The organism is Streptomyces sp. CAI-85 (genome assembly GCF_013363615.1).
Taxonomy (GTDB): domain Bacteria; phylum Actinomycetota; class Actinomycetes; order Streptomycetales; family Streptomycetaceae; genus Streptomyces; species Streptomyces antibioticus_B.
This window is the reverse complement of record NZ_JAANNX010000021.1, coordinates 56,160-112,269: the sequence shown is the minus strand read 5'-3', so window position 1 is coordinate 112,269 and position 56,110 is coordinate 56,160. Positions and strand designations below refer to the sequence as shown.

General features: G+C 70.0%; 43 protein-coding genes and 2 pseudogenes (1 of these 45 running past the window's edge). 24 read left to right on the top strand and 21 right to left on the bottom strand.

What is annotated here, in order from left to right; all coding sequences use genetic code 11:
• The first annotated feature begins 141 nt into the window (after positions 1-141).
• Positions 142-513, top strand: coding sequence for a ClpX C4-type zinc finger protein (locus tag G6W55_RS22705; RefSeq protein ID WP_175522663.1), 372 nt, complete (start codon positions 142-144; stop codon positions 511-513).
• Positions 514-603: 90 nt separating this feature from the next.
• On the opposite strand, the gene G6W55_RS22700 is transcribed toward G6W55_RS22705, so the two are convergent.
• The 4 genes from G6W55_RS22700 to G6W55_RS22685 form a co-directional block, all read right to left on the bottom strand.
• Complete coding sequence (locus G6W55_RS22700) at positions 604-1,449, bottom strand: hypothetical protein (RefSeq protein WP_309243786.1); 846 nt, start codon at positions 1,447-1,449, stop codon at positions 604-606.
• Between the two features lie 346 nt (positions 1,450-1,795).
• A complete protein-coding gene (locus G6W55_RS22695) occupies positions 1,796-2,305 on the bottom strand; it encodes a hypothetical protein (RefSeq protein ID WP_244368356.1) in 510 nt (169 codons plus the stop codon).
• Between the two features lie 42 nt (positions 2,306-2,347).
• Entirely contained in the window at positions 2,348-2,626 is a 279-nt protein-coding gene (locus G6W55_RS22690; protein ID WP_175522662.1) for a hypothetical protein, read from the bottom strand.
• Between the two features lie 52 nt (positions 2,627-2,678).
• Complete coding sequence (locus tag G6W55_RS22685; RefSeq protein ID WP_175522661.1) at positions 2,679-3,155, bottom strand: hypothetical protein; 477 nt, start codon at positions 3,153-3,155, stop codon at positions 2,679-2,681.
• Positions 3,156-3,190: 35 nt separating this feature from the next.
• Here G6W55_RS22685 and G6W55_RS22680 point away from each other — a divergent pair.
• From G6W55_RS22680 to G6W55_RS22670, 3 genes and pseudogenes are all read left to right on the top strand, one after another.
• Positions 3,191-3,959 (top strand): annotated as a pseudogene (locus G6W55_RS22680) (transposase).
• A gap of 269 nt (positions 3,960-4,228) precedes the next feature.
• Positions 4,229-5,164, top strand: a complete 936-nt coding sequence (locus G6W55_RS22675) for a class I SAM-dependent methyltransferase (RefSeq protein WP_175522660.1) — start codon at positions 4,229-4,231, stop codon at positions 5,162-5,164.
• Positions 5,161-5,673, top strand: coding sequence for a hypothetical protein (locus G6W55_RS22670; protein WP_175522659.1), 513 nt, complete (start codon positions 5,161-5,163; stop codon positions 5,671-5,673). Before G6W55_RS22675 ends, G6W55_RS22670 begins: the two co-directional genes overlap by 4 nt.
• Before the next feature lie 63 nt (positions 5,674-5,736).
• On the opposite strand, the pseudogene G6W55_RS22665 reads toward G6W55_RS22670, so the two are convergent.
• Both G6W55_RS22665 and G6W55_RS22660 read right to left on the bottom strand, forming a co-directional pair.
• A pseudogene (locus G6W55_RS22665) lies at positions 5,737-6,301 on the bottom strand (aminoglycoside phosphotransferase family protein).
• A 170-nt stretch (positions 6,302-6,471) separates the two neighbouring features.
• Positions 6,472-7,338, bottom strand: coding sequence for an AraC family transcriptional regulator (locus tag G6W55_RS22660; RefSeq protein ID WP_175522658.1), 867 nt, complete (start codon positions 7,336-7,338; stop codon positions 6,472-6,474).
• A 193-nt stretch (positions 7,339-7,531) separates the two neighbouring features.
• Here G6W55_RS22660 and G6W55_RS22655 point away from each other — a divergent pair, with 193 nt between their 5' ends.
• Positions 7,532-7,930, top strand: coding sequence for a hypothetical protein (locus G6W55_RS22655; protein WP_175522657.1), 399 nt, complete (start codon positions 7,532-7,534; stop codon positions 7,928-7,930).
• Between the two features lie 39 nt (positions 7,931-7,969).
• Here the strand turns inward: G6W55_RS22655 and G6W55_RS22650 are convergent, their stop codons facing one another.
• The gene (locus G6W55_RS22650) at positions 7,970-8,545 is read right to left on the bottom strand and encodes a TetR family transcriptional regulator (protein ID WP_175522656.1); all 576 of its coding nucleotides are present in this window, start codon (positions 8,543-8,545) and stop codon (positions 7,970-7,972) included.
• A gap of 97 nt (positions 8,546-8,642) precedes the next feature.
• Between G6W55_RS22650 and G6W55_RS22645 the strand changes: the two genes are divergently transcribed.
• The 6 genes from G6W55_RS22645 to G6W55_RS22625 all read left to right on the top strand — a co-directional run bounded on the left by G6W55_RS22645 (position 8,643) and on the right by G6W55_RS22625 (position 12,000).
• Entirely contained in the window at positions 8,643-9,590 is a 948-nt protein-coding gene (locus G6W55_RS22645; protein WP_175522655.1) for an oxidoreductase, read from the top strand.
• A gap of 47 nt (positions 9,591-9,637) precedes the next feature.
• Positions 9,638-10,063: an NAD(P)-dependent oxidoreductase gene (locus tag G6W55_RS22640; RefSeq protein WP_254876378.1), complete on the top strand. Its 426-nt coding sequence runs from the start codon at positions 9,638-9,640 to the stop codon at positions 10,061-10,063.
• Positions 10,060-10,257, top strand: a complete 198-nt coding sequence (locus G6W55_RS38835; protein ID WP_254876377.1) for an SDR family oxidoreductase — start codon at positions 10,060-10,062, stop codon at positions 10,255-10,257. Before G6W55_RS22640 ends, G6W55_RS38835 begins: the two co-directional genes overlap by 4 nt.
• A 47-nt stretch (positions 10,258-10,304) precedes the next feature.
• On the top strand, positions 10,305-11,147 hold the full coding sequence (locus tag G6W55_RS22635; protein WP_175522654.1) for an oxidoreductase: 843 nt from the start codon (positions 10,305-10,307) through the stop codon (positions 11,145-11,147).
• A gap of 134 nt (positions 11,148-11,281) precedes the next feature.
• The gene (locus G6W55_RS22630; RefSeq protein WP_175522653.1) at positions 11,282-11,773 is read left to right on the top strand and encodes a DUF2975 domain-containing protein; all 492 of its coding nucleotides are present in this window, start codon (positions 11,282-11,284) and stop codon (positions 11,771-11,773) included.
• Positions 11,773-12,000, top strand: a complete 228-nt coding sequence (locus G6W55_RS22625) for a helix-turn-helix transcriptional regulator (protein WP_175522652.1) — start codon at positions 11,773-11,775, stop codon at positions 11,998-12,000. The genes G6W55_RS22630 and G6W55_RS22625 overlap by 1 nt, the downstream gene beginning before the upstream one ends.
• Before the next feature lie 409 nt (positions 12,001-12,409).
• On the opposite strand, the gene G6W55_RS22620 is transcribed toward G6W55_RS22625, so the two are convergent.
• Positions 12,410-12,787 carry a MerR family transcriptional regulator gene (locus tag G6W55_RS22620; RefSeq protein WP_175522651.1) on the bottom strand — a complete coding sequence of 126 codons (378 nt, stop codon included), beginning with the start codon at positions 12,785-12,787 and terminating at the stop codon, positions 12,410-12,412.
• Positions 12,788-12,846: 59 nt separating this feature from the next.
• Here G6W55_RS22620 and G6W55_RS22615 point away from each other — a divergent pair, with 59 nt between their 5' ends.
• Positions 12,847-13,758, top strand: coding sequence for an NAD(P)-dependent oxidoreductase (locus G6W55_RS22615; RefSeq protein WP_175522650.1), 912 nt, complete (start codon positions 12,847-12,849; stop codon positions 13,756-13,758).
• Positions 13,759-13,789: 31 nt separating this feature from the next.
• Here G6W55_RS22615 and G6W55_RS22610 read toward each other — a convergent pair whose 3' ends face one another.
• The 3 genes from G6W55_RS22610 to G6W55_RS22600 form a co-directional block, all read right to left on the bottom strand.
• Complete coding sequence (locus G6W55_RS22610; protein ID WP_175522649.1) at positions 13,790-14,317, bottom strand: DinB family protein; 528 nt, start codon at positions 14,315-14,317, stop codon at positions 13,790-13,792.
• Between the two features lie 96 nt (positions 14,318-14,413).
• Positions 14,414-14,629, bottom strand: coding sequence for a DUF4177 domain-containing protein (locus G6W55_RS22605; protein WP_030797182.1), 216 nt, complete (start codon positions 14,627-14,629; stop codon positions 14,414-14,416).
• 154 nt (positions 14,630-14,783) lie between these two features.
• The gene (locus tag G6W55_RS22600) at positions 14,784-15,557 is read right to left on the bottom strand and encodes an SDR family oxidoreductase (RefSeq protein WP_175522648.1); all 774 of its coding nucleotides are present in this window, start codon (positions 15,555-15,557) and stop codon (positions 14,784-14,786) included.
• A gap of 262 nt (positions 15,558-15,819) precedes the next feature.
• Between G6W55_RS22600 and G6W55_RS22595 the strand changes: the two genes are divergently transcribed.
• The 4 genes from G6W55_RS22595 (at position 15,820) to G6W55_RS22580 (ending at position 19,358) form a co-directional block, all read left to right on the top strand.
• Positions 15,820-16,476: an endonuclease gene (locus G6W55_RS22595; protein WP_175522647.1), complete on the top strand. Its 657-nt coding sequence runs from the start codon at positions 15,820-15,822 to the stop codon at positions 16,474-16,476.
• A 215-nt stretch (positions 16,477-16,691) separates the two neighbouring features.
• Positions 16,692-17,102, top strand: a complete 411-nt coding sequence (locus tag G6W55_RS22590; RefSeq protein ID WP_175522646.1) for a hypothetical protein — start codon at positions 16,692-16,694, stop codon at positions 17,100-17,102.
• Positions 17,103-17,477: 375 nt separating this feature from the next.
• Positions 17,478-17,918, top strand: a complete 441-nt coding sequence (locus tag G6W55_RS22585) for a VOC family protein (protein WP_175522645.1) — start codon at positions 17,478-17,480, stop codon at positions 17,916-17,918.
• Positions 17,919-18,041: 123 nt separating this feature from the next.
• Complete coding sequence (locus tag G6W55_RS22580) at positions 18,042-19,358, top strand: PP2C family protein-serine/threonine phosphatase (protein ID WP_175522644.1); 1,317 nt, start codon at positions 18,042-18,044, stop codon at positions 19,356-19,358.
• A 4-nt stretch (positions 19,359-19,362) separates the two neighbouring features.
• On the opposite strand, the gene G6W55_RS39305 is transcribed toward G6W55_RS22580, so the two are convergent.
• A complete protein-coding gene (locus G6W55_RS39305; protein WP_303049930.1) occupies positions 19,363-19,494 on the bottom strand; it encodes a hypothetical protein in 132 nt (43 codons plus the stop codon).
• A 73-nt stretch (positions 19,495-19,567) separates the two neighbouring features.
• Positions 19,568-20,338 carry an SDR family NAD(P)-dependent oxidoreductase gene (locus G6W55_RS22575; RefSeq protein WP_175522643.1) on the bottom strand — a complete coding sequence of 257 codons (771 nt, stop codon included), beginning with the start codon at positions 20,336-20,338 and terminating at the stop codon, positions 19,568-19,570.
• 135 nt (positions 20,339-20,473) lie between these two features.
• Between G6W55_RS22575 and G6W55_RS22570 the strand changes: the two genes are divergently transcribed.
• The 3 genes from G6W55_RS22570 to G6W55_RS22560 all read left to right on the top strand — a co-directional run bounded on the left by G6W55_RS22570 (position 20,474) and on the right by G6W55_RS22560 (position 21,924).
• Positions 20,474-20,980, top strand: a complete 507-nt coding sequence (locus G6W55_RS22570) for a MarR family transcriptional regulator (protein WP_309243785.1) — start codon at positions 20,474-20,476, stop codon at positions 20,978-20,980.
• 175 nt (positions 20,981-21,155) lie between these two features.
• Positions 21,156-21,512: a hypothetical protein gene (locus G6W55_RS22565; protein WP_254876376.1), complete on the top strand. Its 357-nt coding sequence runs from the start codon at positions 21,156-21,158 to the stop codon at positions 21,510-21,512.
• Between the two features lie 46 nt (positions 21,513-21,558).
• Entirely contained in the window at positions 21,559-21,924 is a 366-nt protein-coding gene (locus G6W55_RS22560; RefSeq protein ID WP_175522640.1) for an iron chaperone, read from the top strand.
• Between the two features lie 297 nt (positions 21,925-22,221).
• Here the strand turns inward: G6W55_RS22560 and G6W55_RS22555 are convergent, their stop codons facing one another.
• From G6W55_RS22555 to G6W55_RS22545, 3 genes are read right to left on the bottom strand one after another with little or no spacing between them, the layout of a single operon-like run.
• Entirely contained in the window at positions 22,222-22,722 is a 501-nt protein-coding gene (locus tag G6W55_RS22555) for a GNAT family N-acetyltransferase (RefSeq protein WP_175522639.1), read from the bottom strand.
• Positions 22,723-22,775: 53 nt separating this feature from the next.
• Positions 22,776-23,447 (bottom strand): LysE family translocator, encoded by a 672-nt coding sequence (locus G6W55_RS22550; RefSeq protein WP_175522638.1) that lies wholly within the window; start codon positions 23,445-23,447, stop codon positions 22,776-22,778.
• Positions 23,448-23,493: 46 nt separating this feature from the next.
• Positions 23,494-23,940, bottom strand: a complete 447-nt coding sequence (locus G6W55_RS22545) for an ankyrin repeat domain-containing protein (protein WP_175522637.1) — start codon at positions 23,938-23,940, stop codon at positions 23,494-23,496.
• Positions 23,941-24,208: 268 nt separating this feature from the next.
• On the opposite strand from G6W55_RS22545, the gene G6W55_RS22540 reads away from it, so the two are divergent.
• A complete protein-coding gene (locus tag G6W55_RS22540) occupies positions 24,209-31,075 on the top strand; it encodes a glycoside hydrolase domain-containing protein (protein ID WP_309243784.1) in 6,867 nt (2,288 codons plus the stop codon).
• Positions 31,076-31,131: 56 nt separating this feature from the next.
• On the opposite strand, the gene G6W55_RS22535 is transcribed toward G6W55_RS22540, so the two are convergent.
• The 5 genes from G6W55_RS22535 to G6W55_RS22515 are packed head-to-tail and all read right to left on the bottom strand — an operon-like array spanning position 31,132 to position 34,232.
• Positions 31,132-31,767 (bottom strand): DUF6875 domain-containing protein, encoded by a 636-nt coding sequence (locus G6W55_RS22535; RefSeq protein ID WP_175522636.1) that lies wholly within the window; start codon positions 31,765-31,767, stop codon positions 31,132-31,134.
• Positions 31,764-32,327 carry a hypothetical protein gene (locus G6W55_RS22530; RefSeq protein ID WP_175522635.1) on the bottom strand — a complete coding sequence of 188 codons (564 nt, stop codon included), beginning with the start codon at positions 32,325-32,327 and terminating at the stop codon, positions 31,764-31,766. Before G6W55_RS22530 ends, G6W55_RS22535 begins: the two co-directional genes overlap by 4 nt.
• Before the next feature lie 9 nt (positions 32,328-32,336).
• Entirely contained in the window at positions 32,337-32,537 is a 201-nt protein-coding gene (locus G6W55_RS22525; protein ID WP_175522634.1) for an MbtH family protein, read from the bottom strand.
• A gap of 58 nt (positions 32,538-32,595) precedes the next feature.
• Positions 32,596-32,802, bottom strand: a complete 207-nt coding sequence (locus tag G6W55_RS22520) for a hypothetical protein (protein WP_175522633.1) — start codon at positions 32,800-32,802, stop codon at positions 32,596-32,598.
• Between the two features lie 26 nt (positions 32,803-32,828).
• Positions 32,829-34,232 carry a class I adenylate-forming enzyme family protein gene (locus G6W55_RS22515; RefSeq protein WP_175522632.1) on the bottom strand — a complete coding sequence of 468 codons (1,404 nt, stop codon included), beginning with the start codon at positions 34,230-34,232 and terminating at the stop codon, positions 32,829-32,831.
• 530 nt (positions 34,233-34,762) lie between these two features.
• Between G6W55_RS22515 and G6W55_RS22510 the strand changes: the two genes are divergently transcribed.
• The 4 genes from G6W55_RS22510 to G6W55_RS22495 form a co-directional block, all read left to right on the top strand.
• Positions 34,763-42,598 carry a non-ribosomal peptide synthetase gene (locus tag G6W55_RS22510; protein ID WP_175522631.1) on the top strand — a complete coding sequence of 2,612 codons (7,836 nt, stop codon included), beginning with the start codon at positions 34,763-34,765 and terminating at the stop codon, positions 42,596-42,598.
• The gene (locus tag G6W55_RS22505) at positions 42,595-55,320 is read left to right on the top strand and encodes a non-ribosomal peptide synthetase (protein ID WP_175522630.1); all 12,726 of its coding nucleotides are present in this window, start codon (positions 42,595-42,597) and stop codon (positions 55,318-55,320) included. The genes G6W55_RS22510 and G6W55_RS22505 overlap by 4 nt, the downstream gene beginning before the upstream one ends.
• Before the next feature lie 72 nt (positions 55,321-55,392).
• Complete coding sequence (locus G6W55_RS22500; protein ID WP_175522629.1) at positions 55,393-56,025, top strand: DUF6875 domain-containing protein; 633 nt, start codon at positions 55,393-55,395, stop codon at positions 56,023-56,025.
• Between the two features lie 5 nt (positions 56,026-56,030).
• Positions 56,031-56,110 carry the start of an alpha/beta hydrolase gene (locus tag G6W55_RS22495; RefSeq protein ID WP_175522628.1) on the top strand. The gene runs 832 nt beyond the window's last position, so only the first 80 of its 912 coding nucleotides appear in the window; its start codon is at positions 56,031-56,033; its stop codon lies beyond the right edge, outside the window.

Genomic DNA, 56,110 nt, shown 5'->3' with positions numbered 1-56,110 from the left:
GCATGACAACGGCACCCCCGCCCCCGGGGCCGCCGTTTCGGCGTTTCCACCCCCGTACTTGTCAGGACCCTCCTGACATCCCTACCCTTTGGCCGTCAGGATTGGCCTGACAGGCAGGCCGCCCGCGGAGGAGGGTTTGCCATGCTCGCCGAGACGATGGACGGCGGCGGCCGGGCGTGTTCGTTCTGCGCCAAGCCCGAGGCGGAGGTGACCAAGCTGGTCGCCGGCCCGGGCGTGAACATCTGCACCGAGTGCGTGGACCTGGCCGCCTCGATCGTGGCCGAGTACCGCCCGGGTCCGACCGAGCTGCGGATGCCGATGTGGGGCGAGCTGAGCGATGCCGAGATGCTGGAGCGGCTGCCCCGGGTCGCGGCCGTCGCCGACCAGGTCGAGGCCGATCTGCGCATGTGGGTCACGGAGCTGCGGCGGCGTGGTGTGACCTGGGCCAGGATCGGCCAGGCGCTGGGTATCACGCGCCAGTCGGCCTGGGAGCGGTTCTCCGGGGAGGAGTGACGAGGGTGAGCGAACATGAGCGGCTCCGGCCGACGTGGGCGTCGGGCGGAGCCGCTCATGAAGGGTGTGCGCTCGGGATGGCCCGCCGCGTCAGTCGTCGTCGTTGCGCACCCTGACGCCGTTGGCCTCGAAGTCGTAGACGTTGTCATTGATGCGGAGGCCGTCGACGGCGCCGATCCACATGTGGTCGCGGCCCTTGCCCACCGCGGCCGTGTAGATGGTCGCGCCGTCGCCGCCGTCGTTGAGTGACGCCTTCAGCTCGTCGAAGGTGCACTCGGCGGCCTGCGTACAGGTGGTCTCGTTGCCCGAGAGGAACCAGTAGCCGGTCGTGGTGGCATCGATGAAGGAGCTCCAGCGGTTCGTCACGGGGGCGGCGTCCGGCACCCACACCATCGTGGAGTAGTTGTCGTTCGGAAGCGCCGCCAGGTTCGGATCGATCTCGAACCTGATGTTCGGCATGTTCTCCGCGCCGCCGCGCTGCACGTTCTCCCCGGTCTGGAAGACGTGGAACCCGAGCCTCTGCAAGCCCTGCACGGGATCGCCGAAGAAGTCGACCTCGTTGCCGAAGTCGACCTTCTCGCTGGCGGGGGTCAGCGAGGTGGACTGGTCCGACACCGCGATGCCGAGGCTGCCTCGTCCGTACGGCGGTCTGCCGGAGGAATCCGTCACACCGAACGAGCCGAAGGGGCCGTTCCGCAGATCGGCGACCGGCGAGCCGATGGTGTTGCGGGCGATCACGCCCCAGTGATCTGGGCGTTCTTGTTCCTGTTCTCCATAGCCACCGTCGCCGTCCGCGACAGCGGACACCGATCCCAAGAGTGTCGAGGCGAGGGCCGCGGCCAGCGCCGTTGCCACGAGCGCCTTCTTCCGGGTCACGCCAAAGCGAACGCTCACACTCGTTCCTTCCAGGTGATTGAAGGGCGACCCGGTGTGCACCGGGTGCCCTGCTGACGCGATTCTTCGCACCACCGGCGATTACTGATGGTGACATCGCACTCACCATATGTAGACATGATCAGCCATTACGCAACAGTGGTCATCGGCTGATCGCTACTTTCCGTACCGGATCTACAGCCCCGAATTTCAGCCGATCGGGGCGGTTCCCTGGAGCCCTCAAGCCGGCGCGGAACCCCGTGCCGAGCAGGGGGATCGCGCATCCCACAGTCCATGATCAGCAGGATCTGGGACTGGGCTGGTCGGGGTCATGGACGGGTCGACACGGTCGGGCTACCGCCGTGGGTATCGCCAGAGGCAAATGCGTGACGGAATGCGAGCCGGGCGGTCAGTCCGCCGCCTCGGCTGTCCGCCCCTTGCCGACGAGGAACTGCCTCGCTGCCTCGACCGCTTCTTGGTTGAGTTGCTCGATGGAAACGCCCCAGCTCTCGTCCCAGTCGTCCAGGCTGAGTGCGCAGTGAGCCTTCGCCCCTTTCGCGGCCCGAGGGTCGGCGGTCGCGTGGAAGAGCAGCCCCAGCTCCTCCAGCACCTGGTCGAGAAGCGCCGGCGCCTCGTGCTCTTCGCTCCGGAGAAGACCGGCCGGCGTGGCGAGCGAGGGACTCCCGACCCCGGCGATCAGTGTGTCCAGCCCAGCCTGGACCAGCCGGTCAGACCCGACGTACCTGCCGAACGCCCTCTCGCGCGCAATGTGGCGGAACCGCTGGAGAGCGTCGTCGCGAGTCATCGCAGTCTTCTCGATCGGCATCTGGGAGAAGGAAGCTCGCACATGCACGGACGCTTTTGCCATCGAGTAGGAGACCGACAGGTGCAGATGGTGTGCGGTGGCGGCCAGCAGCATACGATCCACGGAGGCCGCCCATCTGCTCCCCTGCACTGGCGGTCACGTCGTATCGGCGCCCCGGGGCGGAGGCCCGTCGCCGATCTCTTCGGCGGGATCGACCGAACGGTAGCGGCCCATGCTCCAGCCGATCAGAACGGCTCCGAGAGGGGCCATCCCATAGAGCGCGGGGAAGTCCCTGCCGAACTTGTTGATGAGGAAGGCCAGCCCCGCAAGGGCGAGGATCAGGAGTGGACGCCTGATGACGTGGCTGCATATGATCGCCAGCCGGCGCCGTAGCCCCTGTGCCTGGGTGAGCCTCGTCCAGCCGGAGGGTGACATGACGTCAGCCTAAGGGCTGTCCCGTAAAAGGTCTCCGGGGGACGGCGGTGCGCTACCCCATGACCGCGCGAGCCGCGTCCAGAAACGCCAGCCGGTTGTCCTCCAGGTAGTCCCGCACGCTTTCACCGTCGGGCAAGCCTTCCCATACCGTCCGGTTGAGGTCGAGGAAGTACGCGCGGGCCGCGTCGTGCACCGGCAGAGGGAACTGGATGCGGATGAGCCGCTCCGCAACCCACAGTCTGTTCATGACGTCCCGGGTCGTGAGGAACCAGGCGTCCGTGTCCTCCCACTCGGAAGGCCGACCAAAGGCGGAACGTTCGGCCTCTGCCCCCACCTCGACGAACCGCTCCAGCAGCGCCAGCCGTTCCCCGCGCCGGGCCTCCGACAAGGCGAGCTGCTGGCGATGCTGTTCAGCGCGTTCCGCCGAGAGTTGAGTCCTGTGCTGGACGAGGTAGGACAACGAGCCGCCCAGGACAACGCCGCCCAGCGATATGAGTGACACCCAGACCTGACCTGACATGCCGGTCATCGTGCCATGCCGTCGATCTTTGACACGATCTCGCTGTGGCTGGCGTGATCACGGCGTCCGAGCCGTCCTGGACAGCCCCGTTCACCGGGCTGAGCCTGCGGCAGTTCGGAAAGCTGGTGACAGTTCTGCGGCGCGAGGGTGCAGACGCGGTCCGCAAGGGACGGCCGTGGGGCCTGCCGTTGGAGGACCGGGCGCTGCTGGTCGCCGCGTCCTGGCGCACGAACCTGACCATGCGCCGGCTCGCTCCGTTGTTCGGGGTGTCCAAGTCGGCGGCGGACCGGATCATCGACCACCTCGGGCCGATGCTTGCTCTCCAGCCCCGCAAGCGGTTCACCAATTGGCACCGTGCTCATCGTGGACGGCACCCTGGTCCCCACCCGCGACCACTGCGTGGCCGAGCAGTCCAAGAACTACCGGTACTCCACGAACCACCAGGTTGTCGTCGACGCCGACACCCGCCTGGTCGTCGTGGTGGGCCGGCCGCTGCCCGGAAACCGCAACGACTGCAAGGCGTGGGAGGAGTCCGGCGCCAAGGCCGCCGTCGGCGAGACTCTCACGATCGCCGACGGCGGTTACCCCGGCACCGGGCTCGTCATGCCCCACCGCCGACGCAAGGGCGAAGACCTGCCCGACTGGAAACAGGAACACAACAAGTCCCACAAGCAGGTCCGTGCCCGCGTCGAGCACGTCTTCGCCCGCATGAAGACCTGGAAGATCCTCCGCGACTGCCGCCTCAAAGGCGACGGAGTCCACCACGCCATGCTCGGCATCGCCCGCATGCACAACCTCGCCCTCGCCGGATAGACAAGCGGACCCATCGCCACCGGTCCGGCCCGGCGAATCAAAGATCATTTACGGGACGGCCCTTAGCCTGGGTCGGAGCAGTCGGTGCCTCACCTGCACTTCCGCGTCGTTCCCCGGTGGGCGGACGACGGAATCTCCGCGTGGCCGACCTGACGGGCTCGTCACCGCCTCGCCGGTTACCCGGGCGCACGACTCGCCGACGCACCCCGCGGAGGTTGAGCCGAGACCCCGGTTCGGGGGGCCGCAGCGGGGCCGTACAGTTCTGCGCCGTGCACCAGCTTGAGATATCCGACCTGATCACCGTGGTCGATCCGCACAGTGGTCAGCGGCTCCCGGTCCGGCGTGCCGAGGTGATTCGGCAGCTCCGGGAGGCGGGAGACGAGCGCGCGGCCCGTATCGTCGCCGAGTTGCCCGTGGACCGGGACGGTGTGCTCGACCCGCACGCCGTGGACCGTTTGCTCATCGGCGTGCACACCGAGCTTCAGCGTCTGAGTGAGGAGCTGCGGATCGGCGAGCGGCTGGTCCATCTGCTCGGACCGCTCTTCGCCGCGATTCGGGAGACCACCGGGCGGCCCGGGCCGTACCGCTTGGTCGACGTCGGTTGTGGTCTGGGCTATCTGGTCCGCCGGCTGGCGGCCACCAATGCCCTCGGTACGGACGTCGAGCTGGTCGGCGTCGACCTCGATGCCGCGCTGGTCGGCGAGGCGGCGCGGTTGGCCCGCGCGGAGGGGCTCGACTGTCGCTTCGTCCACGGAAACGCCTTCGCCCTGTCGGAGGCGGCGACCGTCTACGTCTCCACCGGCGTGCTGCACCACTTCCGTGGTCCCGCCCTGGCCGAGTTCTTCCAGGCCCAGGCCGCCTCACCGGCGTATGCCTTCTGCCACTTCGACATCGCCGCGACCCCGCTCGCGCCCATCGGCGCCTGGGTCTTCCATCGCGCCCGGATGCGCAACCCGTTCGGCCGCCACGACGGCGTCGTCTCCGCCCGGCGCGCGCACAGCGACGAGACACTGCTGCGGGCCGCCGCGGTACCCGGCATCCGCGCACTGCTGTACGAACCGCGCGGTACGGCGAACCCGTTCTGCACCCCGCTGCGCCCGATCATCGGAGTGCGCCCGCACCTGGAGGCGCCGCTTCGCCGAGCCCTCGGGCGGGACGCACTGCGCATGGTCGGCCCGGAGCACCTCGCCGGGACCGTCCGATGACGCCCGCCATCCTGCTCGTCCTCCTCGGTCTGGTCGACGCGGCGTTCAGCGGCTTCCGCGCCTACGCCGGCAGCGACGCCCGCATCCGTAAGCAACGGGCCACCGTCCGAGCCGCCCTGCGGGGGCTGACCGTCGGGGCCGTTCTGCTGCTCGCCCCCACCCTGACCGCCGTCCTCCTGCTGCTGACCGCACAGGACCCGGCACGGACATACGACGCCCTGACCGCCGGCGGCATCGGCTTTCTGCTCCCGCTCACCGCCTACGCCGTCGTCGTACTGCTGTTGCTCGCGGCCTACTTCGCCCTGCCGTTCCGCGCTGGCACCCTCGCGGTGGTCATCGGCCTCGGCCCACTGACCCTGCTGCGCCCACTCGCCGTTGCTGCCGCCTGCCTCGGCGCGGTGCTCAACGGCGGCGGCGGATACGCCCTCCTGGTCGGCGTGACCGCGGGCGCCGCCGTGCTGTGCGTCGAACCCGCGGTGCACCAGCGCTGGTACCGCCACGTGCGGTAGAGGGGCCGGGTGAGGTCGTGCGGGTGGCGCCTCGGACCTGCCGTCGAACGGGCCCGCGCCACCTCACATCCGGGATCTCAGTACGTCGACCTCGCAGCCCGGCGCGAAGGGGTCGAAGCCGTGCTCGGTCAGCCAGCGGACGGCGAGCAGGCTGCGCAGTGACCACCATCCGCGGATCACATCGAGGTCGAGGTCGACCGTGGTGCCGTAGCCGACGATGAGGTCGTCGAGGTGTTCCTCGTGGCCGAGGGTGAGGGTGGCGAGGTCGTAGCGCGCACTCGGCGTCGAGTTCTGCCGTCAGCGCGGCGATGCTCCGCGCGGCCCGGCCGGGGCGGGGCGGCAGTGGTGCGTCGTGCAGGGTGCGGATGGCGGCGCCCGCCGCGGCCCATGCCGCCGGTGACCCGGTCGACGGGCCGCTGAGGCGGCCGAGCGTCGTCCCCGGGACGGCGGCGATCGCGAGCACGGGTGGCTTGCGCCACAGGACGTCCGGTGTCGGGACAGGTGCGAGGGCCATCGCTTCGGCCTCGGCGTCGATGCGTGTCTGGTCGGCGTCCACCTTCAGGAACACGTCGCCGACGCGCAGGGTCGCACGCTCGGAATGGGCGACGACGGCTTCGACCTCATCCATGGGCGGTCAGTATCCCGGGGAGAGTCGTCGGGGGTCCCGCTGCCCGCGGGTGCCCGGGCCGCCATGTGCGTGTCTCCAGTCTCGTAGGCGAGGCGCTTATGGCCCGCGCAAGCTGTTGTGCGCGCGGAATCGACTGCGCCCCGAGCCGCAGTCGACACCGGCGCCAGCGCTCAGCCGCCCACCCGCTCCACCGGAATCCACACCTCCGCCTCCGCGTGCGTGCCGTCCTCGGACACTCGTGTGCGGGAGAGTGACGGGCCCGGTCGGCTTCGGTACGGGTTCGACGGGAACCACTGCGTGTAGACGTCCCGCCAGAGGTACTGGACCGCGCGCGGGAACTCGCCCGAGGACTCGAACACCGCCCACGTCCCCGGCTCGACGTCGAGGCTCTGCGAAGCGCCGGGCACGTCCGCGTCGCTCACCACGCCGTGGAAGTAGTCGAGTTCGGTGCCCTCCGCGTCGTCCGCGGAGTGGTTGCTCACGGCGGCCACGACACCGTCGGGCTCCCCCGCCGCGCACTCCTCCCAGCGTCCCAGCGTCTCCTTGCCGATGCTCTTCACGAACTCCACGATGGCCGGGTTCATCCCCTCGTAGACCAGCGGGACCCGTGTCCCCCGGCCGACGAGCCGGAACGCGTCCTTCTCCACCACCCGGTATCGCATACTGCTGCTCCCTTCGACGATCAACCGGAAGGACATCCTGGGCTGGGAGTGCAGCGCCGCACCCGTGCGCCGCGCCTCGCCGGGGCCGACCCCGTGCACGGCGCGAAAGGCACGCGCGAACGCCTCGCCCGAGCTGTACCCGTAGCGCACGGCGACATCGAGCAGCGTCCGCTCCCCCGCGAGCACCTCGGCCCCGGCGAGCGTCAGCCGTCGGCGACGGATGTACTCGGAGAGCGGGATGCCCGCAAGCGCCGAGAACATCCGCCGCAGGTGGTACTCCGACGTCATCGCGATACGGGCCAGCTCGGCCGCGTCGATGGGCTCGTCGAGGTGCTCCTCGATGTGGTCCATGGCCTGATTCAGCCGTTCCAGCACTCCTGGCCGTCCTTCCCTCACTGATCCCCACGCTAGGGAGGCCCCACTGTGCCGGACCCGACATCTTGTGTCCGATACGGTCGGGTCTCACCGCCTCGGGGAACTTCGCGGCTCCTGCGCAGTCTCCGCGTTGTCGCCGTCTCCGTGATGCCGCCGTCTCCGCGATGTCAGTGGCCGCTGCGATCCTGGCCGCATGACCCCTTGGAACCTGCTCGATCTCGACAGAGCCCTGCGCGCCAGTTGGGCAGCCGACACCTGTTCGCCCGACGACCAGCCCGACTGGGAGCCGGGCAATCCGGCCTGGGGGCACTGTGACATCACGGCCCTGATCGTCAACGACGTCTTCGGCGGTGATTTGGTGGTCGGTGAGGTGCACCTCGACGGGACCCAGCATGGTTTCCACTGGTGGAACCGGCTGCCGAGCGGCGTCGAACTCGACCTCACACGCGAGCAGTTCCGGCTCGGGCAGACCGTCGACGCCGCCCGTGTCGTCGTACGCCCGCCGGGTCCTCTGCCGCGCCGCTGGGAGGAGTACCTCCTTCTGCGTGAGCGGGTGATCAAGCACCTCGGTCATCTTCCGGAGGCCGTCTGACGGAGAACGGGCGCCGCTACGCCGGCCGCCGTAACGGGGTCAGCCGTGCCCGGGCACGTCCGGCGTGACCAGGCGGCGTACGGCGTCGGTGATGACCGTGCGCCGCTGTGCGTCGGTGACGAGGTGGCCGACGTCCTCGGTGTGGTGCTGCCACATGTTGGCCAGCGCCAGGACCAGCGCGAGGATCTCGCCGGCCGGCTTGTCGGAGGTGACCGTGCCGCGCTGCTGTGCCGCCGCGATGGCGGCGATCTTCTCGTCCATGGAGCGGGCGACGATCGCGGGTACCGGCCGGTCGGCGCGCTCGAGTGAGTACCACGCGAGGAACCGCATGACCTGCGGGTACTGAGACGCGGCGTCGTGCAGGCGGCCGGCGTAGTCGGCCAGGTCGTCGGCGTCGATGGGCACCGCGTCCACCGTCTGCTCGACGATCGCCTCGTAGACGGCCTCGAACAGGCCCTCCTTGCCGGCGAAGAACGAGTACACGAGGCCGGGGCTGATGCCCGCGCGCTTGGCCAGCCGGTCCACCCGGGCGCCGGCCACGCCGTACTCGGCGAACTCGGCCAGGGCCGCTTCCATGAGCTGCTGCCGTTTGCGGTCGGGATCGCGCGTTGCCATGCCCCCACCCTCGCCTAATGAACGTTTATTTGACAAGCCGGGGCCGCACGCGCATGCTGGATGTAATGAATGAACATTCATTTAGGAAGGTGTCGCCATGACCGCACAGCACTGGACCCCCGCCGACATCCCGCCCCTCGACGGCCGGACCGCCCTGATCACCGGCGCCAACAGCGGCATCGGCTACCGCACCGCCCAGGTCCTGGCCCAGCACGGCGCCCGCGTCCTGCTCGCGGGGCGGAACCGGGAGTCCTTGGCCAAGGCCGCCGCCCGTCTGCGCGCCGACATACCCGGCGTGCGCCTGGAGACGGTGGAACTCGACCTCGGTGATCTCGCCGCGATCCGTGACGCGGCCGCCCCGATCGCCGCCGGGGAGACGCTCGACATCCTCGTGAACAACGCCGGTGTCATGGACGTCCCCGAGCGCCGCACCACGCGTGACGGCCTCGAACTCTCCGTCGGCACCAACCATCTCGGCCACTTCGCCCTGACCGCCCATCTGATGCCGGCCCTGACCCGCTCCGCGGCCGCACGGATCGTCACCGTCAGCGCCATCGCCGCCGGGTGGCGTTCCGGCGACCTGACCGATCTGATGAGCGAGCGGCGCTACCGCCCGATGAGCGCGTACGCGAAGTCCAAGCGCGCCAACATCGTCTTCACCCGGGAACTCGCCCGCCGCCTCGACGGCAGCGCGCACCGCGCCGTCGCCGTCCACCCCGGCTCCGCCGTCACCAACTTGCAGCGCCACACCGCCGCCGGGCGGACGGGGCGGCTGTTCGTCGCCCTGGCCGCACGCACGCTGATGGGCTCCGCCGACGGCGCCGCCTGGCCCTCCCTCTTTGCGGCGACGCACCCCGAGGCCGTCAGCGGTGCCTTCATCGGCCCCGCCGGACGGGACCAGACCTCCGGCACGCCCAGGCCGGTCCCCCTTCCCGCCGGGGCCGACAGCCCGGACCTCGGCGCCTGGCTGTGGCGCGAGAGCGAGCGGTTGACCGGGGTGACGTTCCGGATTCCCGGCTTCGCGGACCGGACGAGCGCGTCATGACGTCGCCAGGTGGGCGGACGGGTCGGCGAGGTTCACGACCTCGATACATGTCCCTGACCGTGTTCGGAGCCAGCGGACGCACCGGGCAGTCCCTGCTGCACGTCGCCCACGCCCGCGGACACCGTACGACGGCGCATGTCCGCGACGCCGCGCGCCTCGGCGACGCACCCGCGACCCGTGTCGCCACCGGGTCCGTCTTCGACACGGTCAGCGTCACCGACGCCGTACGGAACGCGGATGCCGTCGTCATAGCCCTCGGTCTGCATCGCGACCGCTCCACCGCGCTGTACTCGCGCGGCACGGCGACCGTCGTCGGTGCGATGCGTCAGCACGGCGTCCGCCGCCTGGTGGTCGTCTCGGAAGCCGCCTACCGCCGCACGCCCGCGGCCCCCTCGCCCACACCGCGGCCGCCCTGTACCGGCTCGCCAACGCGCCGGCCGTGCGTGAACGGCGCCTACAGGACTCCATCGTGACGAACAGTCAGACTAACTGGACGATCCTGCGCCCCACGCTGCTGACCCATCGCCCCTCCCGTCGGCCGCCGAGCCCGCCCGCACTGCGCCCGCGCGCCCATACGTTCTCCCGGCTGACCTACCGTCAGCTCGCCGCCCAGATCCTCGACGTCCTCGACGATCCCGCGACCTACCACCGCAACCTCTATCCGTGAGCCCGTACTTGGGCCCGCACTTGGGCCCGACCGCAAAGGAACCACCCATGAACCAGCCCGTCGCCTGGATCACCGGAGCCTCCTCCGGAATCGGCACCGCCATCGCCCGACGCCTCGCCCGCGAGGGCCACATCGTGTACGGAACCGCCCGTCGCCTGGAGCGCCTTGGTGACCTGGAGGCGCAAGGCGTACGCCCGCTCGCCCTGGACGTCACGGACGCCGACGCCACGACCCGCGCCCTCGACCGCATCATCGAGGAGCAGGGCCGCATCGACGTCCTGGTCAACAATGCGGGCTACGGCTCCTACGGCGCCCTCGAAGACGTTCCTGCGGACGAGGGCCGCGCCCAGTTCGAGGTCAATGTCTTCGCGCCCGCCCGGCTGACCCAGCTCGTCCTGCCGCACATGCGCGCCCAGCGCGGCGGCACCATCGTCAATGTCTCCTCCATCGGGGGAAAGATCTATGGCCCGCTCGGCAGTTGGTACCACGCCACCAAGTTCGCCCTGGAGGGCATGAGCGACGCGCTGCGCGTCGAAGTCGCGCCGTTCGGCATCCGCGTCGTCCTCATCGAACCCGGCGCGATCCGCACCGAGTGGAACACCATCGCCCGCGACAACCTGATGAAGGTCTCCGGCAACGGCCCCTACGCCCGCCTGGCCCGCTCTGTCCACGACGTACTCGCCCGGGCGGATGCCGCCGGCACCGGCTCCAGTCCCGAGGTGGTCGCCGACGCCGTCGCCAGAGCGGTCGCCTCCGAGAGGCCCAAAGCCCGTTACGCCGTCGGCGCCTCGGCCCGCCAGGCCGTACTCGGACGCAAGATCCTCACCGACCGTGCGCTGGATCGCATCGTCGCCCGCGTCTTCAAAGCGACTCCGGGCCGGGTGCTCTGACACTCCACCTGCGTGTCATGCAGTTGATCAGGAGAGCCGACCTGCGCGAGCGCACTCTCGCCCCCAGACACCGCCCTTGCCTCACCTATCGATATTCGATAGATTCCCATCGTATCTCGATGTAAGGATGTGGCATGGGAAAGCTGACAGTGCGCGCGCTGCGCGCCGTACTCGCGGTGGTGTTCACCGGCACCGTGTTCGTACAGGCATTGATGATGTGGGTGCTGGTCAGCGGGAACGACCCCGAGGACGGCTCGCTCCCGCTGACCGCGCTGCGTGTGGTCACGATCCTGGGCATCGGGACGGTCCAGGTCGCCCTGGTCTGCGTATGGCGGCTGGTGTCGATGGTGCGACGCGGAACCGTGTTCTCCCGCGCAGCCTTCCGGTACGTGGACGTCATCATCGGCGCGATCGTCGCGGCCGCTCTCGTGTGGTTCACGGTCACGGCCCTGAACGCGCCCGGCCAGCGGGACGACCCCGGCGTCACCCTCATCATGGGCGGGATCGGCGTGGCCATCCTGGGAATCGCGCTCATCGTGCTCGTCCTGCGGATGCTGCTCGCCCAGGCCGTCGCCCGCGACGTCGAAGCGACGCAGATGCAGGCCGAGTTGGACGAGGTGATCTGATGCCCATCGCCGTCGACATCGACGTGATGCTGGCCAGGCGGAAGATGTCCGTGGGCGAACTCGCAGACCGCGTAGGGATCACACCCGCGAACCTGGCGGTACTCAAGAACGGCCGCGCCAAGGCAGTACGCTTCGCGACACTCGCCGCGCTCTGCGAGGTGCTCGAGTGCCAGCCGGGCGACTTGCTTCGCTGGGAGGCGGAGGCAGAGGACGCCGTGGGCGTTTGAACCGGGCCTGGCAACGCGTCATGACCGGTCTCGCTTGCCTTTGGCCAACTTCGCGAGCATGTCGCGATCCTCGCGGCGTACGCGAGGCTCGGGTGGTCATGCCTGCGCTGCGCGCGTGCGTGGTTGGGGCCGGAACGACTTCCCTACCGGCGGTGAGTAAGTGATCACCGACGTCCCTCCGCCTCCTGGCGTGTCGTGATCCGCTGCCTCACCCTCAAGGCGGCGCCTGCCGACGGATGCGACGGTACGTCGATTGCTGGGCCGCATCGACGGCGATGCGGTGGGCCGCCGGCTTGCCGGCCGGGGCCGCTGGGACCGACGGTCGCCGCACACAGCGGCTGGCGACGCCATGCGCACCTGGGAGACCCCGGATTTTGACTGGGCTCAGTCCCGGTCCCGTTCACTCCCTTCACCGCATTGGGACGGCGGTCGCGGGGTCCAGCGGGCGTCCGACGAGGGAGTCGAGGATGTCGCGGGCGGCGATGAGGGCGGCGATCGCCGTGTCGATCCTGTGGCGCTCTTTCGCCAGGCCGTCGATGAGTTCTGGGCACCGCCCGGTCAGGACGACTGTGTCATCGACGGCGCCGGGAAGGATCTCTGCGACGGCGGACGTGCCGAGGCCCGCGGAGAGCAGGATCTGGATGCGTCGCACGGTGGTGACGGTGCGTTCGTCGTAGTCGCGGTAGCCGTTCGGCAGGCGCGTCGGGGTGAGTAGGTTCTGCTCTTCGTAGTAGCGCAGGGAGCGCTGGCTCACGCCGGTGCGGCGTGCGAGTTCGCCGATCCTCATGAGGAAGAGTCCAGCAGGGCTTGACCTTGACGTCAATGTGAAGCTTTAGCGTTCGATGCATGATCCCAACCCCGCCTGAGAGCACACGACTTACGCCCGTGACCGTCCTCGGCCTCGGTCCGATGGGCCGCGCCCTGGCCTCCGCCTTCCTCAACGCCCGTCACCCGGTGACCATTTGGAACCGCACGCCGGGGAAGGCCGGCGACCTCCCCCACCGTGGTGCCGTGGTGGTCGACTCGGTCCAGGACGCGGTGCGGGCCGGAGAGGTGATCGTTGTCTGCCTCATCGACTACGACGCCGTATGGGCCACGCTCGAAGACCTGCCGGCGGACTGGGGGCACCGGCGGCTGATCAACCTCACCAGCGGCGAACCGGCGCAGGCTCGCCGGATGTCGCGGTGGGCCTCCGCACGCGGAGTCGACTACCTCGACGGCGCGATCCTGACCCCGGCCCCGGCGATCGGCACTCCAGCCGGTGCCGTACTCCTCAGTGGTTCCCTCGATGTGTACGAGGCTGTCCGGGAGACGATGGACGCCGTCGGCGGAACCGTGACGCATCTGGGCGAGGATCCCGGCCAGGCGTCCGCCTACGAGGTCGCGCTGTTGGACATCTTCGCCACCTCGGTCAACGGCATCGTGCACGCCTTCGCGCTCGCGTCCGCCGAGGGGATCGAGCCCGAACGGTTCGCCGCCCTCGCCACCGGCATCGGTGGCCTCCTCCCGGAGATGATCACACGTTTCGCTCAGCAGATCCGGGCTGACCACTACCCCGGAGACCGCTCCACGATCGCTTCCGCGGCGTCCGGGATCACCCACGTCATCAACACCGCCACCAGCCACGGAATCGATGCGACGATGCTCACCGCGGCAAAGGGCGTCATCAACCGGGCGATCGCCGACGGCTACGGGTCGGAGGGACTGGCACGTCTGGCGAGCCTGCTGCACAAGGGAGGCACTGGCAGCACCGCATAGAGGCACAACCGCCTTCAGCCGGCACGGCTTCTCATACGCCGGTGGCTCCGTCGATCCGCTCCCGGATGAGGTCTGCGTGACCGTTGTGCCGTGCGTACTCCTCGATCATGTGCACCATGATCCAGCGCAGGGAGATCTCCTGTTCCCCGGCGTGAGCCGCTTCCTGTGCGGACAGTCGGCCCGAGTCGTCCAGCGATGCGTCGGCGATCAGCTCACGGCCCCGGGCGACCTCGGCCTGCCAGACGGCCATCGCCTCGTCGAGCCCTCGGTCCGGGCTGAGGGCGTAGCCGTCGGCGTTGCTCTCTCCGAAGATGGCGGGCACGTCCTGCTCCGTGAACACGCGCTGGAACCAGTTGCGTTCGACCTCGGCCATGTGCTGGACGAGACCGAGCAGCGTCATCGGCGAGGGCGGCACCGCGGCGAGCCGTAGTTGGTCGTCCTTGAGGCCCGAACACTTCAGGGCAAGAGTGGCTCGGTGAAAGTCCAGCCATGCCTCCAGCATGGCGCGTTCGGCGGCGTGCGCGGGTGGGATGGGCCGTCCGTCCGGTGTCGCATGCATCGGAACACCATGGCAGCAACAGTCCCCCACGTGTTGTACGTGGGGGACTTGTCGGGCCGGCCGGCCACAGCGCCTGCGTTCTCAGGTCTGGAGCGGTCAGACGCGCGGACGTTCGAAGGTCAGCAGCAGCCCCTCGACGGCACCGGGGCCTATGCGGCCCTTGACGTCGGCGGCGGTGATGGCCTTGAGGCCCCAGCCGTCCTCGGCATGCTTGTTCAGCACCTTCTCCAGCTTGTCGCTGTCCAGGGCGTCGCCGATCAGCGACTCCCGGAAGGTGACGACCTTGTATTCGTAGACCTGGGCGCTGCTCATGACGGGGTCCTCCTGCTGGCCGAGTCGGGTCGGGGTGAGACTGCCGGGGCCAGCCAATCACCCCACGACACGGGCAGACACGGCGACCCCCGGCCCAGGAAGCAGTCAGTGGCCATCCGTCTTCGTCAGCGGTCCGGTTCCGCCATCCGTTTTGTCAGCGGTCTGGTTCTGCCATCCGCCGGTGGGCCGCCCCCTTGACCCCGTCGGGCAGCAGCTTCCCGGCCAGGCCCTGCGCCTTGGTCTTCCACGATCCGGTCACAGCCTTCTGCTCGCCCTTCACGATCGCCCGGAACGCCTGCTCCGCCACCTGCGCGGGGTCGTCCTTCTCCATGGTCCCGATCCGGGTGTCGTCCGCCATGTCCGCCCGGTCGAAGAAGTCCGTGTCGGTCGGGCCCGGCATGAAGGAGGTGACCGTCACTCCGGTGTCCTTCACCTCCTCCGCCAGCGCCTGGGCGAAGGACTGCACGAACGCCTTGGAGGCGTTGTAGACGGGCTGGAAGGAGCCCGGCATCATCGCCGCGACCGACGAGGTGAACGCGAGCCGGCCCGCTCCACGGGTCACCATGCCCCGCAGCAGCGGCTTGGCCAGCCGGACGGTGGCGGTGACGTTGAGGTCGATGACCTCTTGGTCGTCGGCGAGTTCGGTGTCGACAAACGCGCCGCCCTGGCCCACTCCGGCGTTGAGGGCGGCGACGTCGACCGTCAGACCGTCGAGCGCGTCCAGGAGCCGGAACCGTCCCTCGCCGGTCCGCAGGTCGGCGCGGACCTGCGCACCCGTCTCTCGCAGGTCCTGGGCGGCGGCCTCCAGCCGCTCGTCCTCCGCGTTCACCACCAGGTCGTAGCCGGCCAGTACGAACTGGCGGGCCAGCTCGTAGCCGATTCCGCTGGACGCGCCGGTGATCAAGGCGAGTGGCCGTGTCTCAGTCATGGCAGACGAGTAACCATCCCGCCTCATGCAACACGCCTCGCGGCGACGGTGCGGCTGTCTCTCTCCCCCCCCCCACACACATCGCCACGATCATCGTTTTCCCCGTGGCCGAGCGGGCACCCGGTACGGGCCGACCGTGGCCGCTCCGGTGGCTTCTGCCTCCGGCTGGCGAGCGGTGCTGAAGGGGCTGGGTGCGGCAACTCGTCCCCTCTCAGCGCATTCGCCGGGGACATGCGGACCGGCGACAGGGAGTGATGCGATCATGCCGAACGCGAAGGAACAGGCCAGGGCCGACGCCCTGCTCGCCGACTACGGACAGACCTACGCGCGGGAAGCCGACGTGAAACTGCGCGACACACCGCAGCCGCTCTACCAGTTGCTGGTGCTCGCCCACCTCCTCAGCGCACGGATCAGGGCGTCCGTGGCCACGGACACCGCGCGCGCCCTGTTCGACGACGGAATGCGCACCCCCAAGCGCATGAGCGACGCCACTTGGCAACAGCGGGTCGACGCCCTGGGCAAGGGCCACTACCGCCGGTACGACGAACGCACCGCCACCCAGCTCGGCGAGGCCGCCGACCAGCTTCTGGAACAGTACGGCGGGGACCTGCGCAAGCTCCGAGAGGCCGCGGGCGGCGACGTGGAGGAATGCAAGCGTCTGCTGCGCGAACTACCCGGCATCGGGCCCACCGGGGCGGACATCTTCTTGCGGGAAGCCCAGGGTGTCTGGCCTGAAGCCGCACCGTACTTCGATGCCAAGGCCGTTCAGGGCGCCGAACGTCTCGGTCTCCCGAAGTCTCCCAGCGCCATCGCCCGCCTGGTGGAAGAAGACGAATACCCGGCGCTCGCGGCCGGATTGGTGCGATCCGCGCTCGACAAGCGGGTCGCGGACGACGTCATCGCGCATGCCGGCGGCTGACCCCTCGTTTGCCGTCAAGTTCACGGACTCGCGGCTGTGGCTGTACCTGGCGCTTCGGGCCTTTCGCCGAATCGAGGAAATCAATCCCTCCCCACGCGAGCGCCGCATGAAGGGCTGTCGTAGTTTCGACCGCCGGGAAGCGGGCTGGAGCTCGGCATCACCTTGGCGCCACGTCACTAGAGTGTGAGCCGATACCGAGAGCGGGAGTAGCACTGGTGAACGAGGACGAGAGCATGCGCCGTTACGGTCTTCGCCCTGTGGGCGCCGACCTCGACGACGTGCGGGAGCTTCTGAAGGACCACACGGAACGCGAGAGGCGTTCCCAGGGTGCGGGCGACACCGAGCTGATGAAGCTGTGCTGCGTCCAGTTGTTCAATGCCGGTGTCATCGACGACGTACTCCTCATCTGGAGCGCCAAAGCCGCGAGCATGGACGCCGCCTGCTCGATCGATGTCCAGTTGCTGTGCGGAGGGGGACTTACCGAGACGAAGGCGTATCTCTCCGCCCTTCGTACGCCGGAAGCGGAAGCGGCTCGTCAGCGGCTGCTCGAGTGTGAAGAGGCGGGCGACTTCGAGGACTTCTGCGTCGAGGACCGCTCGGCGCAGTACGCCGACTATTACGAGTGAGGCGGCTCGGCGCGATCCGGGCGTACTGGGGCGTCCGTTGCGGCGCGCCCTTGTCCTTGATCTGCGGTCAGCATGCTCAGTACGGCGTGTTCGAGGCGGCCGTGGGTGGCAGGCACGCCGTCGGGCCCTCGTCGCCCCGACGTCTGGCCCGCTCGCCGAGGAAGGGACCCGGTGCGCCGCACCGCGGCGGCGTTCCTGGTTGTTCACGGCCGTGCTGTTGCTCTGCCAGTGGGCCGGGCCCCGCGCAAGCCAGTAGCCGCGCCCCTGGCCTGTTCGGAGTGCGGCGGTCTGCGGATGTCGAGAAGATGGCACCGGCTCCGTCCCTGGGACATCGGCGGGTACCTCCGGCCGTACAAGGAAGAAGGAGAGACCAGCATGGCGATTCAGCGGATGGACAATGTCGGCATCGTCGTCGAGGACCTGGATGCCGCCGTCGCGTTCTTCGTGGAACTCGGTATGGAGCTGGAGGGCCGGGCGGAGATCGAGGGCGCCTTCGCCGACCAGTGCACGGGACTCGACGGTGTCCGCTGTGACATCGCGATGGTCCGGACCCCGGACGGTCACAGCCGGCTCGAGCTGGCGAAGTACCGCAACCCCGCGGTGATCAGCGACGGACGGCGCAACCGGCCGCACAACGTTCTGGGCACGCACCGCGTGATGTTCGCCGTGGACGACATCAAGGACACCGTGGCGCGGCTGCGCCCGCACGGGGCCGAACTCGTCGGCGAGATCGCCCGGTTCGAGGACAGCTATCTGCTGTGTTACCTCCGCGGGCCGGAGGGCATCATCGTCGGGCTGGCCGAGCAACTGGGCTGATCGGGAGGAACTCAAGCAGCCATCTCGTTACGACGCCGCCGTGGGCCCGCTGCGAATGGGCCAGGCGATGGCTTCCGTGACGCGATCGTGGTCAGCCCGGTCGTTCAGGGGAAGTCGCTGAGGGTGGACGACTACGACGTGGACGCGATCCTCCAGCAGGCGCTCGACCGGCTGACGGCGCTGGCCGACATCAATTCGGCGCTGGCCGGGACCCTGGAGGAGGCCGAGGGCATGCGGCGGGTCGCCCGGATCGTGGCCCGCCGCCTCGGGGACCGGTGTGCCGTCGACCTGTTGTCCGACCAGGGCGGGATCGAGCGCGTCTGTGTCACCCGCGCCGAGGCCGGTCCCTCCCCTCGCGAGGAACTGGTCACCATGCCCCCGCCGCCGGAGTCGGCCACCGGTCCCCTGGCTCGCGTGCTGCGCGGCGCCGGCCCCCTGCTGCTGACCGGCGCCGACCTCACCTCCGACGACCGTGATCCCTGGGACGCGGGACAGACCCTGCTCCTCGCGGACGCCACCAGCGCCGTCGTCGCCCCGCTGAGGGCCCGGCGGGAGGTGCTCGGCGCGCTCACCGTGAGCCGCTCGGGAGACCATCCTCCGCTCACCGAGCAGGACCTGCCGCTCATCGACGACCTGGTCCACCGCATCGGCCTGGCCGTCGAGAACGCGCGCCTGCACCACGAGACCCAGCGCATCGCCGAACGCCTCCAGCGCTCCCTGCTGCCCCAGCTCCCCCACATCGACGGCCTGACGATGGCCGCCCGCTACGCCCCCTCGCAGGCCACCGCCGAGGTCGGCGGGGACTGGTACGACAGTTTCCGGCTGCCGACCGGCCAGACCACTCTGATCATCGGGGACGTCACCGGCCACGACCTCAAGGCCGCCGTCACCATGAGTCAGCTACGCAACATGCTCCGGGGCATCGCCAGCGACCGTCAGGAGCCGCCCGAGAAGATCCTGCACCGTATGGACGTCGCCCAGCACTCCCTCTACCCCGGGACCACCGCCACCTGCATCTACGCCATCGTCCAAGGACCGGAGGGCGGCCCCTGGCAGCTCGACTACGCCACCGCCGGCCACCTCCCGCCGTTGCTGGTCACCCACGACGGCGACACCCGCTACCTCACAGGGGGCCACAGCCACATCCTGGGCGCCAGCACGGATCTGCCCAGGACCAGCGCCATCGAAGCCCTGCCCGCCCGGTCCACCCTGCTGCTCTACACGGACGGACTCATCGAACGCCGTAGCGAGTCCATCGATCGCAGTCTCACCCGCCTGCGCCAGCACGCCGCGGCCCTCGCCCGCGAGAGCCCCGACACCTTCTGCGACGAACTCCTGACGGGCCTCGCCTCCGACAGCGCCGACGACGTCGCCCTCCTCGCCCTCCGGCTCCCGTCGGCCGGCCGCCCGAAGAAGAAGACGACGACCCGAGCAGACTGAGGGATCAAATCGAGACCGGCGAAGCAGCACAGCCAGTTCCCCACGCCACCGGCACGGCGAGGATCAGCAGCGTCCCGCTCGGTGCCGGCGCCGGGATCTCGCCGCGTCGCAGGTGCATCGTCACGGCGCCGGTCATCAGGGTCAGCTTGAACAGGCCGAGAAGAGGAAGGCGGCGGCAAGAAGGGCGGCGACGGCCCACAGAACGGTGTTCAGGACCGTTCGGAGGACGAGGGCAGCGCGCTCAACTCGCCGCCGTCGGCGAACAGAACAGCCCCGTTGACGTAGGAGCTGGCCTCGCCGACGAGGAACGACACGACTTCGGCGATCTCGCGGGGATCCCCGGCGCGGCCGCGGGCGTTCGTCCCGTCCAGCATCGCTATGTGCTCGCCGAGCATGGCCTTCGTGCCCTCGGTGTGCACGGGGCCGGGTGAGACGGTGTTGACGCGCACCCCGGACCGGCCGAACTCGGTCGCCCAGTACCGGGTGAGGATCTCGGCGCCGGCTTTGGAGGCGGCGTAGGCGGCGCCGACGGGGGCGGGCATGCGGGCCGCGCTGGAGCCGACGATCACGATCGAGCCGTGTCCCCGCTCGGCCATGCCCGGCGCCAGCGCACCGACCAGCAGGAACGGTGCGCGCGTATTCACCGCGACCTGCCGGTCGAAGCTCGCGGCGTCACTCGCCGCCGTCGGGGCGAACTCGTACAGCCCCGCGCTGTTGACCAGGATGTCCACCGCTCCGGCCTCGGCGGCCAGACGCAGCGTGTCATCGGCGTCGGCGAGGTCCGCGGCGACGAAACGGGCGCTGCCGCCCTCGGCCTCGATCTCCTTGACCAGGGCCGCGCCACGGACTTGATCGCGGCCGTGCAGGACGACGTACGCACCCTGGCGGGCCAGGTTCCGGGCGACGGCCTTGCCGATGCCGGACGTCGCTCCGGTGACGAGTGCGGTACGGCCGTGCAGAGCGGTGGTGACGGCGTTCATGGGGGTCTTCCTTGCCGTGGTGCTCACGGCGCACGGTGCGGATCACGACCGGCGCCCTTCCACAAACAACTATGCACCGCAGATGTTCTGTCAGCAAGAACATCTGCCGACAAGCACATGCGGTACGATGTGCGGGTGAGCGCATCCACGTCCGAGAGCAAGAACCCGCGCGCCGAGGCGGAGCCCCTGACGCTGGACACCGACCTGGGCTGGGCGATCCGCATGGTCTCCGCGGCGTTCCGCCGTGTCGCCACCGACTCCGTCGCCGACCTGCCCGGCGGGGCCCGCGGCTACCTCGTCCTGGTCGCGCTGGCCGGGGGCAGCGAGCCGCCTTCCCAGCTCGCCCTGGCCAAGGAGGTCAGCCTCGACCGCACGGTGATGACCTACCTCCTCGACGACCTCGAAGCCCACGACCTGGTCACCCGCAAGCCCGACCCCCGCGACCGCCGCGCCCGTCAGGTCCTCATCACCGACACCGGACGCGCCCGCCTCGCAGAGGTACGCGAGAAGCTCGGCGCCGCCGAGGCGCGCCTGCTCACCGACCTCGACGCCAGGGACACCGAGCAACTGCGCACGCTGCTCGCCCGCGTCGCGCAGACCGCCCAGCGCGAGGTCATCGGCCCCGACGAGACGGAGTGCTAGGCAAGTACCCGCCAGAGCAAGGTGGTTGGACCTCGGAGGGGGACGTTCCCATGACCCGGCATGTCCGCGACGTATCGAGCAATGACGGCTCGGGTGCACCACGTGCCGCATCGAATCCCCGTACCGGGGAAGTCGGAAATGAAGTGCTCTGTCAGGAAAGGACCGAACCGTGATGATGTCCCACGTGTTTGAACGAGGTGTACTCGTCATCACGATGCACGACGACCCCGGCATCGACATGAGGGCCACCTTGCTCACCCAGATCAGCGGCCTCGTCCGCGGCTTCCGTCCGGCCTCGGTCGTGATCGTCCTCGACCAGCCGGCCCCCACCCGAGCGGCACTCAGCGTGGTCCTGCGCGCCCACCACCTGTGCAGCCGCCTCGACCTCGTGATGTCCGTGGCCACCCACAGCGCCCCCGTGCGACGCCTCCTCGCGGCCGGGGACGACACGGCAGAAGACGTCCGTCTCGTGGTCCACGCCCGCACCGACACGGCGATCGCCACGGCCACCGTGCTTGCCGCGGCGGCGTGAGGACGTCATCGAGGACGGTACCGGCAGGCTGGAATAGGCTCACCGCATGGTGCAGAGCAGCGCGGAAGACGTCGTCGGCTATCTGGCAGAGGTGCCCGAGGAGCGCAGGGACGCCCTGATCCGGTTGCGGCAACTGTGCCGAGCCGAGCTCACGGGATTCGACGAGGTCATGGCGTACGGCATGCCCACCTACCAGCGGGACGGCGCCGCGGAGATCGCCTTCGCGAGTCAGAAGCAGTACATCTCCTTCTACCTCATGCGGAGCGACGTCCGGGAGGCGTTCGAGGAACGGCTGAGCGGACGGGACATGGGCAAAGGCTGTCTGCGGTTCCGTAAGCCGGGGGACATCGACTTCGAGCTGGTGCGAGACCTGCTGAGGGCGGTCGCTGCCGCACCGGGCGCGATCTGCTGAGGCGGCAGGGATCGGTTCCGCACCAGGCACGCACGGCTGGCTAGGGCCTTTCTTTCGGATCTGGTCGGCTTTGAGCGACGGTGCGTCTCGGCGGGCCCGAGCGGGGTCTGGTGCGTGTAGCTGCAAGGCGGAGGAGGGCGGCAACGCGGAGCGTTGACAACCGACGACAACGCCGCTGGGGGTCCCCCCTCTGGGGGAGCGCGTGCCAGACCCCGCGACCCCCGGCAAGATCCGAAAGAGAGGCCCTAGGGGCGGAGCTTGCGGACATCGCGCCCCACGAACATCCGCAGCCCTTCGTCAGATCGCCAACCCGCCCGCACCAGGCCGCCGCACCATGAAGACGTCGATCGGATCCTGAGCCTCCACCGTGAAGCCATGACGCTCGTACAGCCGTCGGGCGGCGCTGCCCTGGAGGACGTTCAGGCGAACGGGTACGCCGTCGGCGTCGATCCGTTTCAGCACGGCGCGCAGCACGGCCGATCCCAGGCCCCGACCCTGAAGGTGCGGTGCGAGATAGAAGTGCTCCAGCCACCGACCGTCCTCCGCCAGCCGTACGGTCACGCAGCCCGCGAAGGCGCCGTCGGCCACGATGATCGACGTGCGGTGCGGGGAGAAGGAATCCCGCAGTCGCTGCCGGACCCGGTGCTCGTCGTACCGTCCCAATCGCTCCAGGTCCGGGCGCATCACCACCGCCCGCAACTCCGCGACCGCCTCGACATCCGCCGGTTCCGCGGGACGCAGCGCCCATTGCAGGGGACCGCCCGGACGTATGCCGTCCGTCTTCGCACTCGTCGTCATGGGCCACAGCATCTCAACAACCCATGACGGCCCCTTCACGGTACGCGCGCCGCTCAGGGCTGTGTCGTGGCGACCTTGAGGCCGAAGCCGATGAGTACGACACCCGTGATCCGGTCCATGGCCCGGCGCACGCGGGGCCTCTGGAAGAAGGCTCGGGCTTTGGCCAGGAGCATCACGTAGCCGCCGAGCCACACCGCGGTCAGCAGCGCGTGGGGGAGGACCAGCAGTGCCATACCGGCGTGCGGGGACAGGCCGGCCAGGGCCAGCGTCGGCAGCAGGCCGGTGTAGAAGACGGCGATCTTGGGGTTGAAGACGTTGCTGATCAGACCGGTCCGCCAGGGACTGCCGACGACGGGCGCGGCGGGGAGGGGGCCCGCGGTCTGTGCGTGCGGCGCCTGCGCGCCGGACAGGTCGTTGCCGTCATCCCCGGCGGCCGGACCGCGTCGGCTGTGGATCAGCGCCTGAATGCCGAGGAGGACCAAGTAGGCGGCCCCGGACAGCTTGACCAGGGTGTACGCGGTCGCGGAGGCAGCCAGAACCGCGGAGAGACCCACGACCGTGAGAACGCCCCACACCAGCAGGCCCGTGGTGATCCCGCCGACCATCCGCAGGCCGTCCCGCCATCCGGCCGAGACGGCCCGCTTCGTCACGACGGCCATGTCCGGACCGGGCACCACGGTCAGCACGGCCAGCACACCGGCGGCGGTGAGGAACTGTATGAGCATGCTCGCAGTCTCACATCCCCGGGCCGCCGGCCGCGCGAGCAGACGTTCACATTGCTCCGACAGCACGGTGGGGCGATGGCTGCGCCCCCGCCGCCCGCAGCACTTCAGCCGTGTCAGGGTGTGGACCACCGTCCGCCCACTCCAGCGGCGTCCTGCCCGTGCCCTGGTCCTCGCGGAGGTTGGGATCCGCGCCGTGTGCCAGCAACTGCCGTACCGTTTCGGTGTGTCCCCAGCAGGCGGCCGCGCAGAGCGGTGTGCCGTCGGAGCCGGGGCCGCTGCTCTCGATGTCGGGGGAAGCCCCGGCCTCCATGAGCAGCCGGGCTATCTCGGCCTCACCCTGCACCGAGGCCAGGTACAAGGGAGTTGTGCCGTCGCCGTTCCTCCGTTCCGGGCTTGCTCCCCTGTGCAACAGGGCCTTCGTGCTTCTGGCATCCCCTGTGAGGATCGCTTCGAAGAGGCGATGCGAGAGCTTCTTCTGCCGGCGTTGCTTCATGGTCCGTCAGGCTAGCGATCACGAGCCCGTCGCCTCCCGTAAGCCTCCCCCGTGTCTGATGACCGATGTGGTGAACGCGGCGGGTGCAAAACGGCGTTGGCGTGCGATGCTGGGCGCTCACTTCCGTCTCACTCCGAGTCGTACCACTCGGGCGCGATCTGACAACGTTGTCAGATCCAACGGGCCCCGCCCGTGCGTGCGTTGAACAACAACTGCTGGAGAGGTTGACGTGCCGATCAGATCCCACCCTCCCTTCGCCCACCCACCCGTGGCCCCTCCGGGACCCGCCGACCCGCGGCGCCATCCCCGTCGGCGCCCCCTGCGGGCGACCCTCGCCGCACTGCTCGCCGGGGCGCTCGGTGTCGCCGCGCTCGCGGGTGGCGGTACGGCGACCGCGGTGCCCGTCGCGGCGGCCTCGGCCGCGGGGGCCGGGGGGACGGACTACACGCGTCTCGTCGACCCGTTCGTGTCCACCGCCGGGGACGACGGCAACGATCTGCCCGGCGCGCAGGCGCCGCACGGGCTGGCGAAGGTCAACCCGCTGACCACGCCGGGCCGTAACCACACCGGGTACGACTACAACGAGGACCACATCGCGGGCTTCACGGCGACGAACCTCGACGGCGTCGGCGGTTCCGGAGGCGGTGGTGACCTGCTCGTGGTGCCGACCTCCGTGCGGTACGACAAGCGCCCCGCCCCCAGCACGTACGCGCACGCGTTCAGCCATGACGACGAGACCGCGACGCCCGGCTACTACCAGGTCGGCCTCGGGGCGATCTCCGGCACGGCGTCCTCGGTGCAGCAGGACTCCGGCACCATCCAGGCCGAGTTGGCCGCGACGACGCGCACCGCGCTCGAACGGTTCAGCTTCCCCGCCGGGTCGAACCCGCAGCTCGTGCTCGACCTCGCCAACAACTTCACCAGCCGCACCCGCTCGACGCTGAAGGCGACGACGCTCGCGGACGGGACCACCTCGATCACCGGGTTCGTCGCGGGGTCGTTCAACGGCGCCTCGTACAAGCTGTTCTACGCGGCCACCACGAACGTTCCCGTGACCTCGCTGAAGAGTTGGGGCGGCGACGGCCGGCTGAGCGACGCGACCGCGCAGGAGGGGACCGACACCGGTGCCGTCCTCGGGTTCGACCCGGCCGCCGCGGACGACATCGAACTGCGCATCACGCTCTCGCCGATCAGCGAAGACCAGGCGACGGCCGACCAGCGCAATGAGGTGGGCGGGCTCACCTTCGAGCAGGCCCGCGCGCAGACCAAGGCGGCCTGGAACAGCGCGCTCGGCGCCGTCGACGTGCGCTCCTCGGCGAAGTCCGATCCCGATTCGACGCTCACCAAGCAGTTCTACACGCACCTGTACCGCATGTACGCACTGCCGGTGAACGCCACCAGCACCAGCGGCACGTACCGCGGTGTGGACGGACGCGTGCACAAGGCCAACGGGTTCACGTACTACGACGGTTGGTCCACCTGGGACGACTTCCGCAAGTACTCGGTCGAGGCATACATCGACCCGGCCGCCTACCGGGACATGGTGCAGTCGCTCGTCGTGCTCTTCGCCGACGCGCGCGCCTCGGGCAAGAGCCTGGGCAGCCTCACCCATTCGGTGCCGACCGTGCGGTGGGAGCGTTCGGCCGTGCTCGTCGCCGACGCGCTGTCGAAGGGCTTCAAGAACTTCGACCGGCTCGACGAGGCGTACCCGGCGCTGCTGTCGTACTCCGGGTACTACACGGGCGCGCAGTTGCGGCAGGGGTACGTCAGCGGGGATCCCGGTACGACCGTGCAGCGCGGCTACGACCAGTGGGCGCTGTCCGTCATCGCCGACGCGCTCGGCAAGGAGGCGGACGCGAAGAAGCTGCGCACGCAGGCGACGATGGCGATCGACAACCTGGTGAAGCCCGGCGCCTGGACCGCCGCCGACGGCACGAAGGTGGGTCTGCTCACCCCGCGTGCGACGGGCGGGGCCTGGCAGAGCGCCGACTACGAGAAGTTCGAGGCGGCCGGCCTCTATCAGGGCACGCTCTGGCAGTACCACTGGTACGACGCCTACGACATGGGCGGGCTCATCAAGGCCATGGGCGGCGCGAAGGCCGGAAAGGCCGCGGTCAGGCATCTGTTCGGCGAGGACTCCGGCGCCGACGACGGCTCCGCCATGCTGCATTCCAACGCGAACGAGATCGACCTTCACGCCCCGTACCTGTTCAACTACACGGGTGAGCCGAGCCTGACGCAGAAGTGGGTGCGCGCCATCTACACCGGCACGACCTGGAACCGCTACATCGCGACGGGCTCGACCAACGAAGCCCCCAGTTCCGGCGGCGAGTTCAGGCCGCCGATCAAGACCAAGGTCTACAAGCTCGCGCCGGACGGCTTCCTGCCGACCATGGACAACGACGCCGGCACCATGTCGACCATGTTCGTCGCCGCCGCCCTGGGGCTGTTCCCGGTGACCGCCGGTTCGAGCCAGTTCCAGATCGGCAGCCCGTTCTTCGACTCCACGACGATCACCTACGCCAACGGCGCGCGGTTCACGGTGAGGGCCGACGGGGTGTCGCCGAGCAGCTACTACGTGCAGAGTGCGACCCTCAACGGCAAGCGGTTCGGCAACACTTGGCTCGACTACGCGCAGATCGTCTCGGGCGGAACCCTCGACTTCACCATGGGTTCCAAGCCTTCGCAGTGGGGCACGCACACCGAGCCCGCCTACTCGCTCGACACCCACGGGGGCGACACGGGCGGCGGCGCGGGAACGGGCAAGGGCGACACCGTCGTCTCCGCCCGCCCGACTGCCGTCGGCACCACCGAGGACGGCACCCTCGACGGCGGCGTGCAGCTCACCCTGTCCGGCCCGGCGTCCTTCGCCGCCCGCAAGGGCACCAGCCTGACGAAGACGGGAGCGGCGACCGTGACCGGCCTGCCCGGCGGAGTCAGGGCGGACCTGCGCGTCACGGGCTCGCGTGCGGCGACGCTGTCGCTCACCGGCACCGCACAGGTCGACGCGCGCATCGGCATCACGTTCGCCGACACGGCCTTCGCCCACGGCACACCGGCCTCGACCGTGCGCGGCACCGGGGTGTCCCCGACCGACCCGCTCCTCGTCTCCGCCGCCGCGGTGCACCGCAAGTCGCTGCGCGCGCTGGTCGACCAGGCGTCCCTGGTGCGCAGCGGCAACTACTCCGACGGTTCATGGACGTTGTTCCGCTCGGCGCTCGAACGCGCGCGCACCGCCCTCGCGGACAGCGCGTCGGCGACGGGCACGCTGATGGCCGCGCAGGACGCGCTGGAGTCCGCCGTCGACACGCTCACCATCGACGAGGGCGGGTACGCCGTCCTCCAGGCCGAGTCCCCCGACGAGATGGAAGGCCCCCGCCTCACCAAGGAGAAGAACAACTCCGACGGCAACCTCGGTGGTGTCACCGAGGGAGCGTGGGAGCGGTACAGCAAGCTGGACTTCGGCGGGGTCGCCCCGCGCTCTGTCTCGGTGCGTTACGCCAACTCGCAGGCCACGACGGCGAAGCCGAGCAGCGTCGACATCCACGCCGGCGCCGCGGACGGGCCCGTCGTCGCCACCGTGCAGCTTCCCGGAACGGGCGGCTGGCAGTACTACAGTACGGTGCAGGCGGCCGTCACCGACCCGGACGCCCTGCTGCGCGCTTCCAGTGCGACGTTCGTGTTCCACGCGCCGGCCGGGCAGCAGTGGGTGTCGAACTTCGACTGGTACCAGTTCTCGCCGTACGAGGTCTCCTCCTCCCCCGCCACCACGCTCGCCACGCTGACCGCGGTCAACAGCACGACGACCGGAGGCGGTTCGTCTCCGCTCAACCTCTCGAACGGCATCTTCGAGAACGTCACGAACGGCGCGTGGGCCGAGTGGAAGGACACCGATCTCCGCAACGGCGCCGACACCGTCACCGTCCGCTATGACAAGCCCCAGTCGCGCGCGGCCTCGGACTCGCACATCGAGCTGCGCCTCGGCTCGCGGGACGGCCCGAAGACCGTCACCGTCCCCCTCGACTACACCGGGTCCGGCTGGGGCACCATCGCCACCACCAGCGTGGACCTCGACCCGGGCGTCTTCACCGGCGTCCAGGACGTGTACGCCACCTTCGTCTCCGGCACCCACTCGTCCGCGCAGCCCTATGTGGGCAACATCTACGCGCTGACGCTCACTCAGGACGCCGACGCACCGGCGGGCTTCGACGCCACCGCGTTCCGCTCCCACAGCGGAGGCGGCCTCAAGAGCGAGCCGGTCGGCTGGAGCGGCGCGGGTTCCACCACCAACCTCGGCGGCACCTACGACGGGGCCTGGCTCGACTACGGGGACATCGACTTCGGCGGTTCCCCGAAGAACACCGTGACCCTCACCTACGTCAACAACTCGGCGCGCTGCGGAACCGGTTCGGCCGTCCAGCTCTACCTGGACTCCTTCGACCCGGCCCGTCCGGGGACGCCGTACGCGACCGTCCCGCTGCCGGTGACCGGGTCCGCGTGGTCGTCCGGAGGGACGACGAGCCTCACCTTGCCCACGGCGATCACGGGCAGGCACTCCGTCCATCTGCGGCTGACGACGACGCCGGACTCCTCGCACCCCTACGTCGCGAATCTGGGCCGCATCACCTTCGCCCACGTGGCGGCGCCCGCCGTCACGGACAAGTCCGCCCTGCGCAAGGCGATCGAGCGGTACGAGGGGCTCTCCGCCGACGCGGCGCGCTACACCACCATCGACTTCGGTGTGTTCCGGCGCGAACTCGGCGCCGCCCGCACCCTCGTGGACGCCGACGGCGCGAGCCAGCTCGAGGTCGACAACCAGACCCGCAGCCTGACCTTCGCCGCCCAGCAGTTGGTCCCGCTGCCGAGGCTGCGCCTGGAGAACCTGGTCACGACCGCCTCGCTCATCGACAACTCCCGCTACACGGAAGCGTCGAGGAAGACGTTCACCAGGGCCCTCGCCGAGGCGAAGACCGCGGTGGCGGACGACTCGGCGTCGGACGCGACCCTGACGGCTCGTCATGACGCACTCCAACGCGCCCTGTCCACGCTCATCACCAAGCCCAAGTCGGTTCCGGCCGCGCCCGACGCGGTGTCGGCGACCTCGGCGGGCACGAGCGTGACCGTCGCCTGGTCCGCGCCCAAGGACACCGGTGGCTCGGCGATCACCGGGTACAAGGTCACCCTGGACGACGGCCATCAGGTCGAGATCCGGGATCCCGACAGCCGCGGCACGACGTTCACCCGGCTGCCGTCCGGCAAGCCGTACACGGCACGCGTCCGCGCGGTGAACGCCGTCGGCACCTCGCGGCCGAGCGCGCCCACGGCACCCGTGGTGACCGGCGGCGCCAAGCCGCAGAAGCCGGCCGTCACGGGTGTGTTCACCGACGGCAAGCTGGTCCGCGTGGACTGGCGGCCGGCCGGTGACGGCGGCTTCCCGGTCATCGGCTACACCGTGGCCCTCGGCGACGGAACCACCACACACGTCTCCGCCACGACCCACACGGCCGTGCTCACGACGAAGGGCAGGGCGAAGGCGCACACGGCGACGGTCACCGCCGTCACTCTGGCCGGAACCTCGGACGACACCGCTGAGCCCACGGCAGAAAGCACCGCTTCCGACCCCTCCTACGAACCGTCCCCCTTCCCCGACGACGTCCTCAACGCGACCTACGCCTCGGACAAGTGGCCCGGATCCGGCGACGGCACCGACTACTTCACCGGCCTGCTCAGCGGCTTCACCGACCTCGGCTCCGGCATCCTCGGCGCCAACAGCAAGCAGCCCCAGGGCACTTCGCCGACCGCGGAGAACGACCGGATCGCCGTGCGCATCAACAACGCGGCGACGCAGAAGGAGGTCGACCGGGCCGACGTCGACGCGACGAACAGCTCCACCGTCACCATGGCCGACGGCCTCGGCTCCCGCCTCGGCCCGCTCTACGGCGAGGCCCTGAGGAACGGCCAACTGCCCAAGACCAGCGCCCTGTTCTCCCGCGTCACGAAGAACCTCGACAAGGGTGACGCGGCGAAGAACCGCTTCGGTTATCTGCGCCCGTACGTGCGGCTCGGGTTCGTCGGCGACGGCGGCCAGGTCTACGAGTCGCAGAACGGCTCGTACGGCGGTCTCGCGACCAGCGGCTCCTACCCGAGCGGGCACACCTACGGCGGTTACGAGGCCGGTACGATCCTCGCCACGCTCCTGCCCGAGCTGGCGCCGTCGATCCTCGCGCGCACCTCGGAGTACGGGGACAACCGTGTCGTCCTCGGGTTCCACTACCCGCTGGACGTCATGGGCGGCCGGATCTCGGCGCAGGCGACCGTCGCGCACCGGTGGGCGGACCCCGAGTTCGCTGACCTGCTGAAGCAGGCCCACACGGAGATCGAGAGCGTGCTGCTCGCGCGGTGCGAGGAGGAGGGGTACGGCAGCACGCTCACGGACTGCGAGGGCGAGTCCTACGCCGGCTTGAGCAGGGCGCAGAGCGTCGACCTGTACACCCGGCGTCTGACCTACGGCTTCTCGCAGGCCGGCAAGGCCGGGCAGGCTCTGCGGGCGCCGTCCGACGCGGCGGCCCTGCTGATCACGGCCTTCCCGGACCTCACCGCCGAGCAGCGCACGCAGGTTCTGGAGCAGACCGCGACGGACTCCGGCTATCCCCTCGACCTCACCGCGGCGGGCGAGGCGAGCTGGCAGCGGATCAACCTGGCGGCGGCGATGTCGGCGACGGTGGCCGTGGGCGCCGACGGTTCGGTCACGGTGACGAACTTCGCGGACGCCACCAAGGCCAGTGTCGCCGACGCCTCGGCGATCACCGTGGGAGGTGTGGCGATCGACGGGTTCGACCCGGGCGTGTCCACGTACGTCGTCGACTGGCCGAAGAACAAGAGGATCCCGGCCGTCTCCGCCGTACCGGCCCAGCCCGGCGCCCGGGTGAAGGTCACCGACGGCAGCTCGGTCCTGTCGCCGAACGGCTCCCGGCTCACCACCCGCACCATCAAGGTGACGTCGGCCAACGGTTCGTTCACCCGCACGTACGCGATCGGGTTCCGTCCGACGAGCGGCGATCATCAGCCGTCCTCGACCGGAGGCCATGGTCTCTGGTCGCCGGCGTCGGAGTGGGAGGAGCCGCTCGTGAAGTAGCGTCGCCGGCCCTGCGGTTGAACCACGGTGGTTCAACCACAGGCCGTGGCCTCCGCCTACGAGTGCTCACCGAACGCCTGCTCGGCCTCCTGGTAGCGCTCCGCCAGGAGCGGGTCCATGAGCGTGGAGCCCGGTCCGTAGAACTTGCCGAATTTCTCCCGGTACTTGGCGAACCAGTGCGGCCGGTCGGACAGGAAGAAGACGTCGTGCAGGGCGATGGCGCGGATGGCGAGGAGGGGCACGGGCGCCCGGCTCACCGCGAAGCGCGGGTTGCGGGCGGCCGTCACCTCGCAGTTCTCGTGGAACTGGCCGATCATGAGGCCCCGTTCCACGAAGTCGTCCTTCACCCGGGCCTGGGCCTGGTCGAGCAGTGCCGTGTCCTCGCTGCGGAGATCGGGGAGGACGACCGCCATGGCCTGGAGCATGGGGTTCCTGCCCTGCCAGGTCGTCAGCTCGTACTCCCGCAGGCTGCTGCGGGCGATCTCCTCCACCAGCTCGCGGCTCGGCGCCGGACCGACGAGCCGCAGCCGGATCTCCATGGTCCGGTTCTTGCGGGAGGGTGACACGAACGGGCAGATGGGCCCCGTGCGGCCGATCTCCGGGTGGGACGCGGAGATGTACTCGGTCAGCCAGGTGTCGACCGTGTCCAGCGCGGAGGCGAGGTCGACGGCGGCCGCGGTGGACGACGTCATGGCGTACCCGTCAGGTCGGCGACCCGGTCCACGGCCGTGCGGGCGAGCCGGTGGATCTCCCGCTCGTCCGGGATCCGCGTGTTGACGAAGGTCAGGACGTCGTCCTTCGCGACGATCGCCCAGGCGGTCTCGATGCGGAAGTGGTCGACGGTGGACAGCCAGCGCACCACGAATCCGCCGTCGCCCAGCTCGATCGGCGCCAAGTCCACTCTGCTGATGTCGAGTTGGACGCCGTCGTTCAGTTCCATCCGGTACCGCTCGCAGACGCGCACCGCGTCGTGGAGCTGCTGGTACACCTGCCGGCAGGCGCCGTTGCCGAACTGGGCGACATGGTGGAAGACGACGGACCCGACGACGTTCGTGAACAGCGCGGAGGCGTGGTGTGTAGTGTCGGGGTGCGTGCCGTGCGTGAGCATGTTCGTCAGGTCCACGATGGCCCGCCCCGACTCGTCGCCGGAGACGTACGCCGGATCGTAGGCGGCGCTCGGTTCCTCGCCGAAGAACGACTCCTCCAGATCCTCCTCCCTCAACAGCAGTTGCCGAAAAGCGGCGTCGTCCATCGCGGTCTCCTATCGGCGCGCCAGGCTCAGCGGGCGCATGTCGGTCCAGTGCTTCTCGACGTGGGCGAGACAGGTCTGCCGGTCGCTCTCGCCGAGCGCGACGGTCCAGCCGGCGGGCACTTCGGCGAACGAGGGCCAGAGCGAGTGCTGGCCCTCGTCGTTGACGAGCACGAGGAACGTTCCGTCGGGGTTCTCGAAGGGGTTGCTCATCCTTGCTCCCTGCGTGAGGCGGTCGGGTCGGGTCGGGAAGGTCTCGTCCCTGGCTTCGTCACTGCTCTTCCAGAGCCCTCGTCACGTACGTGTGGATGCCGTCGACCGAGGTGAAGAGGCCCATGTCCTCGAACTGCGGGTCGATGACCACGCCGTGGCGCTCCTCCAGCCCGTGCTGGAGGACGATCAGGGTGAACGAGTCGATCACCAGCTCGCTGTCGTCCGAGAGTTCCTCGGGCGGTCCGAGCCCCGCACTGTCGGTCAATATCGCTCTGATGTCGTCCTTCGAGATCAACGGCCCCCCTGTGCATGCGAGGTGACTTCCGATGTGACGTGCTCGTGCAGGAGCGTGGGGTCGCGGACCAGCTTCCCCATGGAGTTGCGTGGCAGCAGCCGCGTGACGACGAACCGCTTGGGTACCTTGACGGGACTCAGCCGCTCCCGGCACCAGGCGGTGAGCGCGTCCGGGGTGACCGTCGCGTCGGCGCCCACGAACGCCTCGATGACCTGACCATGTGTCACCACGGCCTCGGCCACCTGAGGATGGGCCAGAAGGGCGCTCTCGACCTCCGTGAGGTCGACCTTGAGTCCGCCGACCACGACCAGCGAGTCGGCCCGGCCCAGCAGGGTGAGGACACCGGTCGCCGGGTCCTGGTGGACCCGGTCGTAGGTGCGCAGCCAGCCGTCCGAGAAACGGTCGGCGTGATCGCCGTACAGGTACGGCGACCGGTCCATGCGGACGTACAGCTCCTCGCCGACGACCTTCACCTCGGCGCCGGGCACCGGGGTTCCCACCTCCGGTGGCACGGCCGTGCCGGACAGGTCGCCCGCGAGCAGCCCGATCTCGGTGAGGCCGTAGACCGGGCTGACAGACAGGCCGAAACGGGCGCGGAACCGGTCGTAGGTCTCCTGCGGCACCCGTTCGCCGCCGGACACCGCGAGCCGCAGCGCGGGCAGTTCGGGCCGGCCGCCGACGCGGGACAGCAGCTCGTGATGGACGGGTGTGCCGTACACGGCGGTCGTCCCGGTGGATGCCATCAGCCGCACCACCTCCGCCGGGCGGAGCGTCGGCGGGACGATCAGGGTCGCCCCGGCCGCGAGGGCGTGCAGGACGCCACTGACCAGGCCCATGTTGTGCATGACCGAGTTCAGCAGCATCAGCCGGTCGCCCCTGCCGGGGATCCCGGGGAGTGCGCTGTGCCGGTCGATTTCGGCGAGCACGGAGTCCGCGGGCCGGCCGATGACCTTGGGCCGGCCGGTCGAGCCCGAGCTGAACTGCACCAGGCGTACGCCGTCGACGGCGGGCCGGCCGTCGGGCATCCGCAGGACCGTGAAGTCGGACTCCTGCCGGAATCCGGCCACCGGTCCGTCGGCGCCCGCCGCGACGACGAGGTGCTGCGGGCGCACCAGCTCGGCCAGCGGCTCGTACTCGGCCGGTTTCAGCCGGAAGTCGACCAGCACCACCTGCGCCCCGCGACTCCACAGGGCCAGCAGCACGTACAGATAGGTGAAACTCGGCTTCATTCTCAGCAGAACCGAGCTGCCCTCCCCGATTCCATGGTCGCGAAAATGCTTGCCGAGATCGGCGACCGCCGTGCGTAACTGTCCTCGGGTGACCGGTGCGCGGGAAACAGCCCATATCTCGTCGTCCGCGCCCCGGCTCAGCAGATGACTTCCCCACCATGTCTTTGCCATACAGGCTTCCTTTTGAGAAACAGGTCCGGGAAACATGCGATCCGACATTCAGTGAGGGCGAAACTAACACTGCCCGGAAACGAGGGGCAAGCGCCCGTCCGTCCATGGACAAGAGACGTCCGTCCTGTGCGGCCGGTTGTCTCCGCCCCGGCCCTCAGGAAGGTTCACCGGCCCTTCACAAGGGAGTTTCAGGTGCGCCGACACGGTGAAGGCGCACGCCGGACCGCCGTCAGGCGCGTGTGCCGGCTTCGGCGGGCGGTCCCGTTGTCCCGCCGGCGGGACATGCGTGTGGCATAGCCCATTGATCTCCTTGACCCTCAGAACTTCCCGGGGTTAGGTTCTCCTCGGTTGTGATTCCGGGCAGTTGTGCCCGATTTCAGCGCGTACGGCTAGCCGCATCGCTCCTCATTGCCCGACGGCAGCCGTTCCACTGGTGCGCTTCGAATTGTCGGCCCGCTTTCCGGGCCGTTGTGAGTTTTTATTCCTGCCTCTCCGGCCGTCCGTGCGGGGGATATCTCGGAGGTGGAGACTTGTCCGTCAGTGTTGGCACGACGCTGCCCCTCACGGCTGCGCAGCGCGAGATATGGATCGCCGAGCAGCAACTCAAGGAAACGAATCGCGTATTCCGGGTGGGCGAATATCTGGAGATCCACGGATCCGTGGATCCGGCGCTCTTCGCACAGGCCCTGAAACGGGTCGTCGCCGAGGCCGACGCCCTGCATGTCCGCTTTGTCGAGCAGCGCGGTGAGGTCCGGCAGGCCGTCCAGGAGCCCGGCGACTGGTCGCCCGACCTGGTCGACCTGAGCGCGGAGCCGGATCCCGAACGTGCCGCCCGCGACTGGCTGGACGCCGCGGTCGCCCGGCCGATGAACCTCGAAGAGGACCGGCTGTTCGACCACGCGCTCCTGCGACTGAGCGCCGACCGCTTCCACTGGTACCAGGGCTACCACCACGCGGTGATGGACGCCTTCGGATCCCTGCTGATCACACGCAGGGTCGCCGACGTCTACAGCGCACTCGTCGAGGGCGGCCCGGTCGGGGCGAGCCCGTTCGGGTCACTGTCCGACCTGGTGGCCGCCGACGAGAAGTACCGGGCGTCGGACCGATTCGCCCAGGACAGGTCGTACTGGACGGATCGCCTCGCCGATCGCCCCGAGCCGGCCGGGATCGTCGGCCGGCCAACGACCACCCCGGAGCACTATCTCCGGCACACGACGGCACTGGATCCGGCGGAACTGACCGAGCTGCGCGACGCCGCGCGCCGGGCGCGGGTCCCCTGGTCGCACCTGGTCATCGCCGCCGCGGCCTTCCATGTCCATCGGGCGACCGGCGCATCGACCGTGGTGCTCGGACTGCCGGTGACGGCACGCCTGGACCAGGTGCAGCGGCGGACGCCCGGCACCGCCTCCAACGTCCTCCCCCTCAGGCTGTCGCTCCGACCGGACCTGACGCTCGGTGAACTCCTCGGCCAGGTCGGAACCCGTGTACGCGAACTGGGCGCCCATCAGCGGTACCGGGCCGAGGACATCCAGCGGGACCTGGCGCTGCCCGGCAGTACGGGGACGTGGTTCACGCCGATCGTCAACGTCATGTCCTTCGACTACGCGATCACGTTCGCCGGCCTGCCGACCACCGCCCACAACCTCTCCTCAGGGCTGGTGGGCGACCTCACGCTCGCCGTGTGGGACCGACGCGACGGCACCGGCCCGACGGTCGACCTGAACGCCCATCCCGAACTCTGCACGGCACCCGAGCTGGCCGCTCATCATCGGCGTCTGCTCATCGCGTTGAGGGCGGTCACGGCGACTGCGCTTGACGATCCGATCGGCCGGATCGAGCTGCTCACCTCGGAGGAGCGAGCCGCGTTGCTGCCCGCCACCGAGGCCCCCGTACCGTCGACAAGCACCCTGCCGGAACTCTTCGAGGCACAGGCCGCCCGGACACCGGAAGCGACGGCCGTGGTCTGTGACGACACCACGCTGAGCTACCAGGAACTCAACGAGCGCGCCAATCGGCTGGCGCATGTGCTGGCCGGCGGGCGCGGCCTCGGCCCCGAGCACATCGTGGCCCTGGCCCTGCCGCGCTCCCCCGAGCTGATCGTCGCCGTCCTCGCCGTCCTCAAGACCGGTGCCGCCTATGTGCCTCTCGACCCCGCCTATCCACCCGCCCGTCTCACCCACATGATCAGCGACGCACGGCCCGCCCTCCTGCTCACCACGACCGACGCCAACCTGCCCAGCGACACGCCCCGCCTTCACCTCGACACCCTCGACCTCACCCACCAGCCCGCCCACAACCCCATCACCGCTCTCGCCCCCGACCACCCGGCCTACGTCATCTACACCTCCGGCTCCACCGGCCGACCCAAGGGCGTCGTCAACACCCACCGGAACGTGGTGCGGCTCTTCGACGCGACCCGGAAGTGGTTCGGCTTCGGCCCCGACGACGTGTGGACGCTGTTCCACTCGTACGCCTTCGACTTCTCCGTCTGGGAGTTGTGGGGCGCGCTGCTGCACGGTGGCCGGCTGGTCGTGGTGCCCTACGAGGTCAGCCGGACGCCGGGCGCGTTTCTCGACCTGCTGGCGGAGCACGGCGTCACGGTCCTCAACCAGACCCCGTCGGCCTTCTACCAGTTGGCGCAGGCCGACGCCTCCCGGCCGGGGCGTCACCTCGCCCTGCGTACCGTGGTGTTCGGCGGTGAGGCGCTGCAACCGTCCCGCCTCACCGACTGGTACGAGCGCCACGCCGACGACGCGCCGCAACTGGTCAACATGTACGGCATCACCGAGACCACGGTGCATGTCACGTACCAGCCGCTGACCCGCGAGCGGGCGACCGGTGCGGCAGCGAGCGTGATCGGGGTGGGCATCCCCGATCTGCGCACCTATGTGCTGGGTTCGGGGCTGGAGTTGGTGGCGCCCGGTGTGGTGGGCGAGCTGTATGTCGCGGGGGCCGGTGTCGCCCGCGGCTACCTGGGCAAGCCCGGCCTGACCGCGGAGCGCTTCGTCGCGGACCCGTACGCCGACGCGCCTGGCGCCCGTATGTATCGCACCGGCGACCTGGTCCGCTGGAACCCCGACGGTGAGCTGGAGTTCGTCGGACGGGCCGACCACCAGGTCAAGATCCGCGGCTTCCGTATCGAACCCGGCGAGATCGAGAAGGTCCTCACCGACCACTCAGGCGTGACCGAGGCCGCGGTGGTGGTCCGCCGGGAACAGTCCGGCGATGCTTCCCTGGTCGCGTACGTGGTGGCGCGGGAGGCCCTCCGGGCGGAGGAGATACGGGAGTTCGCGCGCGATCGGCTGCCTGAGCACATGGTGCCCGCGGCCGTCGTACTCCTGGATTCCCTTCCCCTGACGGCCAACGGCAAGCTGGACCACGCGGCGCTGCCCGCACCGGAGTTCGCGGCGGCCGGGTCGGGTCGGGGGCCGCGCACTCCGCAGGAGCAGATCGTGTGCGATCTGTTCGCCCGGGTGCTCGGGCTGCCGCGCGTCGGCGTGGACGACGACTTCTTCGACCTCGGTGGGCACTCGCTGCTGGCCACCCGGCTGATCGCCCAAGTCCGGGCCGCGTTGGGCGTCGAGCTGGAGCTGCGTGCCCTGTTCGAGGGTTCGACCCCGGCCGCGGTGGCGGCACTCCTGGACACCGCGGCGCCCGCGAGGCCGGCGCTGACCGTCCGGGAGCGTCCGCGGGTTCTGCCGCTCTCCTCGGCCCAGCGGCGGCTGTGGTTTCTGCACCGGATGGAGGGGCCGAGCGCCACGTACAACATTCCTCTCGTGGTGCGGCTGTCCGGTGAGCTGGACCGTGACGCGCTGCGTGCGGCTCTCGCCGAGGTGGTGGCCCGGCACGAGAGTCTGCGCACGGTGTTCCCCGAGGTCGACGGCATGCCGTGTCAGCAGGTGCTGGCCCCCGAGACGGCCGTACCACACCTCGCGGTCACGCCCACGACCGAGGCGGAGCTGCCGGACGTACTCGCATCGGCTGCCCGGTACGCCTTCGACCTGGCGGCCGAACCTCCGCTGCGTGCCCAGTTGTTCACGCTCTCGGCAGAGGAGCACGCCCTCCTGGTCGTGGTGCATCACATCGCCGGCGACGGGTGGTCCCTCGGTCCGCTGTCCCGGGAGCTGACGGAGGCGTACGCCGCGTGGACGCAGGGGCAGGCGCCGAAGTGGTCACCTCTGCCGGTCCAGTACGCCGACTACACCCTGTGGCAGAACGAACTCCTCGGCGACCAGAACGACCCCGACAGCCTGTTCGCCACCCAGATCGACTACTGGACCCACGCGCTGGACGGTCTGCCCGATCAGCTCACGCTCCCCACCGACCGGCCTCGCCCGGCGGTGATGACGTATCGAGGTGACTACCTCACCGTCGACATCGACCCCGAACTCCATCTACGTCTGACCGACTTCGCACGGGCTTCGGGGGCCAGCCTGTTCATGGTCCTGCAAGCGGGACTGGCCGCTCTCCTCACCCGTCTGGGCGCCGGGGAGGACATCCCGCTGGGCAGCCCCATCGCCGGGCGTACGGACCAGGCTCTCGACCATCTCATCGGGTTCTTCGTCAACACCCTTGTCCTGCGCACCGATACGAGCGGCAACCCGACCTTCGGCGATCTGGTCCAGCGCGTACGGGAGACCAATCTCGCCGCCTACGCCCACCAGGACGTGCCCTTCGAGCACCTGGTCGAACTTCTCGATCCCACCCGCACTCTCTCCCACCACCCGCTCTTCCAGACCATGCTCGCCCTCCAGAACGCCCCCGAGACCGAGTTCGAGCTACCGGGACTGCGCGCCGGTGTCGAGTTGGGCAGGACGGGCACGGCGAAGTTCGACCTGTTCTTCAGCCTTGCCGAGCGGCGGGGTGAGCGCGGTGATCCGCAGGGCATCACCGGTGCTGTCGAGTACTCCAGCGACATCTACGACGCGCCCACCGTCCGGGATCTCTTCGACCGGTGGGTCCGGTTACTGGACGCGGCCGTGTCCGATCCCGACGGCCCGCTGAGCAACATCGACCTCCTCTCGGCGGAGGAACACCGGCGGACTCTGGTGGAGTTCAACGACACCGCCTTGCCACTGCCCGACGCCTCTCTCGGCGAGCTGTTCGCGCGGCAAGTGAACAGGACCCCAGACGCCCCGGCAGTCACCTGCGGCACCACGACGCTGACCTATGCGGAACTGGACGCCCGCGCCAACGAGCTTGCGCACAGGCTGATCGCCCACGGAGTCCGGCCCGGGGACGCCGTCGCCGTTCTCCTGCAACGCTCCACCGCAACGGTCGTCACCGTCCTCGCCCTGACCAAGGCCGGCGCCGTCCACGTCCCCCTCGACACCCGCTACCCGGCCGAACGCATCCGCCATGTCCTCACCGACACCGGCGCCGCCGCCTCGCTCGTCGTCACCGACACGACGACGCAGTCTCAACTCCCGCCAGGGGCAGCCGACGTGCTCGTCATCGACGCCGGCGACCTGGCTGGTGGCGAGCCGCAGGCACCGAATGTCGCCGTGCACCCGGACGATGCGCTCTACGTGATGTACACCTCCGGTTCGACGGGGACACCCAAGGGCATCGTCGTCACCCACCGCAACGTCACCGCCCTCGCACTTGACCCCCGCTTCGACGCCCACGCCCACCAACGCGTCCTCCTCCACTCCCCCACCGCCTTCGACGCCTCCACCTACGAACTGTGGGTCCCCCTCCTCAACGGCGGAACCGTCGTCGTCGCCCCCGCAGGCGACCTCGACATGCCGACCCTGCACGACACCATCACCACTCAGCGCGTCACCGCGCTCTGGCTCACCAGCTCCCTCCTCAACCTCATCACCGACCACACCCCCGAAACACTCACCCACGTACACCAGGTGTGGACCGGCGGCGAGGCCGTCTCCGGCGCGACCGTCCAGCAACTCCAGCGCGCCTGCCCTGCGTTGACCGTGATCGACGGCTACGGCCCCACCGAGACCACCACCTTCGCCACCCACCACCCCGTCCCCCGCCCCTACACCGGCCACCCCACCGTCCCCATAGGCCGCCCCATGGCCAACACCCGCACCTACGTACTCGACCCCCACCTCCAACCCGTACCGCCCGGCGTCACCGGCGAACTGCACATCGCCGGCGCCGGTCTCGCCCGTGGCTATCTGAACCGGCCCGGGCTGACCGCGGAACGCTTCGTCGCGGACCCGTACGCCACCGAACCCGGCGCCCGTATGTACCGCACCGGGGACCTGGTGCGCTGGAACGCCGACGGCGATCTCGAATACCTGGGCCGTACCGACCACCAGCTCAAGATCCGCGGCTTCCGCATCGAACCCGGCGAGATCGAGAACACCCTCACCGACCACCCCGACGTCACCCAAGCCGCCGTCATCGCCCACCACGACCAGCCCGGCAACGCCCGACGCCTCACCGCATACGTCGTCGCCGACACCGCCGTAACGCCGGAAGGTCTGCGGGAGTTCGTGCGGCGGCGGCTGCCGGAGTACATGGTGCCGTCCGCGTTCGTCGCGCTCGACCGGTTGCCGTTGACAGCCAACGGGAAGCTCGACCGGGCCGCGCTGCCCGCGCCCGAGTCGGCGGCGCACACGGATGCTCCGCGCCGGAAGCCGCGTACCGCGCGTGAGCGGCTTCTCGGGGAGTTGTTCGCGCGGGCTCTCGGCGTGGATCGGGTCGGGCCCGACGACGACTTCTTCGCGCTCGGCGGGGACAGCATCGTCTCGATCCGTCTGGTCAGCCTGGCGCGTTCGGCGGGCGTCGGGTTCGCGGTCCGGGACGTCTTCGAGCAGCGGACGGTGGCCGGACTCGCTGTGGTCGCCGAGGAGTTGGCGGGGTCGGCCTCGGACGCCGACGACACGGGCGTGGGCACCGTCGAACCGACCCCGATCATGCGCTGGTTCGACGCGCGCGGCGGCCGCGTGGACGCGTTCCATCAGGCGATGCTGCTGGAGGCGCCCGCCGGGCTCCGCGAGGACGACCTCAACACGGCTGTGCAGGCGCTCGTGGACCACCATGACGCGCTGCGGCTGACCCGGACGCCGAGCAGTGATCCGGACGGCGGAACGTGGTCGCTGGCGGTCGGGCCGGTGGGCTCCGTGCTGGCCGGGGACGTGGTGCGCTGCGTCGAGACCGGTGACGCCGGTGTGGATCAGGCGCTGGTCCGCGTGGAGGCGGAGGCGGCGTCGGCCCGGTTGTCGGCCACACGGGGGCTGCTGGTGCAGGTGGTCTGGTTCGACGCCGGACCGGCGCGTCCGGGCAGGCTGTTGTTCGTCGTCAACCATCTCGCGGTGGACGGAGTGTCCTGGCGGATCCTGCTTCCGGATCTCGTCACGGCCTGTGAGGACGCAAGGCTCGGCCGGCCGCCGCGGCTGTATCCCGTGGGCACGTCGCTGCGCCGCTGGTCGGGGATCCTCGCGGCGGAGGCCCGACGGCCGGCCCGTGCCGCCGAGGCGGCCCTGTGGACCGGCGTGCTCGGCGCGGCCGACCCGCCGTTGACCGTCGACCGGCTGGATCCCGTACGGGACACCGTGGGCCGGGCCCGCGAGGTCGGGTTCTCCCTGCCGCCCGAGGTCACCACCCCGCTTCTCACCACCGTCCCGACGGCCTTCCACGCCGGGGTGGACGATGTCCTGCTGACCGCGCTCGCCCTGGCGGTCGCGCAGTGGCGCCGCACGCATGCCCGCGGACGGCACTCGGCGCTGCTGGTGGACGTGGAGGGGCACGGGCGTGAGGAGATCGCCGAGGGCGTGGACCTGTCACGCACCGTGGGCTGGTTCACCTCGCTGTATCCCGTCCGCGTCGACCCGGGACCCCTGGCCTGGGAGGAGGTCACCGGCGGCGGGCCGGGCCTCGGGCCGGCGCTGAAGCGGGTCAAGGAACAGGTGCGCGCACTGCCCGACCGGGGCCTGGGCTTCGGCCTGCTGCGTCACCTGAATCCCGAGATCGGGCCGGGGCTGGCCGGGCTCGCCGTACCGCAGATCGGGTTCAACTACCTCGGTCGGTTCCCCTCCGCGGGCACACCGGTGGTTCCCGGCACTCCGGGGTGGGCCGTGGCGTCGGAGACGGAGACCGGCCTGCTGAGCGGCGCCGATCCGGCGACCGCCCTGGCCCACGGGCTGGAGGTCAACTCCATGGTCCGCGACGCGCCGGACGGGCCGGTGCTGGAAGCCGTCTGGACCTGGGCCCCGGATCTCTGGCGCGAGCGGCACGTCCGGGTCCTCGCCGACCACTGGTTCCAGGCGATCCGGGGACTGGTCCGCCACGGCGACCGGTCCGGCACGGGCGGCCACACGCCCTCGGACTTCCCCCTGACCGAACTCAGCCAGCACGACATCGAGCAGCTCGAAGCCGCGTGGAGGAATCAGACATGACGTCGTCCGGCCTGGAAGACATCCTTCCCCTCTCCCCCATGCAGGAGGGGTTGCTGTTCCACTCCCGCTACGAGCAGGACGGCGCGGACGTCTACGCGGTGCAGCACGTCTTCGACATCGAAGGCGCCCTCGACGGGGCCCGCCTGCGGGCCGCGGCCCGCGCGCTGGTCCAGCGGCACCCGAACCTGCGCGCCGGATTCCGGCAGGTGGACTCGGGCCAGACCGTGCAACTGATTCCACGTCAGTTCGACTTGCCCTGGGACGAGTTCGACCTGGCAGCGCTGCCCGGCGCCGAGGCGGAAGCGGAGCTGGCGCGGCTCGCAGCCAAGGAGCACCGCCGCCGATTCGACCTGGCCGAGCCGCCCCTGCTGCGCTTCACCCTGGTGCGGATGCCCGGGGAGCGCCACCGCCTGTTGATGACGACCCATCACATCCTGCTCGACGGCTGGTCGATGCCCATCCTCCTGCGCGAACTGACCACGCTGTACGACAGCCGGAGCGACGCCGCCGCGCTGCCCCGGCCCACCCCCTACCGGCAGTACCTGAGCTGGCTCACACGGCAGGACCGGCCGGCGGCCGAGACGGCCTGGCGGGAGGCACTCGCCGACCTGGAGCAGCCGACGTTGCTCACTCCGGTGGATCCGGGCCGTCCCGGGCTGATGCCGGAGCGGATCACGGTGGAGCTGTACGAAGATCGCACGGCGGCGCTGGCCGAGTGGGCGCGTCGGCAGGGGGTGACCCTGAACACCGTTCTCCAGGCGGCCTGGGGTCTGGTGCTGAGCCGCCGCACGGGCCACGACGACGTGGTGTTCGGGGCCGTCGTCGCCGGCCGTGACCCTCAACTGCCCGGCGTCGAGGACATGGTGGGCCTCCTCATCAACATGGTGCCGGTGCGGGTTCCGCTGGATCCGGCGCAGTCGCTGCTGTCGACCGTCGTACGGCTCCAGGACGCGCAGTCGCGGCTCACTCCGCACCACCACCTGGGGCTGGCCCGCATCCAGCAACTCGCCGGACTGGGCGACCTGTTCGACACCTCCTTGGTGTTCGAGAACTACCCGTGGGACGACCCCGCCGACCGGCCGGACACCGGGCTGCGCATCACCCCGGACCTGGGCCGCGCACGCGACGCGACCCACTATCCGCTGACCCTGATCGCCGCCCCGGGCCGCCGTCTCTACCTGCGCCTGGACTACCGCGACGATCTCTTCGACCGGGCCACGGCCGCCGGGTTCCTCGACCGGCTGATCCGGGTTCTCGACCTCGTCGTCACCGACCCCGACCGGCCGATCGGCCGGATCGACCTGCTCACTTCGGAGGAGCGCGCCGCGCTGCTCCCCGCCACAGAGGTGCGGAAGCCGTCGCAGAGCACCCTGCCCGAGCTGTTCGAGGCCCAGGCCGCCCGCACACCCCGGACGACGGCCGTGGTCTGCGACGACACCACGCTGAGCTACGAGGAACTCAACGAAAGCGCCAACCGGCTGGCGCATCTGCTCACCACCACCCACGGCATCGGCCCCGAGCACATCGTGGCCTTGGCCCTGCCCCGCTCCCCGGAGTTGGTCACAGCCGTCCTCGCCGTCCTCAAGGCGGGTGCCGCCTACCTCCCCCTCGACCCCGCGTACCCGTCCGCCCGCCTGTCCCACATGATCAGCGATGCCCGGCCCACGCTTCTCCTCACGACGGCCGACGCCACCCTGCCCACCGACACACCACGCCTGCACCTCGACACCCTCGACCTCACCCACCAGCCCCCTCACAACCTGACCACCGCTCTCGCCCCCGACCACCCCGCCTACGTCATCTACACCTCGGGTTCCACCGGCCGGCCCAAGGGCGTCGTCATGCCCGCGGGCGCCCTGGTGAACCTTTTGGAGTGGCATCACCGATCGGTCGGCGGCGAACCGGGCACGCGGGTCGCGCAGTTCACGGCGATCAGCTTCGACGTGTCCGCGCAGGAGATGCTGTCGGCCCTGGCCTACGGCAAGACGCTGGTGGTCCCCGACGAGGACGTCCGGCGTGACGCGGCCCGGTTCGCCGAGTGGCTCGACGAGCAGCGGGTGGAGGAACTCTTCGCGCCGAACCTGGTGGTGGAGGCCGTCGCCGAGGCCGCCGTGGAGCAGGGACGTGCGATGCCGAGGCTGCGGACCGTCGCACAGGCGGGCGAGGCGTTGACACTGAGCAGCGTGGTCCGTGAGTTCCAACGGTCGGCGCCGGGCCGCGTGCTGCACAACCACTACGGTCCCACCGAGACGCATGTGGTCACGGCCCACACCCTGGGCGCCGACCCCGGCACGTGGCCACTCTCCGCCCCGATCGGTCGGCCGATCTCCCACACCCGTGCGTATGTGCTGGGTTCAGGGCTGGAGTTGGTGGCGCCCGGTGTGGTGGGCGAGCTGTATGTCGCGGGGGCCTGTGTCGCTCGCGGCTATCTCGGCAGGCCAGGACTGACCGCTGAGCGTTTCGTCGCGGACCCCTACGCCGCCGAACCCGGGGCCCGCATGTACCGCACCGGCGACCTGGTCCGCTGGAACCCCGACGGGGAGCTGGAGTTCATCGGCCGCGCCGACCACCAGGTCAAGATCCGCGGCTTCCGTATCGAACCCGGCGAGATCGAGACGACGCTCACCGACCACCCCGACATCGCTCAAGCCGCCGTCGTCACTCGCGAGGACCAGCCCGGCAGGGCCCGGCTGGTGGCTTACGTGGTGGTGCAGAAGGCGCTACGGGCAGCCGATGTACGGGAGTTCGCGCGCGACCGACTGCCCGAGCACATGGTGCCCTCGGCCGTCGTACTTCTGGACTCCCTCCCCCTCACGGCCAACGGCAAACTGGACCGGGCCGCGTTGCCGACGCCGGAGTTCGCGGCGGCCGGAGCTGGGCGGGAGGCGCGTACGCCGCAGGAGCAGATCGTGTGCGATCTGTTCGCCCAGGTTCTCGGACTGCCGCGCGTCGGCGTGGACGACGACTTCTTCGACCTCGGCGGGCACTCGTTGCTTGCCACCCGGCTGATCGCACGCATTCGGGCGTCCCTCAGTGTCGAGATCGGCCTGCGCACCCTCTTCGAGGCACGGACCGCGGGCGCGGTCGCGGCTCGGCTCGACACCGCAGGGCCGGCACGACTCGCCCTGACCAAGCAGCAGTTGCCCGAGGCGGTCCCGCTGTCGTTCGCGCAGCGCCGGCTGTGGTTCCTGCACAAGATGGAAGGGCAGAGCGCCACTTACAACATCCCTTTGGTCCTGCGGCTTACGGGCGAGCTGGACCGAGACGCGTTGCGTGCGGCCCTCGGTGACGTGGTGGCCCGGCACGAGAGTCTGCGCACGGTGTTCCACGAGGTGGACGGCAGGCCGTATCAGCACGTCCTCGACGACGTGACCGTCGACCTGCCCACCACTCACGTCACCGAGGCCGAGCTGCCGGACGCCCTGGCATCAGCGGCCCGCCACACCTTCGACCTGGCGACCGAACCTCCCCTGCGCGCCGAGCTGTACCGGCTCGCGCCCGACCGGTGTGTCCTCTTCCTGATCATGCATCACATCGCGGGGGACGGCTGGTCGCTCGGGCCGCTCGCCGACGACCTCACCCGCGCCTACACCGCACGCACCCAGGGCGAGACACCCCAATGGGCGCCCCTGCCCGTGCAGTACGCCGACTACACCCTCTGGCAGAACGAACTCCTCGGCGACCAGAACGACCCCGACAGCCTCTTCGCCACCCAGATCGACTACTGGACCGAGACCCTCGCCGGCCTCCCCGATCAACTCGCGCTCCCCACCGACCGGCCCCGCCCAGCGGTCATGACGTACCGAGGCGATTACCTCACCGTCGACATCGACCCCGAACTCCATCAACGTCTCACCGACCTCGCACGGGCTTCCGGGGCCAGTCTGTTCATGGTCCTGCAAGCCGGACTCGCGGCGCTTCTCACCCGTCTGGGCGCCGGGGAGGACATCCCGCTGGGCAGTCCGATCGCCGGGCGTACGGACCAGGCCCTGGACCACCTCATCGGGTTCTTCGTCAACACCCTTGTCCTGCGCACCGATACGAGCGGCAACCCGACCTTCACCGAACTCATCCAGCGAGTACGGGAGACCAGCCTCGCCGCCTACGCCCACCAGGACGTCCCCTTCGAGTACCTGGTCGAACTCCTCAACCCCACCCGCACCTTGTCCCACCACCCCCTCTTCCAGACCATGCTCGCCCTCCAGAACGCCCCCGAAGCCCACTTCCAACTCCCCGACCTCACCATCGACATCAACCCCGGACGCACCGGCACCGCCAAATTCGACCTCTTCATCAGCCTCGCCGAACAACGCGGACCGCACGGCGAACCCCAAGGGATCACCGGCGCCATCGAATACTCCAGCGACATCTACGACCCGCCCACCGTCCAGAACCTCTTCCACCGCTGGACCCAGCTCCTCGACGCCGCCACCACCCACCCCGACCGGCCGCTCGGACACATCGACCTTCTCTCGGCCGAGGAACAGCGGCAGTTGCTCGACACCTGGCAGGGCACCGAGACCGACACCGAGGTCGGTGAAGCCCTGCTGCCGGCCCGTTTCGCCGAGCAGGCCGCCGAGACCCCTGACGCGGTGGCTGTGATCGCCGGGGACGCGTCGAACACGTCCCTGACCTACGCGGAGCTGAACCGATCCGCCAACCGGCTGGCTCATGCCCTGCTCCGCCGGGGTGCCGGACCGGAACGCGTGGTCGCCCTGGCGCTGCCGCGGTCCACGGATCTGGTCGTCGCCCTGTTGGCCGTGCTCAAGGCCGGTGCCGCGTACCTGCCGCTGGACCCCGACCACCCGGTCGGGCGCATCGAGTACGTGGTGGAGGACGCGCGGCCCGCCCTGCTGCTCACCACCCTGGCGACCGACTCCCGGACCACGCCAGGCGGCGGCTCGACCGAGCGACTGGTGCTGGACTCCCCGGATGTGCGGGCGCTGCTCGCCGACTGCCCTGACACGGACCCGGACGACACGGACCGCGGGGCACCGCTGCGGGCCGCCGACGCCGCGTACGTGATCTACACATCCGGTTCGACCGGCCGTCCCAAGGGCGTGGTCGTGCCGCACTCGGCGCTGCTCAACTTCCTGGACGCCATGCGGCGCAAGGTCCCGCTCCGGCCGGAGGAACGGCTGCTCGCGGTCACGACGGTGGCTTTCGACATCGCCGCGCTGGAGCTGTACCACCCGCTTCTGTCGGGTGCCACGGTCGTCCTCGCGCCCAAGGAGGCCGTCCCTCAGCCGTCCGCCGTCCTCGACCTGATCGCCCGGCACGGTGTCACGGTCGTGCAGGGGACACCGTCCCTGTGGCAACTGCTGGTCGCCCATGAGCCGGAGTCCCTGCGCGGTCTGCGGATGCTGGTGGGCGGCGAGGCTCTGCCCACGCCGCTCGCCGAGTCGATGCGTGCGCTCACGGACGATCTGACGAACCTGTACGGGCCCACCGAGACCACCATCTGGTCGACCGCCGCCGATCTGGCCGGCGGTACGGGCGTCCCACCGATCGGCCGGCCGATCTCCAACACCCGTGTCTATGTGCTGGGTTCGGGGCTGGAGTTGGTGGCGCCCGGAGTGGTGGGCGAGCTGTACATCGCGGGGGCCGGTGTCGCCCGCGGCTATCTGGGCAGGCCCGGCCTCACGGCGGAGCGGTTCCTCGCCGACCCCTACGCCGCCGAACCCGGCGCCCGTATGTACCGCACCGGCGACCTGGTGCGCTGGAACCCCGACGGGGAGCTGGAGTTCATCGGCCGCGCCGACCACCAGGTCAAGATCCGCGGCTTCCGTATCGAACCCGGCGAGATCGAGACGACGCTCACCGACCACCCCGACATCGCCCAGGCCGCCGTCGTCGTCCGTGAGGACCAGCCCGGCGACGCACGCCTCGTCGCGTACGTCGTCGCGGACACCTCGGCCCGGGCGCATGACCAGGCTGTGGAGCAGGACCAGCTCGGCGAGTGGCAGCACCTGTACGACTCCGTGTACACCACGGCGCCGAGGACGGCGTTCGGTGAGAACTTCGCGAGCTGGAACAGCAGTTACGACGGTGAGCCGATCCCGCCGGCCGAGATGCGGGAGTGGCGTGACGCGACCGTCGACCGCATCAGGGCGCTCGGACCGCGCCGCGTCCTGGAGATCGGCGTGGGTACCGGCCTGCTCCTGGCGAAGCTGGCGCCCGCGTGCGAGGAGTACTGGGGCACGGACTTCTCCGACACCGTCATCGAGGATCTGAGGCGCCACGTCGAGGACGATCCCGTCCTGGCCGCGCGCGTCCGGCTCCACGCCCGGCCCGCCCACGACTTCGACGGTCTTCCGACGGGCCACTTCGACACGATCGTGCTCAACTCGGTGGTCCAGTACTTCCCGAACGCCGGATACCTGGAGCAGGTGATCCACAACGCGGTCCGGGCGCTCGCCCCGGGCGGTGCCCTGTTCATCGGTGACGTCCGCAACCCCCGTCTGCTGCGCACCTTCGCCGCCGGAGTGCAGATCGCGCGTGCCGACGACCCCACCGACACCGTCGCCGTCCGCCGTGCAGTCGAACAGAGCCTGGTCCTGGAGAAGGAACTCCTCATCGACCCGGAGTACTTCACCGCGCTCAGCCAGCACGTCCCCGACATCACCGGCGCCGACATCCGGCTCAAAGCCGGCACCGCCCACAACGAACTCACCCGCTACCGCTACGACACCACCCTCTACAAGACCGGCACCACACCCGAACCCCTCACCGACACCCCCACCCGGCCGTGGGCCGGGGACCTGGACTCCCTCGCCGATCACCTGCGCACCGCGCGCCCCGACCGGCTCCGGGTGACCGGCGTTCCCAACCCGCGTCTCGTCCGCGAACTCGCCCTCCAGCAGGCCCTCGACGCGGGCGATCCACTGCCCGCCGACGTCAGCGCGGCGCAGTTCGGCCTGGAGCTCTTCCACGACCTGGGCGACGAGCACGGCTACTGGACCGGCATCACCTGGAACACGCACGACCACGGCGCCGCGGACGTCGTCTTCGTCGAGCGGAGCCGGCTGGCGGACCGTGTCCCGGTCGGCACGTACGCCCCTCTCCACACCGGCACCTCCCACACCCCCCTGTCCACGTGGACGACCGACCCGGCCGCTCGTCGCGGGACCGGCGCCCTGGTCACCGCGCTTCGTGAGCACGCCCGCCACCAACTGCCCGACTACATGGTCCCGACGGCCGTCGTCCCGCTCGACCGGCTCCCCCTCACGGCCAACGGGAAGCTGGACCGGGCCGCGCTGCCGGTACCGGAGTTCGCGTCGGCCGGGTCGGGTCGGGGACCGCGCACACCGCAGGAGCAGATCGTCTGCGATCTGTTCGCCCAGGTCCTCGGACTGCCGCGCGTCGGCGTGGACGACGACTTCTTCGACCTCGGTGGGCACTCGCTGCTGGCCACCCGGCTGATCGCCCAGATCAGGGCCGCGTTCGGCGTCGAGTTGGAGCTGCGCGCACTGTTCGAGGGCCCCGCCCCGGCCGCGGTCGCGGCTCTCCTGGACACCGCCGGCCCCGGTCGACTGGCGCTCACCGTGCGGCCACGGCCCGACGTCATGCCGCTGTCCTTCGCGCAGCGCAGGCTGTGGTTCATCCACAAGATGGAGGGTCCCAGCGCCACGTACAACATCCCGCTCGCTCTGCGCCTCACGGGTGAGTTGGACCGTGACGCGTTGCGCACGGCCCTCGGTGACGTGGTGGCCCGGCACGAGAGTCTGCGCACGGTGTTCCCGGAGGTCGAGGGCGTCCCGTGCCAGCGGGTGCTGGCCCCCGAGACGGCCGTACCGCGGCTCGCCGTCACGCCCACGACCGAGGCCGAGCTTCCGGACGTACTGGCAGCGGCGGCCCGGCACGCCTTCGACCTCGCGACCGAACCTCCCCTGCGCGCCGACCTCTTCGAGCTCTCGGCTCAGGAGTACGTGCTGCTGCTGGTCGTCCATCACATCGCGGGGGACGGTTGGTCACTGGGGCCGCTCGCCGCCGATCTCACCCGCGCCTACACCGCACGCACCCAGGGCGAGACACCCCAATGGCCGCCCCTGCCCGTCCAGTACGCCGACTACACCCTGTGGCAGAACGAACTCCTCGGAGACCAGAACGACCCCGACAGCCTCTTCGCCACCCAGATCGACTACTGGACCCACGCACTGGCCGAACTCCCCGACCAGCTCACGCTTCCCACCGATCGCCCGCGTCCGACGGTGATGACGTACCGAGGGGACTACGTCACCGTCGACATCGATCCAGACCTGCACCGGCGCCTCACCGAAGTGGCACGGGCTTCCGGCGCCAGTCTGTTTATGGTGCTCCAAGCAGGCTTGGCCGCGCTTCTCACCCGCCTCGGCGCCGGGGAGGACATCCCCCTCGGCAGTCCGATCGCCGGGCGTACCGACCAGGCCCTCGACCACCTCATCGGCTTCTTCGTCAACACCCTCGTCCTGCGCACCGACACGAGCGGCAACCCGACCTTCAACCAACTCATCCAGCGGGTACGGGAGACGAGCCTCGCCGCCTACGGCCACCAGGACGTGCCGTTCGAGTACCTCGTCGAACTCCTCAACCCCACCCGCACCCTCTCCCACCACCCCCTCTTCCAGACCATGCTCGCTCTCCAGAACGCCCCCGAAGCCCACTTCCAACTCCCCGACCTCACCATCGACATCAACCCCGGACGCACCGGCACCGCCAAGTTCGACCTCTTCATCAGCCTCGCCGAACAACGCGGAGAACACGGGGAGCCGCAGGGCATCACTGGCGCTGTCGAGTACTCCAGCGACATCTACGACGCGCCCACCGTCCAGAACCTCTTCGACCGCTGGACACAGCTCCTCGACGCGGCCGTAGCCGATCCCGACCGGCCGCTCGGCCACGTCGATCTCCTCTCGGCGGAGGAACACCGGCGGACTCTCGTGGAGTTCAACGACACCGCCCTGCCTCTGCCCGACGCTCCCCTCGGCGAACTGTTCGGGCGGCAGGCGAGCACGACCCCCGACGCCCCGGCGGTCACCTGCGGAACCGACACTCTGACCTACGCGGAACTGGACGCCCTGGCCAATCGGCTCGCGCACCAACTGATCGCCCGTGGAGTCCGCCCCGGGGACGCCGTCGCCGTCCTCCTCCAACGCTCCACCGCGACCGTCACCACCGTCCTCGCTCTGGCCAAGGCCGGCGCTGTCTACGTCCCTCTCGACACCCGGTATCCGGCCGAGCGCATCCGCCACGTCATCGCCGAGACCGGTGCCGCACTCGTCGTCACCGACGCACCGTCGCAGTCTCACCTGCCCCTGGAATCAGCCGAGTTGTTCGTCATCGATGCGGACGACCGGGGCGTGGAGAGTCCCGCAGCGCCGAACGTCGCTGTCCGTCCCGAGGACGCGGCCTACATGATGTACACCTCCGGTTCGACCGGCACGCCCAAGGGCATTGTCGTCACCCATCGCAACGTCGCCGCCCTCGCGCTGGACCCTCGCTTCGACGCCCACGCCCACCAACGCGTCCTCCTCCACTCCCCCACCGCCTTCGACGCCTCCACCTACGAACTGTGGGTCCCCCTCCTCAACGGCGGAACCGTCGTCGTCGCCCCCGCAGGCGACCTCGACATCCCCACGCTCCACCACACCATCACCACTCACCGCATCACCGCACTCTGGCTCACCAGCTCCCTCCTCAACCTCATCACCGACCACACCCCCGAAACACTCACCCACGTCCACCAGGTGTGGACCGGCGGCGAAGCCGTCTCCGGCGCCACCGTCCAGCAACTCCAGCGCGCCTGCCCTGCGTTGACCGTCATCGACGGCTACGGCCCCACCGAGACCACCACCTTCGCCACCCACCACCCCATCCCACGCCCCTACACCGGCCACCCCACCGTCCCCATCGGCCGCCCCATGGCCAACACCCGCACCTACGTACTCGACACGCAACTCCGCCCCGTACCGCCCGGCGTCACCGGAGAGCTGTATGTCTCCGGCGCCCACCTGGCCCGCGGCTACCTCGGCAAGCCCCACCTCACCGCCGAACGCTTCGTCGCCGACCCGTACGCCACCGAACCCGGCGCCCGTATGTACCGCACCGGCGACCTCGTACGCCACACCCCCGACGGCAACCTCGAGTACCTGGGCCGCACCGACCACCAGCTCAAGATCCGCGGCTTCCGCATCGAACCCGGCGAGATCGAGAACACCCTCACCGACCACCCCGACATCGCCCAGGCCGCCGTCATCGCACACCACGACCAGCCCGGCGACACCCGCCTGACCGCCTACATCGTCCCCGACACCACCGACACGGCGAAGGACGACGAGGAGCGGAGCCAGATCGGTGAGTGGCAGGATCTCTACGACTCCCTGTACTCGGGAGCCGGGGCCGATCCGGCGTCCGGTTTCGGTGAGGACTTCTCCGGCTGGAACAGCAGTTACGACGGACGGCCGATCCCGCTCCCCGAGATGCGGGAGTGGCGTGCGGCCACGGTCGAGCGGATCAGGGCGCTCGGGCCGCGCCGCGTCCTGGAGATCGGCGTGGGCACGGGACTGCTTCTGGCGAAGCTGGCGCCCGCGTGCGAGGAGTACTGGGGCACCGACTTCTCACCGGTGGTGGTGGAGGCGTTGCGGCGCCATGTCGAAGCCGATCCCGAGTTGGCGCGCCGTGTGAGGCTGCGCGTCCGGGCCGCGCACGAGCAGGGCGGGCTTCCGGAGGGCCACTTCGACACGATCGTGCTCAACTCGGTGGTCCAGTACTTCCCGAACGCCGATTACCTGCACCAGGTCATCGAGCAGGCGTTCCGTCTCCTCGCCCCGGGCGGCGCCTTGTTCATCGGTGACGTCCGCAACCCCCGTCTGCTGCGCACCTTCGCCGCCGGAGTGCAGACCGCACGCGCCGACGACCCCACCGACACTCCCGCCGTCCGCCGCGCCGTCGAACAGAGCCTGGTCCTGGAGAAGGAACTCCTCATCGACCCCGAGTACTTCACCGCACTCGCCCACCGCATCCCCGACGTCACCGGCACCGACATCCGGCTCAAGCGCGGCACCGCCCACAACGAACTCACCCGCTACCGCTACGACACCACCCTCTACAAAGCCGGCACCACACCCCGGCCCCTCACCGACGCCCCCACGCACCCCTGGCCCGGCAGCCTGGATTCTCTCGGCGAACGGCTCCGCACCGCTCAGCCCGACCGGTTGCGCGTGACCGGCATACCCCACGCGCGCATCGCCCGGGACCTGGCCGTACAGCGCGCGCTCGAAGCCGGGACGGCGCCTGCCGATCCGGTCACGCCCGGCGTCGATCCGGAGGAGTTCCATCGTCTGGGCGAGGAGCACGGGTACTGGACGGCGGTCACCTGGAACGCGTACGACCCGGCGGCTCTCGACGTCGTCTACGTCAGGCGGGGGCTGCTCGGCGACGGTGTTCCCGTCGGGGTCTACGTGCCCTCGGACACCGTCGGCGACGGTCGGCCGCTGTCGTCGTGGACGACCAGCCCGGCCACCGGCCGGGACACCGGTTCGCTGCTCAGGGCCGTGCACGAGCACATCCGGCGTCATCTGCCCGAGTACATGCGGCCCACCGCCGTCGTTCCGCTCGACCGGCTTCCGCTGACCGCCAACGGCAAGCTCGACCGGGCCGCGCTGCCCGCGTTCGACGTGGAGCGCGGCGACATCGGGCGGGCGCCCGCGACGCCGCAGGAGCAGGTGGTGTGCGAGCTGTTCGCGGAGGTGCTGGGCCGGCCCGTGGTCGGGGTGGCCGAGGACTTCTTCGACCTGGGCGGGCACTCCCTGCTGGCCACGCGGCTGATGGCCCGGCTGCGGGCGGCCTTCGGTGTCGAGTTGGGTGTGCGGAGCCTGTTCGAGGCGCCGACTCCGGCCGGGATCGCGGCGCGGCTCGACGTGGACGACGCGGACGGCTCGTACGAGGTGGTGCTGCCGTTGCGGACCGGGGGCGGCGGGCCGCCGTTGTTCTGCATCCATCCGGGCGGCGGCATCGGCTGGTCGTACAGCGCGCTCATCAAGCACCTGGGTCCGCGGTACCCGCTGTACGGGATCCAGGCGCGCGGGCTGGCGCGTCCGGAACCGCGGCCGGGCAGCATCGAGGAGATGGCGGTGGACTACGCCGATCAGATCCAGACGGTGCAGCCGCACGGTCCGTACCATCTGGCCGGCTGGTCGTTCGGCGGGCTGTGCGCGCACGCGCTGGCCGCGGAGTTCCAGCGGCGCGGTGAACCGGTGGCGCTGGTCGCGGTGCTCGACGTCATCCCGGACTGGCAGGGTCTGACCCACGCCGACGTGCCCGCCCCCGACGACCGGGTGATGCTGCTCTACCACGTCGGTCTCGTCGACGACGGCGGTCACCGGCACGACGACGCGGAGATGACGTTCGCCGAGGCGCGGGAGATCCTGCGCCGTCAGGGCAGCGTGCTGGCCAACCTGGACGAGGACCGGCTCACGACGATCACCGAGATCTCCGCGAACAACACCCATCTGACCATCGACTACCGGCCCGGCCCGATCGACGGCGACCTGCTGCTGATCGCCTGCTCGCAGCAGCAGGACCCGCCGGTCACGGCCGCGGCCTGGCAGCCGTACGTCCGCGGCACCGTCGAGGCCCATGAGGTGCCCGGCGAGCACGGGACGATGCTGACCCGCTCGGACACGCTGGCCGGGATCGGCCGGATCCTCGCGGCCAAGCTGCATGAACTCTCCGGCGACGAGTGACCCTCGCGGGCCCGCCCACAAGGCATCCCCCGTCCGCATTCCGCGAGGACCGACAACCGAGGACTGACAACGATGCTGACCGACGTACTCTCCGTCGACCTGGCCAAGGCGCTGGCGGCCGTGGACGGCTGGCTGAGCGACTACATCCGTCAACCGCACAGCGAACTCGGACGGCCCGGTCCGGTGTGCCCGTTCGTCGAACCGGCCCAGCGCGCCGACGCGTTGGAGATCCGGGTCAGGCTGGTGGGCCCCACCCCGAGCCAGACCCTCATCGACGAGATCGTCCGCTGCGGCCTCGACGAGTTCAGCGAGGTCGACTGGCGGGCCGGCAACCCGAATCTGCGCTCGCTGCTGCTCGTCCTGCCCGATCTGCCGGCCGAGCATCTGCACCTGCTGGACGCGGCGCACTCCGCGCTCAAGCCGGAGAGTGTGCGGCGCGGGCTGATGATCGCCCAGTTCCACGAGAAGTGCAGGGAGAAGGCCGCCCGCAACCCGCGGTTCGAGGTGAGCTACGCGCCCGTGCCGATGATGGCGGTGCGGTCGATGGCGATTCATGACGTGCTGTTCCTGGCGGACCGGCGGGAGTGGTTCGAGGAGTACGCGAGCCGCTTCGGGGCGCGCTACCGCGCCTCGGGGCACGGCATCGACCCGTTGCTGACCGAGGTGTACGAGCGTGCTCGCACCGTGCACGGGACGGGGAGTTGAGCGCAATGAGCGACGAACTCGCCCTGGGGGTGCGTGCGGTGGGCGGCGCCGCGGTGTACCGGGGCATGGACCGGGCCGCGTTGGA

What these genes read in the sequence shown, in the direction of transcription:
- G6W55_RS22630 (WP_175522653.1), top strand. Translation starts at nt 11,282, where the DNA reads ATGGGAAAGCTGACAGTGCGCGCGCTGCGCGCCGTACTCGCGGTGGTG.
- G6W55_RS22595 (WP_175522647.1), top strand. Translation starts at nt 15,820, where the DNA reads ATGCCGAACGCGAAGGAACAGGCCAGGGCCGACGCCCTGCTCGCCGAC.
- G6W55_RS39305 (WP_303049930.1), bottom strand. Translation starts at nt 19,494, where the DNA reads ATGACCGGCGCCGTGACGATGCACCTGCGACGCGGCGAGATCCCGGCG.
- G6W55_RS22690 (WP_175522662.1), bottom strand. Translation starts at nt 2,626, where the DNA reads ATGTCACCCTCCGGCTGGACGAGGCTCACCCAGGCACAGGGGCTACGG.
- G6W55_RS22535 (WP_175522636.1), bottom strand. Translation starts at nt 31,767, where the DNA reads ATGACGTCGTCCACCGCGGCCGCCGTCGACCTCGCCTCCGCGCTGGAC.
- G6W55_RS22615 (WP_175522650.1), top strand. Translation starts at nt 12,847, where the DNA reads ATGATCCCAACCCCGCCTGAGAGCACACGACTTACGCCCGTGACCGTC.
- G6W55_RS22650 (WP_175522656.1), bottom strand. Translation starts at nt 8,545, where the DNA reads ATGGCAACGCGCGATCCCGACCGCAAACGGCAGCAGCTCATGGAAGCG.
- G6W55_RS22505 (WP_175522630.1), top strand. Translation starts at nt 42,595, where the DNA reads ATGACGTCGTCCGGCCTGGAAGACATCCTTCCCCTCTCCCCCATGCAG.
- G6W55_RS22695 (WP_244368356.1), bottom strand. Translation starts at nt 2,305, where the DNA reads ATGCTGCTGGCCGCCACCGCACACCATCTGCACCTGTCGGTCTCCTAC.
- G6W55_RS22575 (WP_175522643.1), bottom strand. Translation starts at nt 20,338, where the DNA reads ATGAACGCCGTCACCACCGCTCTGCACGGCCGTACCGCACTCGTCACC.
- G6W55_RS22565 (WP_254876376.1), top strand. Translation starts at nt 21,156, where the DNA reads ATGTCCCACGTGTTTGAACGAGGTGTACTCGTCATCACGATGCACGAC.
- G6W55_RS22655 (WP_175522657.1), top strand. Translation starts at nt 7,532, where the DNA reads ATGACCCCTTGGAACCTGCTCGATCTCGACAGAGCCCTGCGCGCCAGT.
- G6W55_RS22620 (WP_175522651.1), bottom strand. Translation starts at nt 12,787, where the DNA reads ATGAGGATCGGCGAACTCGCACGCCGCACCGGCGTGAGCCAGCGCTCC.
- G6W55_RS22705 (WP_175522663.1), top strand. Translation starts at nt 142, where the DNA reads ATGCTCGCCGAGACGATGGACGGCGGCGGCCGGGCGTGTTCGTTCTGC.
- G6W55_RS22685 (WP_175522661.1), bottom strand. Translation starts at nt 3,155, where the DNA reads ATGACCGGCATGTCAGGTCAGGTCTGGGTGTCACTCATATCGCTGGGC.
- G6W55_RS22610 (WP_175522649.1), bottom strand. Translation starts at nt 14,317, where the DNA reads ATGCATGCGACACCGGACGGACGGCCCATCCCACCCGCGCACGCCGCC.
- G6W55_RS22550 (WP_175522638.1), bottom strand. Translation starts at nt 23,447, where the DNA reads ATGCTCATACAGTTCCTCACCGCCGCCGGTGTGCTGGCCGTGCTGACC.
- G6W55_RS22525 (WP_175522634.1), bottom strand. Translation starts at nt 32,537, where the DNA reads ATGAGCAACCCCTTCGAGAACCCCGACGGAACGTTCCTCGTGCTCGTC.
- G6W55_RS22560 (WP_175522640.1), top strand. Translation starts at nt 21,559, where the DNA reads ATGGTGCAGAGCAGCGCGGAAGACGTCGTCGGCTATCTGGCAGAGGTG.
- G6W55_RS22605 (WP_030797182.1), bottom strand. Translation starts at nt 14,629, where the DNA reads ATGAGCAGCGCCCAGGTCTACGAATACAAGGTCGTCACCTTCCGGGAG.
- G6W55_RS22555 (WP_175522639.1), bottom strand. Translation starts at nt 22,722, where the DNA reads ATGACGACGAGTGCGAAGACGGACGGCATACGTCCGGGCGGTCCCCTG.
- G6W55_RS22645 (WP_175522655.1), top strand. Translation starts at nt 8,643, where the DNA reads ATGACCGCACAGCACTGGACCCCCGCCGACATCCCGCCCCTCGACGGC.
- G6W55_RS22600 (WP_175522648.1), bottom strand. Translation starts at nt 15,557, where the DNA reads ATGACTGAGACACGGCCACTCGCCTTGATCACCGGCGCGTCCAGCGGA.
- G6W55_RS22640 (WP_254876378.1), top strand. Translation starts at nt 9,638, where the DNA reads ATGTCCCTGACCGTGTTCGGAGCCAGCGGACGCACCGGGCAGTCCCTG.
- G6W55_RS22545 (WP_175522637.1), bottom strand. Translation starts at nt 23,940, where the DNA reads ATGAAGCAACGCCGGCAGAAGAAGCTCTCGCATCGCCTCTTCGAAGCG.
- G6W55_RS22670 (WP_175522659.1), top strand. Translation starts at nt 5,161, where the DNA reads ATGACGCCCGCCATCCTGCTCGTCCTCCTCGGTCTGGTCGACGCGGCG.
- G6W55_RS22625 (WP_175522652.1), top strand. Translation starts at nt 11,773, where the DNA reads ATGCCCATCGCCGTCGACATCGACGTGATGCTGGCCAGGCGGAAGATG.
- G6W55_RS22530 (WP_175522635.1), bottom strand. Translation starts at nt 32,327, where the DNA reads ATGGACGACGCCGCTTTTCGGCAACTGCTGTTGAGGGAGGAGGATCTG.
- G6W55_RS22635 (WP_175522654.1), top strand. Translation starts at nt 10,305, where the DNA reads ATGAACCAGCCCGTCGCCTGGATCACCGGAGCCTCCTCCGGAATCGGC.
- G6W55_RS22500 (WP_175522629.1), top strand. Translation starts at nt 55,393, where the DNA reads ATGCTGACCGACGTACTCTCCGTCGACCTGGCCAAGGCGCTGGCGGCC.
- G6W55_RS22585 (WP_175522645.1), top strand. Translation starts at nt 17,478, where the DNA reads ATGGCGATTCAGCGGATGGACAATGTCGGCATCGTCGTCGAGGACCTG.
- G6W55_RS22515 (WP_175522632.1), bottom strand. Translation starts at nt 34,232, where the DNA reads ATGGCAAAGACATGGTGGGGAAGTCATCTGCTGAGCCGGGGCGCGGAC.